Here is a 47,954-nt window from a genome sequence, read left to right on the forward strand (position 1 = left end):
GGGCCCGGGCTGACAATTTCGACTGTAATGGACGTTCTTAAACGACTAGTCGTTGGGGACGTTCTTGTTTGACTAGTCATTTAAGAACGTCCCCAATGACTAACTTCAAAACTATGCCGGATTACGGGGCTGAACTGCGGATTGTCGACCATACCGAAATTGGTAAAAAGAAAACCGCAGGTAGAAGGCTTGCTATGATTTGAAAATAGAGGGTGTGGTTGACTCATTCAGGTTCAGCCCCGTAATCCGGTGTAGTTTTGAAATGGCACTGAATGAGTGGCGGCGAATGGGCCGCAATGAAGCAGGCTAGCCCCTCGTTTCCGAAACCTTTCCGCAACAAACTGTCCTCCACGGCGCAAGCTTTCGTCCGTAGCGTTCCCTGCGCTACACTTAGTCGCACTGTGGCGCCGCCGCGCCGCGCCCGACCCAAGGGGGACACTCATGAAGAACACTCAGCTGCTGCTGATCAACGATATGTGCGGATACGGCAAGGTCGCGCTTTCCGCCATGCTGCCGGTGCTGTCGCACATGGGTTACCGTATCCATAACCTGCCGACGGCGCTTGTGTCCGATACGCTCAACTACCCCAAGTTCTACATCCACGACACCACGGAGTACGTGCGTCAGAGTCTCGCCATCTGGGAAGAGCTCGGCTTTGAGTTCGACGCCATCTCCACTGGCTTTATCGTGACCGAAGAAGAGACGCGCATCATCTCAGACTTTTGCCACCGCCGCGCGCAAAAGGGCACCAAGGTATTCGTCGACCCCATCATGGGCGACAACGGCAAACTTTACGCCGGTGTGCCCGAGTCCACGATCGGTCTCATGAGGCATCTGCTCGAGTGCGCCGACTATGCGGTGCCCAACTATACCGAGGCGTGCCTGCTCACCGACACGCCCATTGCCGAGCAAATCACGCCTGACGAGGCCCACGCCCTTGTGGACGCCATGCGCGCGCTGGGCGCCAAGTCGGTGGTCATTACGAGCGCTGTGGTCGACGGCACGAACGCCGTCATCGGTTACGACCACGTGGCGGGGGAGTACTTCACGATTCCCTTCGACCTGATCCCGGTCTATTTCCCGGGCACCGGTGACACGTTCTCGGCGGTGCTCGTCGGTCGCGTTATGGCTGGCTGGAGCCTGCAGCACGCAACGGCCGATGCCATGCGTGTGGTGGCCGAGCTTATCGAGCGCAACGCTGACCAGGAGGACAAGTCTGCCGGCCTGCCCATCGAGGCCTGCCTGGATGTGATCGACCATGAGTAGCGCCAGCGAAAGCGGCCCCGAGCCCGCGAGCGAGGGCAAGTCGCTCGGCGCGCCACGCGGCAAGCGCCCACGTATCCGCATTAGCTGCGTGGACCAGCTGGGCACGTGCCGCTGCCACCATGGCCACAAGCCCGGCGACGTCTTCGACTTCGACCGCGATCGCGGCAAGATGTGCTCCATGGCCTGCCATGTGGGCTTTCCCTATATCGACATCCTGCGCTACGGCGGAACCGTGCCCGGCAACGAGCCCGGTACGGCAAAGTTCTGCTGCCCCGAGGTCGATACGTTGAACGTCTGGCTCGCCGAGATCGTCGACGAGTAATCGAGCGTGGATTTTCTCCCACCAAGATAATGAGCGTGGATAATCTCCCGTTTAGAGCGCCGTTTTGCGTTCAAAGTGGGAGATTATCCACGCTCAATTTGTATGCGGGAGATTATCCACGCTCATTTTATGCCGATGGCGTGGCTCACGCATCCGCGCCGCCCGGGCGCCTACAGTTGCTCGAGCATGGCCGTGCAGCCGGCGAGCACATCGCGGTAGGTGGCATCGAAGTTGCCGGTGTACCAGGGATCGGCGACGTCGCCGGGGCGATCGGTCCAATCCAGCAGCCGCGAAATCTTGCCGTCGGCATCGTCGCCGAAGATGCGACGCAGGCCGCGCGCGTTCTCGGCATCCATATAGACGATGTGGTCCCAGTCACCATACTCCGCGCGACGAACCTGGCGCGCGCGGTGCGCAACGACGGGAATCCCGACCTCGCGCAGCTTGGCGACGGTGCCATGATGCGGAGGGTTGCCAATCTCCTCGGTCGAGGTCGCGGCAGAATCAATGACGAACTCCGCCTCGCGCCCAGCACGGCGCACCAGCTCGGCAAACACCGACTCAGCCATCGTCGAGCGACAGATGTTCCCATGACAGACAAATAGGATTTTGCGCATTGGCTAAAACCTCTCGAATATCAGAGTTTTCGCAGATAATCGCACTGCTTTTTGATCCCTCGTCAAGGACAGAATATCAAATTGATTCATAAATGAGCGGATTATTCTTCTTTCCAGCGTCGTAAGAATTGTCGTAAAGAACGAGGGTTTACGACTTGTTGTCACAATGTTGACCGTCCTTTGCATCCAATTTTCAGCATATCCTCTCTGACGTCGTCGAAATCAAGATGGGTGTATGTGTTAAAAGTCACGTTGATGTCGGAGTGGCCCATGATGCATTTTAGCTTCGCAGGGTTCATTCCCCTGCGTGCCATCTTCGAGCAGAAGGTATGTCGGCAGACATGTGGTGTGATTTTGGGAAGCTCATCCTTGTAGATGCGATTATGTTTCTCTATCGCGTGGTGGAAGTACTTCTCCCAGTGCAGGGCAACACGCGGCATCTCGTTTTTATCAAGAAACAGAAAACCGCTAACACCGTCAACGACCGGCTCACTCGAAGGCTTTAGACGTTGCGCAAGGATACTCCTGAAACACTCTGTCACGGCTTGAGTCATGGGAACATAGCGGATCCCGCTCTCCGTCTTGGGACGTTCGATGTAGTATCGCATGTTGCTGGTCCGCTGAAGTTGCTTGTTTACCCGAATGCTTCCGTTTTTGAAATCAAGGTCTTCGACGGTAAGACCGCAGAATTCAGAAATGCGCAGGCCCGTATTTAGAAGGATGTAGATGGCGTCACGATAGCGGTGAAAGTGTTCATCGCCCTCCACGAAAGCAAGAAATCTGCGTTCTTGGTTAGTGGCCAAGGCCTTGCGTGTAACCATGTCGTTTGTCAGTATCGTTGCGAGCTCGAAATAGAAGGGATTTCGGCGAATCAGGCTGTTCTCCTCTGCCAGTTGAAACGCCGGTCTCAGAACACCACGGATGCTATGGATTGTGCTATAGCGCTTGCCGTGGATTTTTGCAGGTTGATGAGCCATTCCTTGGCATCAAGGGGGGTGACACCGCATATTCGTCGCGAGCCGAATTCATCTGTAGCAAGAAAATTGAGGATTGTCTTGTAGGCGGCTCGAGTGGATTGTTTCACGGCAGTCTTTGTTTCAGTGTAACGAGATGCGAGTTCGTAGACTATCATATTGTTCGGCGCGACCTTATCAAGCAGATCGCGCTGGATCTCATGCTCCAACGCGCGCAAGCACGGACTGGCTTTCTTCCCCTTCGGAGTTAGATCATGAGTTGTCAAGGTCCACGAGTAGACGCTCCGCGTTTTACCTCTTGCATCCACATACTTGAAGCAGTAACGGCCGTTTTTTCTCTGGCTTTCCCCGCGTCTGAGGATTCGCCCTTTGCTGTCTTTTCTCACAGTCACTAGCAGGCTCCTTCCTGTTCAGAAAAGAGCCCCGATGCGATATTTCAAGATTATCGCACGGGGCCCGATTGGTTAAGCTGTCAAGTGCGAAACGGTGTCGAGAAGCTCTTTATAAAGAGCGTTGGCGCAGGACGAGGGGGCGAGTCCTCGCGCATAACTCGAATATGGGTTTGTACGAGAGGAACCTTCGACCGGCCAGTATCCGTCGAGATCGTGCCTAAACTCAGAGAGACAGATCTCCCTCGTCTGCATCTCCGCAACGACGGAGAGGCGCCTCTCAAGTTGACCAAATCCGTCGACATCGTTTTGCGGACGATAAGTCGAGGATCGGCGCATCTGTTCTCCATAGAATTCCAAGGGGCTGTAGGGCGTCGTGACGATTACGAGATCGGCGGCTATCGCTTTGTCGGAATATCGGGACGGTGCCATCACCTCATGCTCCATCGCATAGGGATCCGTGATGCGAAGCAGGTCGGCGTAGGGGATGGATGAGGGACGAAGTTCGTCAAGAATCACCGTGTGCTTGCCCTCATACCCCTGAAAGATGTCTCTCGTAGATCCAGAGACGAAGAACGGTTCGCCCTTCCGCTTCGCATAGAGCTTTGCGAGGGTGGACTTCCCCGTTCCAGCAGGCCCGAAGATCCAAACTGATTCCACCCTTCTTTCGCCCTTGAGCATCAACCCCCGCCATTCCCGGGCCTGAACCTGAAGGCGGCGTGCATAAACGTCTTCGATCTGACGCTATGTCCGGGCATATTCGGATCCGGAGAGCTGAGAGATCAAGGACTCCTTGTCGATACGACCTTCGAGAAGGTCATCGAGAAGGACTTTGATGCTGCTATGGGACCTCGTTCGAGCAACGCGCGACTCAATAGAAGCAAGTAGCGCTGGGTAATCGAAATTGGAGCGCACGATTTTGGGGTCGTACTGATGCTTGGATCGTGCGCCATCCGTTCTGTGGCACAGGTAGGAAAAACCGTTTTCCACACCTGCCTTCCAAGCCTCGATGCGCTCAGGTTTATCTCCAAGGAGCTTCGCGATGCTATTGAGCGAGCGCGGATTCTGGAACTCCATCATCACGTGAAGATGCGCGGCTGCCGGACGTCCCGCGTCCGTCGTGTCGCTGTCGTGCACGATGCCCGCATAGCGCTTCGGGGCGAGTGTTTCGATTCTTCGGTACATTTCGTCCACAAGACGGGGCAGGTGATCGAGCTGCTGCTCGTACATCATCGCGCGGGTCTTCATGGGCAGAGAATTGGTCATGGTTCCGAGTCCTTTCTCGTAAATGAGCTATTTCGGGACGATTTTGGAACGCGCCCGAGGGTGCGCCTTGGGATAACAAGCTCCCCAAGGCGCATAAATGAGCAGAATTTCAAGTAATGGAACAATCGACGGGGTCCGCTTTTGCTGCGCGAAGCGGACCCCGCGGTGGTTATTCTCTGAAGTACAGGTCAAGGAGCCGCCCAAGCTCGCGGTACACGGGGAAGTCCATGATCGGAAAATGCACAAAGCCGATGCGGTCGTGCGCCCCGTCCGTACTGCTGAACCAAGCGTCGCCCGGGGAGAAGGTGCGAGGTGCACCGAGGTCGAGCAGGCGTTCCGCGCCCCATATGAGCCGCGCCTCGGGAAGCGTCGGCTTGAAGAGGACGCGGGTGCTGCACGCCGAGCGCAGCATCGACGGCAAGCCCCCCTCCTCAACAGACGCCTCGGCGATCGAGATGATGGCGTAGCAGCCCGCGCTCGCCCCCATCGTTACGATGCGCTTCACCAGCCCATCAAACGTCGCGAGGCAGTAATCGGGGTCCTCCTTGCTCGCGCGCTTGGGAAACAGCGTGCGGAGTGCCACGTACTCATCCATGAAGAGAAGCGAAACGTGAAGCCCCGCATCCCACCAGTGCACGGCGTCTCCCGTCTCTGTCGACCTGTCGTTGAGGAAGCTCTGTCGCTCTTTGATGCTGTCGGCGAACCGTGATAACGCAGACAGGATTGCGCGAGCGTCCCCGTCAGCATTCAGTGAAACCACGCGAGGAAGTCGGGAGAGCTCGGCCTGCTTGGGGTCTATGATGAGGACTTGCGATCCGTGTCCGTCAGGACCAGCCAACAGGGCTTGGAGCAAGAGGGCGATCACGCCCGTGGTCTTTCCAGCGATGAGCATGGAACCGGAGGTGCGGAGGTCGATGCTCGTGCCGTTTTGAACGCGGAATTCGTAGGCGTTCGCCGGGCACAAATCCTCGACACGCGATGCCTTGATCTCTCGATGCAACGTCACATCTTCAAGGAAGAAGGTCACTTGATTGCATGCGACGTCTGCTTCGGCAAGTACGACGGCGTAGCGGGAGAACCTTCCGCGAAGTCGGGAGCTAATGCTAGGTCCCATCTTCGATATTTCTTCTGCCGTTGAGGATGAGGTTGAGATGGCGAGCTCGAACTGTCCAGGAGCCGTCTCTTTGCAAGAGATGTCGGGAAGAAGCTCGCCTTCTCGCAGGTGTAGAGGATTCCCGTAACGTGGATCAAAGAGCCCCTTCCTAATGCGTGCATGCAACCGTGTTGATTCAGATAGCATGACGTAATGTGTGATCCCTCCCGCAAACAACATGGTCCCAGCGAGGCTAAGAGTGGCCGCTGCGGAGGTAAGGTTGCCGCCAAACGCCATCACCGTACTGGGCTCTATGGCGATGGGCGCAAGAATGGTGTTCACGAATAGCCCGATGCAATAAACGCACGCGGCGACCGCAAATAAAGCGACCCCCAGAACACAAAGCTTTGCGCTGGGGGTCGAATACACGATCGCCGGTGCGCCACTGGAGTAACGCACCACAATCACCTAGCCCTTCGCGGGGATGACGGTAATGCCGTCCGCCGTGATGGACAACTGGTTGCGATAATCACCGTAAACCTTTGCGACCACGCCGGTGGGAATGACGTGCTGATTGACGGGAATCTCGATATCGTTCGAAACCTTGATGGAAAGCTTCTCGAAACGATTGCTGACCACCTCGCCTTCGTTTTGGTGATACTGCGTGTTATCGGTTGTGATCACCACGTCGATCTTGGTGCCGCGATGCTCTTTGGTGTTTTAATCAACCCATTTACCACCTCCGACACAAAGGAAACGCTTGCCTTTCGCAAAAGCTTCCCAATCGAACTTCATAAACTGATTCAATTTCCTCATACTCGAACTCCTCTCAATCCAATTATTTGCTGACTCCGCGTTGCGGCTCGCCGTGGACATCGAGATAGAGGCGCAGGACGTTGCGCAAGATCTCCTCGACATTTCTTGTTGCGGCATGAAGATCATCGTCCCCAAACATTGCCCCATGGAGCTTCGTGTGGGCACAAAGAATCTGGCGATACATGACGCGAGAGAACATCTCTTCGGCCTTCAGGGCATGTCGAACAGCTCGTTCAGAACAAGTCGGCATGCTCGCCGAAGACTCCTTTATAGACGACATTGCCGTACTGGTTGTTGAGATGGAGCCGCATTCAAACGGTCCGCGCATGATCTTCGGTCGGGTCATACACACCTCTTTCCTAAAATTGGATATTACCGACGATTCGTCAATCGTCATCGAGCACTCGGTGAGCACATCATGCCATAAGCTTCTGAGCTGGGATTATTTCGCAAGGACCTGTCGTTCTCGACGTCCTCTGATGAGAAGAAGTGGGGCGTAATGATGACAAAGTATTCAATCACGGAACAAACACAATTTAATAATCACCCAGATGGGGCAAATATGGACATCCAGATATTGAATCGTCGGTATCGTTGGTGTCGCTGAGCCTTCAGGCTGAGGGGGATGGGCCATTTGCGCTGAGTTGCTTGCAAAACGGGGGAGGGGATATCAGAAGAAGGCGGCTTGCAGAAGACATGCCTGAGCGCTAGAGGAGGGGCTGACCAATAGTGTGCTCCTCTTCTGGGGCCAAATCCAAGCGGAGGGGGCATGAGGCCGAGAGGAACTGCTCGTCATGGCTCACCAAAACAAGCGCGCCGGGAAAGGCGGAAAGCGCTCGCTCGAGTGCCTCCACCGAGTGCAGGTCCAGGTGATTCGTGGGTTCGTCCATGACGATGATTTCGGGGGCATCTAGTATACCGCGGGCGAGCATGAGCTTCCGCAGCTCCCCCGGGCTGATGTTCTCGCCGGACAATATTCGTTCGGGATCCGAATTGAGTTGCGCAACGATCGAAAGCAGGGCTCCACGTTCGGCTTGGGGCAGGTCCTTGATTTCCGAGAGGAATTCAATTGAGGATGAATCGTCGACTTCCTGAGGGATATACAGCGTGCGAATGTCCAATCCCGTGGCCTTGCGGCCTTCCAATATCTCCAGGATATGCTTGACCAGTGTTGTTTTCCCCGCTCCGTTGGGGCCGCTTATGCCCAGATGATCGGTATTTCCCAGATAAATCTCGGGAACCCGCAAAGATTGCCTCGGGCCGCACGGTATGCGATCTGAGCTGACGTGAATCAGTGTTTTGCGCGGGCTGGGTTGCGCTTCCATCCACAAGGTGCTTTCGTAGCGCTTTTCGACATGGTGGGCGTCGACGGCGGCTTGCGCGCGCTGGATTCGGGAGTCCATGCGCGAAGCGAGCTTGCCCGCAACGCCGTCTCTGCCAGTGAGAATGGCGAGTTTGATTCGTGCTTTCGCGTCGTGATCCTTCGGATCGACATGACGGGCGCTTCTCTTGGATGCGGACCGTGAGGCGTTTTCAACGCGCCTGATATACTCAGCCTTCATGCGCTTTTCTTCGGATCGCGCAATCGATTTGGCCCGCGCCGCGCTTTCGCGCTCCAGATTCGCCTGCGAGCGAGCTTGGGAGTAGTTGCCGGGGCGCATGGTGACGTGCCCCGACTCAAAGCACAGGCAGTCCTTTGCCAAGGAGTCGAGCAACGCACGGTCGTGCGAGACGAGGAGGCCAATACCCTTGTACTCGGCGAGTGCTTTGCAAATCTGCCTTCTGCATTCTGCGTCCACATGGTTAGTCGGTTCATCCATTGCCAGAAGATCGGGATTCTGCCAAAGCGCGACGGCTATTTGAATTTTCTTCTGCTCGCCACCGGAGAGCTCGGAGAAACGCCAGAGCATATCATCGGTGATGCGGAGCATCCTTCTGAGGTGCGTGGTCGCCGGGGCGAAGTCGCACGCAAAATCGAAGAGCATGGGCGGTTCGACTCCGGCTTCTTGCGCGCAATATGCGGAGACGAGACGCGGTGAAACGACGCCGCGATCTGGAATCAGAAGTCCGCACGCAATGCGGACGAAAGTTGATTTCCCGCGCCCGTTGTCTCCGACGATGCCGTGCCAGCCGGGGGCAAATGTCGCCGACACGTTGTCGAGTGCGGGCATTGCGCTGCCAGGATATGCATAAGTAATATGGGAAAGAACGAGGGTGGTGGAGCTGTTCAAATTGGTTCTTGACATTGTGCCTCCTCGGCATGGGAGGCCGCGTTTTGCCGCATATGCTCTGATTGGCTCGTTCCGACCAACGTGAACGCCCGTCGACTCGAGTCAAGCTGAAAGAAAATGAGTCGACGGCAATGCTCGCAAAGGTAGTGTTTAGGATATACGAGGATCAGTGAAAAGACGATACGACAAATGTGCAGCCAGATTTATTCTTGGATAGATGGCAATTTGCAAATTGGCGTCGATATGTATCGTCTACAGCTTCACGAATCCTTTTCCTTTCCGGGGCGCTGGCTTGGCATATGGGCCTGCGCTGAATTCTTCCGTAGAGTCTAACAAAGCAATAATGCGGACGCAAGGAGGCGTTGCGTCTGAAAGCACGCCATTGCGTTGGACGCTTGAAGGGGTTTGCAAGTCGATTGAAAGAATACTAGTGCATCCGCTTCTTGTAACTAGCATGCGATGGTGGGCGTCGTTGTTAGCGCCGGGCGATTTTAGCCGCTAATAGTCAACCGATTTTGACCAATCCCGGTCACCGAATAATGGCCACCGTGCCTCCCCGCCGCCACTACGCTGGTGGCGCCAACACGCCGCCCTCGACAGGCTGCTCGACAAGGCGTCGGTGTTCGTGATGCGGGGCCCGAGCTACCGCGGCAGGGGGCTCGACACGTACTCGGTGGAGGCCGTCCCCCAGGCGGTGAAGGTGAGGGGGATCCAGCCCGAGGGGATGTAGGAATGCGATAGGAAAGTCATAGATGCGGGCGTGTTGGCCAAAATGGGTCGGCCGGGATTGGTCAATCTCGGCCGACTATATTTGGCTAAATTTTTCCGACACTAACATCGTGAATGTTGAGCGAGGTCATCGACTTGATTTTTCTGGTGTTTGAGATATTAGCTTTCGCGATTTACCCTCCAAATTGCAGAGGTTTGAGACGACCGGAAAGGAATGCTTATGCTCGATTCTCCGTTCTTCAGCTACTGGGGAAAGGCGAAAGGAGTTGCTTTTCTCCATCACGGCAATATCGCATCGGGGCTCAAAGTCGTAAAAACGTCGTAAGGTACGCGATATGGTTCGCCGGGATCCTAACTAGCTAGGCATTTTTCTGAATCTGCAGATATTCCCATGACAGATAAACAGTACGCGTTGCATAGAACGATACCTTTCATATAGAAGGCTGCTAAAGAGTCGAAGCCGGGCGCATACAGAGTTTTATTTCTTAGCCAGTTTGAAGTAGCGCTCAAATATCAATTCGAAAACGTAATAGAACATTAATCGACTGTCGAGGTCCATGCTGCCCAAGCGGATTTCTTTTTGCACGGTGTAGATAGGGTAGTCGGCTAGTTTCGAGAGAGAATTTCGAGAAAAGCCGGTGAGTGTGACGACCTTGCATCCGCGCGTTTTGGCTATCGATGTGGCGTCAATAGACACCTGCGTCTCGCCGCTTACGGAAACGCTGAAGACCAGGTCGTTTTTGCCAAGCAGTTCTGCGTAATGCCTCATGACATGGCGTTCGCTGAGCGTATCGGTGTTCTTGCCCATTATTTTGAGCTTTTCAGCCATCTCGAGGCACGGGTATTTCGAAAAGCCCGAGCAGAAGAACACGATATGCGAGGCGTCCTGGATAAGACTCACAACCGAATCGATGACTCGGTCGTTAAGCAGATCTTTGGTCTGTACGAGCTGGGTATCAAGAGGAAGTGCCTCGATAGTGAATCGATTGCGATCGAGCGAGGCGGAATACGATTGTTTGAGCTCCGTAAACCCCGAGAAGCCAAGCTTATGAGCAAGCCTGACGATTGTATTGGGAGCGACGAAGAACCGTTCAGCAACGCTCTTAAGCGTGACATCGTCAATATCATCACGCAGCTCGATGATGTAGCGCATGATCTCGCTTTCGAGATCGTTGAGCTTGCTCTCGCCAGCCCGCACATGATCATAAAAAGATGCTTGATCTTTCATAAGATGTTCCAGCCCCTCGCACCTCGTCGTACATATGGTACCGCTTTGTGTAGCCAGGTGAGAAATCGGTAATCGGTCAAGATCGCCAATTGCCCATGAACTGGGCAAACGTGCGTGTCTGCCTACACATATCTGTGTCGTGAGCGAAATCATGTGTCCCCGTTTCGCATTGGCTCACACGGGGACTCGCAAATGACCTTATGTCGCAAAATGACAATCGAAACGAAGCAAGCCGAGGACAACCGCGGAGCCCAAGGTCTTCGAGAACACCGATCAGCCAACCCTGGAGGGACGGAACATGAAGGATAAGCTCAATATTGTGATCGTTGGCGGCGGCTCCACGTGGTGCCCTGGCATTCTCAAAGCCCTGACCAAGCACATGGACATTCTGCCGCTGAACCGCGTGATGCTCTATGACATCGATGCCGAGCGTCAGCGTCCGATTGGCGAGTTTGGCAAGATCCTCTTCGCCGAGGAGGAGCCCGGTGTGGAGTTTGGTTACACCACCGATAAGGACGAGGCTTACACCGACGTCGACTTTGTGCTCTGCCAGATTCGTACCGGCGGCTACGAGATGCGCAGCAAGGACGAGAAGATTCCGCTGCATATGGGAATCATCGGCCAGGAAACGGTGGGCCCTGGCGGCATGGCTTACGGTATGCGCTCCATGCATGACATGGTTGAGATCGTCAACGACGTTCGCGCTCATAGCCCGGAGGCGTGGATTATCAACTACACCAACCCGGCTGCTATTGTGGCATATGGTCTCGAGCGCGTCCTGCCCGATGAGCATCGCGTTCTCAACATCTGCGATCAGCCCGTCAACCTCATGCGCTCTTACGGTCGCCTGCTCGGTCGCGATATGAACAAGACGGAGCCCGTGTACTTTGGCCTCAATCACTTCGGTTGGTTCAAGCACATCTACGATGAAGAGGGTCATGACCTCGTCCCGCAGATTAAGGAGTACACGGAGAAGAACGGCTTCCTTCCTGCCGATGCCGAGCAGCGTGACCAGTCCTGGCTTGATACCTACGCCATGGTCAAGGACATGCTCGAGGACTTCCCCGACTATCTGCCCAACACGTATCTGCAGTACTATCTGTATCCCGAGTACAAGGTCGCTCACCTCGACCCCGACTACACTCGCTCCGATGAGGTTATCAACGGCCGTGAGAAGCGCGTGTTCGCCGAGTGCGAGCGTGTTGCCAAAGTCGGCACCGCAAAGAACTCCTCGGTTGTGCAGAACGATGCTCATGGCGATATGATCGTGGAAATCACCTCGGCCATTTATCGCAACACCAACAAGACCTTCATTGTCATTGTGCCCAACAACGGCATTATCGAGGGCATGCCCGATGACGCCATGGTCGAGGTCGCGGCAAGCGTGGGCGCCAATGGCCCGCAGCCCTATGCTGTTGGCAAGATTGGCACCTTCTATCGCGGCCTTATGGAGAACCAGTACGCCTATGAGCGCCTGACTGTTGAGGCTTGGATGGAGGGTTCCTACGAGAAGGCTTTGCAGGCACTCACGCTTAATCGTCTGGTCGGTGATGCTAAGAAGGCTCGTAAGGTGCTCGACAAGCTCATCGAGGCGAACAAGGATTATTGGCCGGAGCTTAAGTAACTAGTTCCATATCGCTTGATAACTGTTATGGGGCGTGTGGATTGTAGAGCCGCGCGCCCCGTTTCTTTAAGAGGGGTATCCCATGAACAAAGATGAGCTGCTGGCAAAGTTCCAGCGCCTGGGCAAAGTCCTCATGACGCCCGTGCTGATTCTGCCAATTGCCGGCATCCTCCAGGGCTTTGGCAATGCCTTTACCAGCCCCACCCTTACGGCAGCTGTTCCCTGGCTTGCTGCTCCGGGCTTTGCGATTTTCTTTTCGATTCTCAAGGCCGCAGCCGGCATCGTTATGAACAACATCCCGGTTATCTTCTCGATTTGTCTCGCCTATGGCTTCGCCAAGTCCGAGAAGGCTACCGCGGCGCTTTGTGGCTTTTTGGGCTACATGTGCATGAATTCCGTGATGGGCACGTTCCTTACGGCGACTGGCGTTATCGATCCCGCGAATCTTACGACGGGCCAGAGCACGATTCTCGGTATCACCACGCTCGACACTGGCGTTATCGGCGGTCTTCTGGTGGGCGCAATCGTCGCATGGTTGCATAACCGTTACTACAAGATTGAGCTGCCCGCCGTGTTCTCCATCTTCAACGGTACGCGCTTTATTCCGGCGGTAACGCTGCTCTCATGCAGCATCCTCGCATTGGTCATGTCCTTTGTTTTCCCGTTTATTCAGAACGCTCTCGGTGCGCTGTCCGAGTTCATCAAGACTACGGGTGCCTTTGGTGCATTTGTCTACGGTGCCGGCGAACGCATGCTCCTGCCTTTTGGCCTGCATCACTTTGTCTATTTGCCGTTCTTCTTCACGTCGCTCGGTGGCGTCGAGACCATCGACGGCCAGACCGTTCAGGGCGCTATCAATATCTACAATGCGATCCTGGGCTCTCCCAGCACGCCGTTTAACATCGAGGTCAGCCGTTTTGTCATGAACGGCAAGGTTATCTTCGCCATGTTCGGCCTGCCCGGCGCTGCACTCGCCTTCTACAAGACGGCGCTTCCCAAGAACAAGAAGAAGACCGCAGCGCTCATGATCGCCATCGTGGTGCCTTGCATCCTCTCCGGCATTACCGAGCCGCTCGAGTATTCCTTCCTGTTTATCGCGCCCATCCTCTACGTGTTCCACGCTCTCATGGCTGGTCTTGCCTATGCACTGACCTATGTCCTGCAGTTCAACGTGGCTGGTTCCGCGTCCTTCGGTGGCCCGCTCCTGTCGTTGATCTTTAACGGCATTATGGGTGCAGCCAAGGGCTCCAACTGGCAGGTTATCCTGTTCCTTGGCCCCATCTACTTCGTGGTGTACTACTTCGTCTTCAAGTTCATCATTCTTAAGAAGGACCTTAAGACCCCTGGCCGCGAGGAAGAGTCCGACGACGAGGCCGAAAAGGCTCCCAAGACCGTGATCAGCGACCTCATTCCCGCCATCGTTGAGGCAGTGGGCGGCGACAACAATATTAAGTCTGTCGAGGCTTGTTTCACCCGTCTGCGCATCCAGCTCAATGACTGTGACAAGGTGGTTGATGACGCCGAGTTTACCGAAAAGCTTGAAGCGCGTGGCATCGTGCATGTCAACGGCGGCGTGCAGATTGTCTACGGCAACATGGCATCTAACTACGCAACTCAGATGCGCGAGCTGCTGGGTATGGAGTAAACGCCCCAAACACACGATCAAGATTAATACAGGTCGGCGTCCGATTCTTCAATCGGGCGCCGACCTGTGCTGTTTTGGGGCGAATGGGCAAGTACATGACGTGCTCGCTGCTCTCTTTTGGCACTGCCTATCGTGTATTCGGACGCCTTGCGACGGTGAGGTGCGTTCTTTTCAGTTCTAGCATGTTTGCGGCTAGCGCTGCGCCCGAAGTCGATTTGCACAGCTGATATATAGAGCGTTAACCGCGCTTTGTAGGCTCATGCCCTCAACCAAGGCGGTCGAATACTCGCTGAGTGACTCCGTGCTCACGGGTAGCAAGAGCTCACGCGCCCCGTTGTTATCGAATGCCATGTTGCTCGATATCCAAATAACGCGGCAACCTCGCCGCTTGGCCTCAACGTAAAGATTGAAGATATAGCTCGTCTTTCCTGAGAACGATACAAAGATGGTTAGATCGTCGGGTTGGAGCAGACAGAGTGACGTCTCCTGTCCCTTGACGGAGCCAAATGAGAAGCACAGTCGGTTTACGCGGCTCAGCTTTTCGCAGAGTGAGCGGGCGGCGAGATTGGAGAATGAGCTTCCGTATACGTAGACATTTTGCGCATCGAGAAGCCAGTCAACGGCCTGCTCGAGTCGATCCTCAGTGAGCAGGCGTTTTGTTTCAAGCAAAGAGGTCTCTACGATATCGAAATACCAGGGTATATCGATTTGCTTATGAGCCCTTGCCTCGGTTGTCTCACGCTGGAGCCAAGCGTTGAAGTCGTCAACTTGCTCTTTGAACGATCGAAAGCTCGAGCCGTTTACGCGCCTGCAGAAGCGTGAGATGGTCGCGGGCGATGTATTGCATGCGCGGGCAAGTTCTTCTATTGAGAGCTCTGGGACCTCGTCGTGATGGGAAAGGGCGTAGAGTGCGATGTGGGCGTCAAGGCTGCCGCCCTTCTCGACGTCTTCGATACAAGACCTGAGGTTCGAATAGACCTCGTACATCGACATTCAAATCACTCCAAACAATAATGCCCCGGAGCGGATATGCCATCTCCGGAGCATTGTGGTGAAGCTATGGGACGGATTTATTCCATGCCCAAGTATTCTCTCATTTCGACTTTGTAGACAGAAGCCTTATTGCCGTAAACGATCTGAACGCCGCCGCCAACGTGCACGATGGCACTGGCGCCGAGGTCTTTGGTGAAGACGCTATCGTCCTTGACTAGGGCGGTGTCTTTGAGGCTGAGCCTCAGGCGGGTGAAGCAGGCGTTGACGCCCGAGATGTTATCGGCGCCGCCCACGGCATCTACGATCTGCGGGATGAGGTCGCTTACCTGGACAGGTGCCTTGGAGTCGATGGCCGACGTGTCATCCGCTGCCTGCGTGTCATCATCCTCGCGGCCCGGGGTTTTGAGGTCAAATTTCTTGATAAAGGTGCGGAACAGCACGTAATAGATCCCGAAGTAAGCGATGCCGAGCGGAATAAGCCAGAACCAGTTGGAGCCTTTGTCGGCGTTCATGATGCCGTTGAAGATCCACGAGAGGAGCGGTCCGCCGAAGGCGGAAGGCCCGGGCACATTGAACTGTACCAGGTAGGTGAGTACATACGCGATGCCGCACAGCAGGGCGTGGACCACATAGAGTACGGGCGCTACAAAGAGGAAGGAGTACTCGAGCGGTTCGGTTATGCCCATGATGGCGGCCGGAATGACGGCGGCGATCATGAGGGAGCCGACCTTCTTTTTATTCTCGGGACGGGCACAGTGGTAGATGGCGAGCGCCGCCGCGGGCAGGCCACACATGGCGAACAGCACCTTGCCGTTCATGACGTATTTTGAGATGTCGATGTCGTACATCATGCCGGGCGTGTTGAGCATGGCGTTGTAGATGTTGACAGCACCCTCGACGGTCTGGCCGTCAACCTGGATGCTACCGCCCAGAGAAGTGAAGAAAAACGGCAGGTAGATGAAATGATGCAGGCCGAAGGGCAGAAGCATACGCTCGGAGAAGCCATAGATGAACGCGCCAAACACTCCGGTGGAATCGATGAGTGTCGAGGCGGCCTTTAGGCCGGTTTGCACAAACGGAAACACGAAGGCGAGCGCAACGCCCACCAGGCTCGCGAAAACGACGGTGAGGGCGGGGACGCAGCGTGTGCCGTTGAAGATGCCGAGCACCGGCGGCAGCTGCACCTTATAGAATCGGTTGTGGATCCACGCGACTACCAAGCCGATGATGATGCCGCCGAATACGCCGGTGTCGAGTGTGGTTACGCCCAGGATGGCGTTCTGACCGGTCTGCAGGTTGGCGGGATCGATGATGCCCAGCAGGATAAGCAGCTGACCCATGATCGTGTTCATGGTCATGTAGCCGATGAAGCCTGAGAGTGCGGCGGTCGCCTTCTCGGCCTTGGCGTAACCGTAGGCGATGCAGATCGCAAAGAGAACCGAGATGTTACCATTGATAACGTTGCCGGCTGCTTTGATGAGCGTGCTAAAGATCACCATCGGCTCGGTGCCCAAAAACGGGCAGAGCGAGATGAGGTTAGCATTGGAAAGGGCGGAGCCCAGACCGACCAAAATGCCGGAAACGGGCAGGAGGAGGACCGGCGCCATGAGCACCTTGCCGAGTCTCTGGAACTCGCTGTAGAGCTTGCTTTCTTTCATGATGTTCCTTCGATGCGCGGGGAGTTAGGACAGGGTCGGCCAATAATCGCCGTTCGCTTCGATCAGGTCGTCGAGGATTTGGCGCGCGACGGTAGTCGAAGGGACGGTCTTGTTGATCGCGATGGCTTCGAGCGCCTTCTGGTAGGAATGCTCGTAATATGCGTCGACGGCGAGCTTCTCGCTGGCATTCTGCTCTTCGATAAGCCCCTTGTAAAAGGTGGGGATAGCAGGCTGGCTGATGGGTTCAGGGCCCCAAGAGCGCAGGTAGGCGGGGACCTCGACCATGGCGTCATCGGGCAGATTGGGGATGGCACCGTTATTCTCGACGATTACGAGATAACGTTCGCACTTGTTGTAGGCGATAGAGGCGGCTGCGTCGACGATAAAGTCGCCAAAGACCGTGAAGCTCTGTACGGGGCTCTTGTAATTGGCGGGATCTGCCAGGTACTTGTCGTGCTCGGCAAACATCTCCTTCTCGCGTCCGTTGATGACGTTGTCGGCGCGCGTCCAGTTGGGGTCCATGTCATCTGCCATGTCTTTGGAGTACAGGTAGTACTGCAGGTAGCTGTTGGGCAGATACTCGGGATAGTCCTTCACAATCTTGACGTATTGACCCCAGGTGTGCATCCAGTCCTTGTCCTTGTGATGCTTGTCGCTCACGGCCATGCCGTGCTCGAGAATCATCTGACGGAGCTCCGGCAGACGATCGCGTCCCTGCTTGTCGTAGATTTTGGTAAACCAGCCAAAGTGATTGAGTCCAAAATACATGGGGTCGATATCGCGCCAGCTGGGAAGTCCGAGCATCTTAGAGTACGAGAGCAAGATAGCCGTGGGCATATCGCAGATGTTAAGGATATGGTCGTTGTTAAACTCGCGACGTGTGGCCTCGGCGACAACTGCGGCGGGGTTGGAATAGTTGAGGATCCAGGCGTCTGGACTGTATTTCTTGGCGTAGCGTACGAGGTCGAAGACGCCGGGGATGGACCTGATGCCATAGGAGATCGAACCGCCGGCGCCGCAGGTTTCCTGTCCTACACAACCGTACTTGAGAGGGATGCGCTCGTCCTGGCGACGCATCTGAAGGCCACCCTGGCGGATTTGTGCGAAGACGAAGTCGACATCGGTGAATGCCTTTTCGGGATCGGTCGTCACGACAACTTCGATGTCAGGAGCTTCCTGCTCGATGAACTGCTTCATGATGTCGTAGACGAGATGCATGCGCTTCTCGTCGATGTCGTACAGGGCGAGTTTGCGCAGCGGCAATTCGTTTTTCTTCTGCAATAGGCTCTGGATGATGCCGGGAGTGTGGGTGCTGCCGGCCCCGGCGATTACAACTGCTTTCTTGTCCATGTGGTAAACCCCTTTCGTGTGGATTGACCACTTCAGACTACGAAAGCTTTACCTGCGATTCTACCGATTTTCAGATTGCGAAAAACGATAGCGGTAATCTTAACAGGATGCGTTTTGCGTGGTTAAATAGCGCCGGGAAAGATGCTGACTTGGGTGACGTGTTGCATGGCTGCGGGAGCGAACGCCGGGCGGTCAAAAGATGGTGGGTGGTGCTGCGGCTTTTGGCTGCAATTGCGCTACCCGCGACGACGCTCCCAGCGAGCCAACTTAATCGTCACCAGCGTAAGCGCCCAGGCCACAAGCGAGAACGCGGCGCCCACGGCACCCACGTACGCAATGCCAGCGCTGCTCACAACGGCGCCGCCTACCGCGGTGCCAAACGAGATGCCGACGTTAAACGCCATGGGCTCAACCGAACTTGCAAGTACCATCGACTTGGGATGGCGGCTGCGTGCCACGTCCATAAAGTGTGTGATGCACGACACCGAGAACAGGTACATGAGCATTGCCAGACTAAAGACAAAGACAAGTGCGAGCGGCATGGCAGCGCCCGCGGCAAACAGCCCAAACAATGCCGCCGCCTGCAGCGCGAACGTAACCAGCAGTGCCTTCATGCCAAAACGCGCGTCGATCCATCCGCCCAGGATGTTCGAGATCAGGCAGAACACGCCGTAGGCCATAAGCGTGGTACTGGCTTCGACCGTGCCCATGCCCAGCACCTGCTCAAGATAAGGCGTCACATAGCCGTAGAAAACGTAGACCGACCCCACGCCAAACAAAAAGATGAGCATGCCGGTGATGATGCTCGGCTCGCGTAGCAGCCCCGCCTGCTCGCGGAAGGTGGCGGGCTCATCGGTCTGACCGGAGCGCGGCATAAACGCCACAAGCGCTCCGCAGATCAAAACGGCAAAGGTCAGCGTGCTGTACATGGCCACGTGCCAATCGAGCGTGTCGGCCACAAACTTGCCGATCGAAGTGACAAAGACCATTGCCACGGAAAACGCACCATATACCACCGAGATGGCAAGTGAAGTTTGCTGCGGAGACAGCAGCTCGGGGATGTACGTTACGCCCACGGCGAGCAGCGCGCCCGAGACGGAGCCCAGGACAATGCGCGAGATAAACAGCACCTGGAAGTTGGGCGCCAACGCCATGACCAGGTTGCCGAGCACAAAGACGATGCTGTAGCACACGAGCAGCTGGTAGCGCCGGAAGCGTCCCGTGCTGAGCGCGAGCACCGGTGTGGCGATAGCGTAGACGAGCGCGAACACGCTAATAAGTTGGCCTGCGGTGGCAAGCGATACGCCGAGTTCCGTTGCCAAGTCGCTTTCGATGCCGATGACCACGAACTCGGAACAGCCGAGCGAAAAGCCTAACAACACGAGTAACGCCAGACAGAGCTTGGTGCGCGCAGGGGAGAGCGCGGCGGCGGTTGACTTGCTTTTAGGCGTGGTTGCGGCGATCAAGGTTGTCACTCCAATGTCGCATGAATAAGCGGGATTCAATCCCTGCAACTCTAACAGAATGTGACAAAGGGACAGTCCCTTTGTCACATTCGCGGCGTGGCTGCCGCCCAAACCGTCACAACATTCGATGAAAAGCTCGAAAACGAGGAAAAGCGTCGAATGTTGTGATGGTTTTCCTATCTGTGCCGGCGAGCCGCCGTGCCGTCTGGGGGTATAAAACTAGCAAGTGTTTATTTGCGAGGCCTAAGGGGCGCCCCGTATGGATATCGATAACTTTGAATGGTGGTATAGCGAGGGCGAGGCTCCGGACGAGGAGTGGGACGAGCCCGCGCCGCGTGACGTGTCGAGCGACGAGGACGAGACCGGCAACGATGCCGCTGTCGAGCCTGATGCCGCCGAGCCCCTAACCTTTGAACAGGCCTGGGCCCAGGCCGAGGCCGACGAGGCCAAAGCCGATGCTACGGCCACGCTCGGCGAGCCAGCCGACATGTCGATCTCGCCGGCAAAGACCCCGCAGCCGCGCCACACCATCGACCCCGACAGCACGGCATCCTTCAGCATTCTCGACGTGCCCTCGCAGGGTGCCCAGGCGCTCGCGCCCACACGTCGCCCCAATCTGTCTCACGAGGAAGATGCGGGACGTCGCTCGCCGCTCGGCCCCATCCTTATCGCCTTTATGGCCGGCGTTATCGCATGCTCGGTAATTGGTAGCGTTTGGAGCCATGTTGAACAACAGCGAAGAGACGCCGCCAAGGTCGAGATGTCTGTCGAGCAATCGCTCGGCCGCACGCGCTCGGTACATGTGTCGGTCGAGGTCAAGGACGGCGCGACGTGGGACACTGCGCGCGGCGACAGCCAGATGCTCGTCCATATTGTGGGTCGCACGCTCAAGGGGCAAGCGGTCGACGAGTACCAATACGTCAATTCCGAAGGTGACGGTATCGAGCTCAAGCCTGGTGACTACGAGCTCACGGTCGATGAGCCGCCCGTCGCCACCGACGGTACGCGTTTCCGCGCCTCAAAGCGTATGGTTCCCGTGAGCTTTAACTCGCAGGCGCCCGATACGGTCGACACCACGCCGCAGGGCGGGTTCGACCTTTACGTGGATACCCAGTAGGCGTTTGCCGCTCATTCCGCTATGGCTACTCAATAATCGCCTGCCGTCCCGTCCCGCCGCCAAGAGTGGGACAATAGCCCTCGACACTATTGTTTATTTTTGGAGGAAGTAGCATGTCCACCGTCACTACCATCAAGCGCGGCGGCCTCACCGCGGCCATCGATTCCATGGGAGCCCAGCTCACGAGCCTTGCTCTCGACGGCAACGAGTATCTGTGGCAGGGCGACCCCGCCTTTTGGGGCAAGCATGCGCCCATCCTGTTCCCCATTGTGGGCTCGCTGCGCAACAACACGGCAACGTCTGCGGCCGGCACCTGCGAGATGCCGCGCCACGGACTCGCGCGCATTGTCGAGCACAAGCTGGTCGAGGTCTCTGAGGATGGCTCGTCTGTCACCTACGAGATTACCGACACGCCCGAGTCGCTCAAGGCGTTCCCGTTCCACTTTAAGCTCAACATGACCTATGCCCTGACCGGCGACGCCACCCTCACGCAGACCTTTGCCGTCACCAACACCGGCGACATGGACCTGCCGTTCTCGGTGGGCGGCCACCCCGCATTTAACGTGCCCGCCCCCGGTGCCGAGGACGAGGCGTTCGAGGATTACGAGCTGGCGTTTACCGAGGCCTGGACTAACGAGGCCCCCGTCATCACGCCCGATGGCCTTATGACGTTCGAGGGCAGCTACAAGGCCCCCGATAACTCGGACGTGCTGCCCATCACGCACCGCAGCTTCGATAACGACGCCATCATGTTCACCGATACCCCGGGCTCCACGCTCACGCTGCGCGGTTGCAAGTCGGGTCACGGCGTCAAGATCGACTTTGAGGGCTTTAAGTACATCGGCGTGTGGTCTGCCGCCAACGACGCCCCGTTTGTGGCGCTTGAGCCTTGGACCGGTCACACCACCATGGACACCGAGGACGACGTCTTTGAGCACAAGGTCAACACCATCGTCGTGGCCCCCGGCGCCACCGACGAGCGCTCCTTTAGCGTTACCCTGCTCTAGAGGTTCCGCCGTTCTAGCGAACGGCGGGCCGGTCGACGCTGCGCGCCACCCAGAGCGAACAATTTGTCATTCAAAAGGCAAGGCATGACCAGAAGGTCTACGCCTTGCCTTTTTCATGCCAACTTGTTCGCTCTGGGCGGCGGTCGCGACGACCTGTCCGATTCCGTGATCGGCAAGGACAAGATCCGCATTGGCATGGAGGCGGCCTACGCCCCGTACAACTGGCAGGTCTCCGAGGCCAGCGAGTACACCATCCCCATCGACAACGTGCAGGGCGCTTACGCCGATGGCTACGATGTGCAGATCGCCAAGATCGTCTGCAAGGCCCTCGGCGGCGAGCCCGTTGCCGTCAAACAGAGCTTCTCGGGTCTCATCGATTCGCTCAACAACGGCCAGATCGACCTCATCATCGCCGGCATGAGCGCCACGCCCGAGCGCGAGGAGTCCGTCGGCTTTTCCGACCCGTACTTCATTGGCTACTTTGGCCTGTTCGTAAAAGAGGGCTCGCCCTACCAAAATGCGACCAAGCTCAGCGACTTTAGTGGCGCCACGGTGCTCGGCCAAAAGGACACGATGCTCGATACCGTCATCGACGAGATCCCGGGCGTCGTCCACAAGAATCCGGTCGATTCGGTGCCCACGGTGTTTTCGAACCTGCTGCAGGGCACCTGCGACGCCGTGACCTACAACACCGAGAACGAGAAGGGCTATATGGCCCAAAACCCGGGCATTGTCCCCATTCATTTTGCCGAGGGCGAGGGCTTTAAGCAGGAGGTCACGTCAAACGTCGGCTGCCGCAAGGGCTCGGACAAGCTGCTCAAACTTATCAATAAGACGCTCAAGGGCGTCAGCCAAGAGGAACGCGACCAGATGTGGGACGCGTGCCTCGACCGTCAGCCGGCATAGAGAGGCAGCATGAAAACCGTTAATCGTCTGGCCTCTTTAATTAAGGCCGACCACCGTTATGTGTATCTGGGCACGAGCGTTATCGCGGCGCTCGGTCTGGCGTTTAGCCAGCGCAACCCCACGCCGCTGAGCTTCTTGGCGCCCACGGGTGTGTTCCAGGACTGCCTCTGGGCGATTCTGTGGGCTTGGATTGTCGTATCGGCGGCAGCGCTCGTCACCAAGCTCATGCATTGGAATGACTATCGCCAAAAGTCGCCGTTTGCATCCGAGCGTTGCCGTCGCAGCGCGCGCCTGGGCAGCTATGTCGTGGTTGCCATCGCGGCGATCTTCTTTATCGACCGTTGCGTCATGTCGTTTATCGACCTGGTGCAGGTGAGCATTGTCTCGGACTCCAATCCCAGCGACTTTCTGTCGAGCTTGGTCTACATGACCTACAAGAGCGGCGACTTCTTTATCCGCGGTATCGAGATCACCATCGCGCTTGCCACCTTCGGCACCGTCATCGCCTTTTTCCTGGCACTGCTCTTTGTGTTCCTGCGTATTCAGACGTTCGATCGCGTGGATAACGACCCGGTGCGCTTCTTTAAGAGCATCGGCCGCGGCTTTACGACCGTCTACTCCACCATCGTGCGCGGCACGCCCATGATGGTCCAGGGCCTGCTCATCTATTACGCGGGCTTCACCGTTTTGCGCGGCATGGGCTTCGAGACTGCCCAGGCCAACCAGATCTGGAGTACCTTCACCGCCGGCCTCGTCACCATCTCGCTCAACTCCACCGCCTATATGATGGAGGTCCTGCGCGGCGGCATCGAGTCGATCGATCCCGGTCAGGCCGAGGCGGCGCGCTCGCTGGGTCTGTCGCAGTGGCAGGCCATGCGCAAAGTTGTGTTTCCCCAGGGCATTAAAAACGCGATCCCGGCGCTCACCAACGAGCTCATCATCAACATCAAGGACTCGTCGGTGCTCTCGGTCATCGGCGTGTTCGACCTCATGTACGCCACCACTACCGTCGCCGGCGTGTACTACCGCCAGATGGAGGTCTACTGCGTGGCGCTTGTGGTCTACCTGATCCTGACGCTCGTGGCGAGCCGCCTGCTCGAGGCCTTTGGCAAAAAGCTCGGCGCCGAGGCCCCGGCAACGCTGCCCAGCTCCAACTAGGCTCAAGACGAGGAGAATCATCATGGCAGATACCGCCACTACCGGCGTTGCGGCCGCCGCACAGACAAATGAGCCGCTTATCCGCGTCGAGGGCCTGCGCAAGAGCTTCGGCTCACTCGAGGTGCTCAAGGGCATCGACCTGTCCGTTAATCCCGGCGAGGTCGTCACCATCATCGGCGCCTCGGGTTCGGGTAAGTCGACCTTCCTGCGCTGCTTCAACCTGCTCGAGACCCCGGACGCGGGCCATATCTGGTTCCATGGCCAGGACCTCACGGCCGAGCGCTGCAACATCAACAAGCTTCGCGAGGACATCGGCATGGTGTTCCAGGGCTTTAACCTTTTCAACAACATGGATGTGCTCGACAACTGCACGCTCGCGCCCGTTACGCTCAAAAAGATGAGCAAGACCGAGGCCGAGAAAGTCGCGATGGAGCATCTGGCGAGCGTGGGGCTCGAAAAGTTCGCGCACGCCGCCGTGGGCCGCCTGTCCGGTGGTCAAAAACAGCGCGTGGCCATCGCCCGTGCCCTGTGCATGAATCCGCAGATCATGCTGTTCGACGAGCCGACCTCCGCACTCGACCCCGAGATCGTGGGAGAGGTGCTCGAGGTCATGCGCAAGCTCGCTGCCGACGGCATGACCATGGTCGTCGTCACGCACGAGATGGCCTTTGCCCGCACGGTGTCCGACCGCGTGGTCTTTATGGACCAGGGCGTGGTGCTCGAGGATGCGGCACCGGCCGAGCTCTTCGGCAACCCCAAACACCAGCGCACCCGCGAGTTCCTCTCGCGCTATCTTGAGGACAAATAACCGATCGCAAACGCTTATGTGGCAGGGCCGCTCCGGTGGGGCGGCCCTCGTCACCACAATCGAAAGGATGTCATGGCCGAGGTTTGGCGCTTCTTTGCGCATGAGGATGATTTTGCCGATTTGGACGAAGCTGGCGCGAGCGAGCGCTTGGGTCGCGTGCTGTCGTTTCCGACCATCTCGAGCATGGATGCCGAGGCGGTGGACTGGCAACCGTTCGACGACCTGCGCGCCTATATGCAGCAGGCCTGGCCGCGCGTGTTTGCGGCGGGCGAGGTCGAGCTCATCGGCCATTCGCTGTTGGTGACGCTTGCCGGCTCCGACCCCGCTCTCAAGCCCGTTATGTTCATGGGCCACATGGACGTGGTCCCCGTGGTGCCGGGTACCGAGGCCGACTGGACGCACGCCCCCTTTAGCGGGCACGTGGACGATACCTACATCTGGGGTCGCGGCGCTGTCGACATGAAGGACCAGGTCGCAGGCATTCTCGAGGCAGTTGAGTATGCGCTGGCGCACGGCTGGGAGCACGAGCGCACGCTGCTCCTGGCCTTTGGCCAGGACGAGGAAACTACGCAGTGCGGCGCGGGGGCGATCGGTCGCGTGCTCGAGGAGCGCGGCATTGAGCTTGAGTACCTGATCGATGAGGGCGATTACCGCATCGCTCCGGCTGCCGAGTACAGCGCGGGCGAGGGTTGGCTCATGCACGCCGACCTGGCTGAGAAAGGTTATGCCGACATTGTTCTCAAGACAAAGAGCGCGGGTGGGCATTCTTCCAACCCCTACGGCGGCACGTCACTCGAGGTGCTGAGCCGCGCCATCGCCGCAATTTGCGATATCGAATGGCCGACGCGTGTGACCGACTTGCTTGCCGCCCAGCTCGTCGAGTTGGGGCTCTACACGGCCGATGAAATTGCCGCCAACAAGGACGCCATCGTGCGCGAGTGCCTCGCCAGCAAGAAGCTCTATCCGCTCGTGACCACCACTTGTGCACCGACCCAAATTGAGGGCGGTAGCACCGGTGCTAACGTGATGCCGCAGGATATGTGGGCAAACATTAACTTCCGCATGCTCGAGGGCACGTGCGTGGCCGATGTCGTTGCCCGTTGCCGCGACGCCGTTGCCACGGCGGGTCTTGCCGAGCGCGTGGAGGTCGAACTTGGCCCCGGCAGCTCCGAGCCCTCGCCGTCCCCGCGCATCGGTGGTCCCGGCCTCGAGGCGGTTCGCTCCATCGCCGCCCGCTATTTCCGTGATCCAAAGGGGACGGAGGAAAACGGATCATTCGAGCCAGTGGCAATTGTGCCCTCGACCGTGATTGGCGCGACCGACGCTGCCAACTACCAGCGCATTTGCCCGGAGTGCATTCGCTTCTCGGCCTTTGTGGTCGACGATGACGAGTGCGACCGCGGCGTCCACGGCACCAACGAGCGCATCACCCACCGAGCCTACCTCCAGGGCATTCGTTTTCTCATCTCCCTGCTCCAAACGCTCTAGAATTCGACAAAGCGACAGTCCCTTTGTTGGCCGTTGGGGACGTTCTTAAACGACTAGTCGTAAAGGAACGTCCAACGGCTTCGTCCGCTCATTCCGTGCGGGTTATATACAGGTTTTCCTGCGCACGCTATCATGTATGGGTTAGACCGCAACTATGTACCCCATACGCGAAGGGATGCGCATGTATCTGAAGATCGACATGTTCTAGCCGGGTTTACCCCCGCAGCGGCGCCCCGCGCCCCATCAATTCTGCCGATTTTCACCTTCACGCATATAAAGGAGTCCCGCCATGCGCGACAAGCTCGAAAAGATTATCAAGGCCTACGAGGATCTTGAGAAGAAGCTCTCCGATCCGGCCGTCGCCTCCGATATTAAGGAGTTCACGCGTCTCAACAAGGAGTACGCGCACCAGTCCGACCTCATCGCCGCCTCGCGCGAGTACATCGGTGCGCTCGATGACATCGAGGCCGCCAAGGAGATGCTCCGCGACACGACCGACGCGGACGAGAAGGAGATGCTCCAGATGGACATCTCCGAGAACGAGGAGAAGCTTCCCCAGCTCGAGGAAGACATCAAGTACATGCTCATCCCGAGCGACCCCAACGACGACAAGAACACCATCGTCGAAATCCGCTCCGCCGCCGGTGGCGACGAGGCCGCCATCTTCGCCGGCGACCTGTACAAGATGTACCAGCGCTTTTGCGAGTCGCGCGGCTGGAAGACCACCGTGCTCGACTCTAGTCCCAGCGAGGCCGGCGGCTTTAAGTCCATTGAGTTCAAGGTCGAGGGCGACCGCGTCTACTCCGTCATGAAGTTCGAGTCCGGCGTGCACCGCGTCCAGCGCGTTCCCAAGACCGAGTCCCAGGGCCGTATCCAGACCTCCACGGCGACCGTCGCCGTGCTTCCCGAGGCCGAGGAGATCGACGTTCAGATCAACCAGTCCGACCTGCGCATCGACACCTACTGCGCCTCCGGCCCTGGCGGTCAGTGCGTTAACACTACCTACTCCGCCGTGCGCATCACCCACCTGCCCACCAACACCGTGGTGCAGTCGCAGGAGCAGCGTTCCCAGATCCAGAACCGCGAGGTCTGCATGCAGATGCTACGTGCCCGTCTGTACGAGATGGAGCTCGAGAAGCAGCAGGCAGAGCTCGGTGCCGAGCGCCAGAGCCAGATCGGCCACGGCAACCGTTCCGAGAAGATCCGTACCTACAACCAGCCCCAGGACCGCGTGACCGATCACCGCATCGGTTTCAACTCCACCTACAACGGCGTCCTTCTGGGCGATCAACTCGGCACCGTCATCGAGGCGCTCGCCGCCGCCGAGCGAGCCGAGAAGCTGGCACAAGCTGTGTAGGTTCCGCCGTTCTACCGAACGGCGGACCAGCCGACGCTGCGCGCCGCCCAGGGCGACAATTTGTCATTCAAAAGGCAAGGCATGACCAGAAGGTCTATGCCTTGCCTTTTTCATGCCAACTTGTCGCCCTGGACGTCGCTCGCTGTCCGTCCTCTACCTGCAGCGTTGCCTTGCTCCGGATGCGGTATGCTCAACCTGCGGGGTTTCCAAGGTAGTCATTGGGGACGTTCTTAAATGACTAGTCAAAAGGGACATTCTTGCGGCACTTGGCAGTTGGGGACGCTCCTTTTGTGCCGGCAGTTGGGGACTGTCCCTAAAGGCCGGCAGATGGGGACGGTCCTTCGCGGCTGGCTGCGAAGACTGTCCCCGATAGCTAGTCGTTTAAGAACGTCCCCAATGACTGGGTTGGGCACATTGCTTTGAGATGTTATTCAATCGGCTTTGATGGCTATTAAGCCAGCTACCTGCTCAAAGAAATTGCAGCGTTCATCTGTTATTGAAAATATTGCTCAAAAAATCGTCCAAGAAGCTGCAGTGCATTTTTTGATGCGTCGCGCGTCAAGTGATTTGGCAAGTTCTTGGTTAGATATTGGTCAGTTTTGGGGCAACCTTGCCAAAAACTTGACGGATGCAGATTTAGACGTCGACGAATGAACACTTCGGGCAGGTTCCAAGTAAAAATCTGGGCTGATTGTCGATAATCGCCTTCAATCGTCCCTTGCCAAACGCTTGCCTCGCTTACAATCTGCTCCGACATTCGCGCGCCGCCCGGCGCTTAAGAGGGGAGGGCCCCATGGCAAACGAGATCTGGACCATCAAGCGTTGTCTTGAGTGGACCAAGGAGTACCTAGCCGAGCGTGGTGAGGAGCACCCCCGTCTTTCTGCTGAGTGGCTGCTGTGCGCTGCCACGGGTTTGGCGCGCATCGACTTATATATGCGCATGGACGAGACGCTTAACGCGGCCCAGCTCGAGACCATGCACGCGGCCGTTGTCCGCCGCGCTAAGGGCGAGCCGCTGCAATACATCACGGGCAGCACGCAGTTTCGCATGATCGACGTCGCGTGCGCCCCCGGTGTGCTCATTCCGCGCCCCGAGACCGAGATGCTCGTCGAGGAAGTCCTCAATTATCTGGATGCCGAGGTGCTGAGCCCCGAGGCTGCTGCCCGTCAGCGTGTTGAGCTGCCTTGGAACGATGAGGTCGAGCAGGCCCGCAAAGCCGAGGCCGCGCTGGCAGACGAACGCGCGACCGCCGAGCGCCGTGCCGCTAACCTGACGGCTGCCGATGAGGCGGCGCTAGGCGGCGACGTGCTGGGTAGCCGTGCCTATGCCGAGGAACTGGCCGACCGCGAGGCCGAGGAAGCCGCCGCGCAGGCAGCGGAAGCCGAGACTGCGGAAGCTGCTGAGCCCGAGCTCGACGAATACGGCATCGCCATCGAGGGTGCCGACCAGGAGACGGCTTCAGCTCAGGATGCCGCTGCGCCTGCCCCAGCCGAGCCCCGCACTGCTCGCGTTCTCGAGGTCGGCTGCGGCACGGGCTGCATCTCGCTCTCCCTTGCTTGGGAGCGCCGCGGCCACGTTACCTGCACCGCTACCGATATCGAGCCGCGTGCCATTGATCTGGCCACCAAAAACCGCGACGCGCTCGGCCTCACGGCAGATGAGGTTGCCTTCAGCCTCACCAACCTGGTGAGCTCCATTCCCCACGACGAGTGGGGCACCTTCGACGTGCTCGTCTCCAACCCGCCTTACATCCCGACCGACGTTATGCGCTCGCTGCCGCACGAGGTCAAGGACTTCGAGCCCGATTTAGCGCTCGAGGGCGGTGCCGATGGCCTGGACATTTTCCGCCGCCTGCTCAATGCGGCACCCTATATGCTGCGTGCCGGCGGACTCTTTGCCTGCGAGCTCTACGAGGGTGCCCTCGACGCCGCCGCCGAACTCTGCCGCCAGGCGGGCCTTTCGGATGTGCGCGTCGTCCGCGATCTCACCGATCGCCCCCGCATCGTTCGGGCCATCGTCACCGAGCCCAAACAGCGCCAGTAATATTTATTAACTGGTTAGCAAAAATTATAAAGTAGTTTATAATTAGGACGGCTGACAGAGGTCGGCCCATGCAACCTCCTACCTTTCGGGAAATCATTGCCCTACTCAAGCACGATGGATTCGTGAAGGTCGCGCAAGTCGGTAGTCATGCTAAGTATGTTTCTGGTGGCCGTGTTGTCGCCGTGAACGGCTCTGGTGGTGATCGACCAAAGAAGGGCATGTGGGCAAGTATTCGTCGCCAAGCTGGATGGTAGTTGGAGGCAAAATGAGGCATCGATTTACCTATGATTGCGTTCTCATAAAAGAAGACGACGGTTACTGTGCCAGCTTCCCGCAGATTCCCGGCGCCTTTGCCGATGGCGATACGCGCGAAGAAGCGATTGCCCATGCCACCGAGGCGCTGATGGCGTTTTTGGCCGACGACCTCAACAACGGTTTGACTCCGGCAGGGTACGAACGCTCGGCCGAGGTCGTGGCCCTTTCAGTCGAAATCGACCACGAGGACGCTCGGGAAGCGGCGTGCCGAACATTTAAAGACGCAGCGCTGGACCTCAAAGTCTCCGCTCCGCGGATCACCGCGCTGGTCAAAGCCGGAAAGCTCGATGTTGAACTCGTCGACGGCCGTCGGATGATAACGATAGACAGCATCGAGCGCTACGCCGCCCAAGAACGCCACGCCGGCAGGCCAAAGAAGTTCGTCGCAGTCCAATAACCCCCTCACTTTCACCGACTACTAGAGCCGCTCACCAAACCAACATGCGCTCTGGGCAAATAGGTTGAACATTTCGTGCGAGAATGCCCCACAGTAAACAAACTTGCACCAGAGCGTAAGGGGCTGGCATACACATGCAGACGGTCTATCGGGTATTCGAGGGAGCGCGCGAGCCACATCGGCTTGCCGTCGAGCGTACGGCCGAGGTGCTCGGCTGTGGCGGCTTGGCCCTTATCCCGACCGAGACCGTCTATGGCGTCGCCGTGGCGGTTAACGCCTTCTCGGACGCCGTGCCCCAAGATACAAGCGAATCTCTGTCGTGGCCGCGCGACCCGCAGGCCACCGTCAACGGCGCCGCAGTCCCCGCGCTCGGTACCGGCTATCGCCGTATCTTTACGCTCAAGCAGCGCGAGCTCACCCAAACGGTTGCTTGGCTGGTCGATGATGCCGAGGCACTCGACCGCTACGGCGTGGATATCCCGGAAGAGGCCCGCGTGCTTGCCCGAAGATGTTGGCCGGGCGCCCTGACTATCGTGGTCAAGGCGGCCCCCTGCGTGCCGACCTTTATGCGCGCCGCCGATGGCACGGTGGCACTTCGCGCGTCGGCCTCGCCCGTGGTGCAAGCGCTCATCCGCGCCTGCGGCAGCCCGCTTGCCTGCACCAGCGCCAACACGCATGGCGCGCCCGCGCCGGCAAGTTTTGCCGCCGTCGAGGGTCGCATCCTGGAAGGGGTCGATGTGGCCGTCGACGCCGGCGAGACACCGTGCCGCGACGCCTCGACCATCGTGTCGTTCCAGCACGGCGAGCTTCAGATCTTGCGTCAAGGCGCACTTCCCGCATCAGAGATCGAACGGGTCCTGTCCGACCCGATGCAATAGAAAGGTGTAAGCGATGTCGTTGAATCTAGGCAGCCTGGGCATGGAAGATGCCTCGTTTAGCTTTGGCGGTTCCTACATCATGGCGCTCGACTGCGGCACCACCTCGGTGCTCGCGACTATCGTCGATGAATACGGTTGCATCGTCGCCCAGGCGCGCCGCAGCGTCAAAACCAGCTTCCCGCGCCCCGGCTGGGTGGAACAGGATCCCATGGAGGTGCTTGCCAGCCAGATCGGCGTGATGATGGAGGTCCAGTTTAAGAGCGGCATCCATTCCGACCGCATTGCGGCCATCGGCATCTCCAACCAGCGCGAGACCACGGTGGTGTGGGACCGCGTGAGCGGCCAGCCCATCTACAACTCCATCGTGTGGCAGTGCCGTCGCACCGCACCCCTGATCGACGAGCTGGTTGAGCAGGGCGCAGAAGAGCTGGTGCGCTCCCACACGGGACTCACGCTTGATCCGTATTTTTCGGCTTCCAAGGTACAGTGGATCCTCGACAACGTCGACGGCGCGCGTGAGAGCGCGGCGGCGGGCGACCTCATGTTTGGCACCATCGACACCTGGCTCATCTACAACCTCACCGGCGGCCAGGTCTTTGCCACCGACTACACCAATGCCAGCCGCACGGCGCTCTTTAATATCCATACGCTCGACTGGGACGACGACCTGCTGGCGCTCTTTGACGTTCCACGTTCCATGATGCCCGAGGTCCGCTGGAGTTCCGGCGAGTACGGCCGCGTCGCGAGCGACATCATGACCAACATGCCGCCCATCATGGGCGTGGCGGGCGATCAGCAGGCGTCGCTGTTCGGCCACTGCTGCTTCCATCCCGGCCAGACCAAGAACACCTATGGTACGGGCTGCTTTATGCTCATGAACACCGGCGACGAGATTGTCGAATCCAAGAACGGTCTGGTCTCCACCATCGGTATCGCTGCGGACGGCAAGGTTAGCTATGCGCTCGAGGGCTCCATTTTTGCCGCCGGCTCCACCATGAACTGGCTGCGCAATAACATGGGCATCATCTCGAGCGTGAGCGAGTCGGCACAGCTCGCCGCTTCGATTAACGACAACGAGGGCTGCTACTTCGTCCCCGCCTTTGCGGGTTTGGGCGCTCCCTGGTGGGACGCGCGCGCCCGTGGCATCGTATGCGGTCTGACCGGCGCTTCGAGCCGCGCGACCATCGTACGTGCCGCCTGCGAATCCATGGCATATCAGAGCTACGACGTGCTGCGCGCCATGGAGCAGGACGTGGGGCTTTCGATCGAGCGCCTGTCTGTCGATGGCGGCGCCTCGCGCAACGAGTTCATCATGCAGTTCCAGGCCGATCTGCTGGATATCCCCGTGCTGCAGTGCGAGACGGTCGAGACCACGGCGATCGGAGCCGCCTACTTGGCGGGCCTTGCGGTCGGGTATTGGGAGGACCTTGAGGAGCTGGAGCAAAACGCCCAGATCGTTAAGACCTTCCATCCGCACATGTCCGCCGAGCGCCGCGAGCGCAACTTGGACGGCTGGCGTGATGCCGTCAAGCGTTCGCTCAGCACCGCACAGTAGGGCTGCGACGGGCTGCTCGATACAATAAACCGCTAAACTAATGCATGGCGTTCGGCGGCAACATTGCTGCGCGCCTTGTCAGCAAGGCCGTTTTGCGGCCGCAACGAAAGGGGCAATCAACCCATGACCGTCACCTACGACGCGTCCCGTGTGACGCTTGTCGATCACCCGCTCGTCCAGCACAAGCTGTCGATCCTGCGCGACAAAAACACCGGCACCAACCAGTTCCGCCAGCTCGTGCGCGAACTCGCGCTTTTTGACGGCTACGAGGCCATGCGCGACCTGCCTATGGAAGACGTCGAGGTCGAGACCCCCATCACTACCGCCACGTTCAAACAACTCGCCGGCAAGAAACTCGCCATCGTGCCCATCCTGCGTGCGGGCCTTGGCATGGTCGACGGCATCCTCGACCTGGTGCCCTCCGCTCGCGTGGGCCACATCGGCATGGAGCGCGACGAGGTTACCCACGAGCCGCACGAGTATTACTGCAAGATGCCCAAGGATATCGACCAGCGCATCTGCCTGGTCGTCGACCCCATGCTCGCCACGGGCGGTTCGGCCGAGATGGCCATCAGCTACCTGCGCGAGCGCGGTGTCAAGGACATCCGCATGCTGTGCATCGTCGCGGCGCCCGAGGGTCTCAAGTCGCTGACCGACAAGGACCCCGACGTGCATATCTATACCTGCGCCATCGACGATCATCTCAACGAGGCAGCCTACATCGTTCCCGGCCTGGGCGACGCCGGCGACCGCATCTACGGCACGCTCTAGTCGTCGGGCCTTGTCGGCTACGGTCACAAATACGAAGAAATGGTGCGCGCGGGCGAGAAAAAGACGTCCACGCGCATTCCTGTTAACGGACGTTTAGCCCAGAGGGGTTCGAGAAAAACGTATTACCTACCTGCGACATAAAGAAGGTCTTAAGAAAACGAACAGGTGAGTATTAACCGATGCTTTTTCGGTTGTACTTTAGCGATTGGCTCGTACAATAGTCACCAATGTTTGGCGGGAACTGTTCTGGGAAGCGTTAAAGAAGGAAAGTGAGGACGCCAGTGTTTCAGATAGCCGATCTGCTCGCTATCGTTGCAGGCGTCATCGCGGGCGCGGTCGCCTTTCTTCCCTTTGTTTTTACGCTCAAGCCGGTTCTTGACGATAAGCAGAATGCGGACATGCTCAAGGGCATGGTGAGTCTGGCGGTCTCGGCAATCGCCCTGCTCGTCTTTACCTTGGTTGTGTTTGTGTTGTTCGGAGAGGCATTTCGCATGTTCCTCCTGGGCGAGGCGATCGGCTTCGTGGCCTTTATGGCCGCCTGCACGGTTCGCGTCGCCAAGGCGCTGCGAGATCCTCATGAGGTCGAAAGGTAAGTCGTGGAAATTTTTGAAAAGCTGCCTGATGAGATTAATCATCTGGTTAGCGAGTTCAGCTCCACTCCTGTCGTGGGCGATCTGAGCTGCGGCATCACGCAGTACTCGTTTTGGCTGATCGTCTCCACGATCGTGCTCCTGATCGTCCTGGCCGTGTTCAAGAAGAAGCAGACCCTAGTTCCCAAGGGCTTCTTCGTCAACGGTTTCGAGTACATCATCGAGTACGTCGAGAACGATATCGGCAAGGGCGTCGTGGGTGAGAACTGGAAGAAGCACTTCCCGTTCCTGTGCTCGCTTTTCCTGTTCATCCTGATCAATAACATGATCGGCCTGATCCCGGGAATGAAGCCCGGCACCGGCGCAATCGGCTCCACCGCCGCGCTCGCCATCTTCGCCTTCGTGTACTTCATCTACTACGGATGCAAGGCTCACGGCGTGATCGGCTACATCAAGAGCCTCGCCCCGCAGGGCGTGAGCTTCCCGATGAACGTGCTTGTGTGGGTCGTCGAGCTTTTCTCGACCTTCCTGCGCCTCATCACACTCGCCGTCCGTCTGTTCTGCAACATGTTCGCAGGACACGTGGTCATGGGCTCGTTCGCCATCATGGCGAGCATGTTCATGCAGCCGCTGCTTCAGCAGGTTTCCGCGGCCCACGCCGTCGGTGCCCTGCCTTCGCTGGCCTGGCTTGCTATCCTCATCCTGATCTATGCGATCGAGCTTGTGGTCGGCGCCATCCAGGCTTACGTCTTCACAGTCCTTACCGCCGTGTATGTCTCTGAGGCAGAGGAGGTCGCGGAGGAGGAGTAGTCTTCCGTTCGCGTCTTAAAGGTAAGGCAATTCGTTAAACCGCCGGTGCCCGTACCCATGGAGCCCGGCAGTTATAAAAAGGTTATCCTGCGTGAAATAAGACACGCACGACAAAGGAGGAATCGTGGGAGTTATCGGTTACGGTCTCGGTGTTATCGGCGCTGGTCTTGCTATCGGCCTGTCTGCTCTGGGTGCTACGGGTGCTATGGCCCGTCAGCCTGAGGTCCAGGGCCGCGTGTTCACCGTCTTCATCATGGGCTCCGCCTTCGGCGAGGCTCTGGCTCTGATCGGCTTCGTTGTCGCGCTGATCGTTAAATAGCACGGAGCGTCAAGTATGAATCTTTCATCCCAGAAGAGCGCGATCGCACTCTCCGCGTCCGCGGCCGCGCTGCTCATGCCGGTTTCCGCGTTCGCCGAGGACGGCGCTGCCGGTGCGGACATCCTCATCCCTAAGATGGCGGAGTTCATCCCGGCGCTTATCGCCTTCCTGATTATCTGGATCGTGCTGGCCAAGGTCGCCCTGCCGGGCATCATGAAAACCATGGAGGAGCGCGGCAAGAAGATCGAGGAGAGCCTCGACGAGGCCGAGAAGACCAAGCAGGAGGCTATCGCCAAGCGTGCTGAGTCCGACTCGATCGTCACCGACGCCCGTCGTCAGGCTGCCGACATCGTTCTCGAGGCCCGTAAGGACGCCGAGTCCGAGCGCGCCCGTATCATCGAGGCTGCTCACAAGGAGGCAGAGGAGATCATCGCCAAGGCCCATACGACTGTCGAGGACGAGCGCAAGTCCATCTACGCCGGTGCCGCGAGCTCCATCGCCGACCTGTCCGTTGCCGTCGCCACCAAGATCGTGGGCGAGGCACTCGAGGACGAGGCCGAGCAGAAGAAGCTCATCGAGCGCTACATCCAGGAAGCAGGTAGCCTGAATGCCGACTAGCCGCTATCAGGACAAGGTGCTCGAGACCTATGCGCGCTCCCTTCTGGAAGCCGCCAAGGCCGAGAACCATGTGTTCGAGGACCTCGAGATGATCGAGCGCTTGGCTTCTGCCAGCCCCGAGATCATCGCCGTGCTCGACACCATGTCCAAGCGCGACCAGCTCGACCTTCTTCCCAAGGTGGCAGCTGCCTTTAAGTATGTTGCCGAGGAAGACGAGGATGTAGTGGGCGTGACCGTCACCACGGCGATCCCGCTCGACGACGAGCTGCGTCAAACCATCACTAAGAAATGCGAGCAGGACTTCGGCCGCAAGGTATTCCTTATCGAGCAGGTCGACCCGTCTATCGTGGGCGGCCTGGTGCTCGAGGCCCGCGGCGAGCGTCGTGACATTTCCGTCAAGACGCAGCTGCGCATCGCGCAGGAGACCCTCGCAAACTCTGCTAATTCGTACGGAGGTGAAGCCTAATGTCCGAAACCCTCAATGCCCAGGATATCGCCAAGAAACTGCAGGAGCAGCTCACGAGTCTCTCCGCGACGGTCGATACGCATGAGGTTTCAACGGTCGACGAGGTCGGCGACGGCATCGCGCGCGTCTCCGGCCTCAAGAGCGCCATGGCAGGCGAGCTTCTGGAGTTCAAGAGCTCCGATACCGGTGAGACCGTCTTCGGCCTTGCCCAAAACCTTGACCGTGACGAGGTCGGCGCCGTTCTGTTTGGTGCCGTCGACTCCATCAAGGAAGGCGACGAGTGCCGCACCACTGGCCGCATTATGGATATCCCTGTGAGCCGTGCTATGCTTGGCCGCGTCGTCAATCCGCTCGGCCAGCCTATCGACGGCCTGGGTGACATCGTCGCCACGCACCGTCGTCCCATCGAGTTCAAGGCCCCCGGTGTCATCGACCGTACCCCGGTGTGCGAGCCGGTTCAGACCGGCCTGTTGGCTATCGACTCCATGGTGCCTATCGGCCGTGGTCAGCGTGAGCTCATCATCGGCGACCGAAAGACCGGTAAGACCGCCATCGCCATCGACGCTATCCTCAATCAGAGCGGCAAGGGCATGGTCTGCATCTATGTCGCCATCGGCCAGAAGGCATCCACGGTTGCCAACATCCGCGAGACCCTCGCTCAGCACGGTGCGCTCGACTACACCATCATCGTTTCGGCCACCGCTGCCGATTCCGCCCCTATGCAGTACATCGCGCCTATGGCCGGTGCCGCTATCGGCGAATTCTTTATGTACAACGGCGAGGATGGTAAGCCCGCCAACGAGACCAACCCCGGCGGTCACGTGCTCGTCATCTACGACGACCTGTCCAAGCAGGCTGTGGCCTACCGTCAGATGTCGCTGACGCTGCATCGTCCGCCCGGACGCGAGGCCTATCCTGGCGACATCTTCTACCTGCACTCTCGTCTGCTCGAGCGTGCCGTCAAGATGTCCAAGAAGAACGGTTACGGCTCCATGACGGCACTTCCGATCATCGAGACCCAGGACGGCGATGTCTCGGCCTACATTCCGACCAACGTCATTTCCATTACCGATGGTCAGATCTACCTGCAGTCCGAGCTCTTCTTCCAGGGTCAGCGCCCGGCAGTCGACGTGGGCATTTCCGTGTCCCGCGTTGGTGGCGACGCGCAGACCAAGGCCATGAAGCAGGTCGCCGGCAACCTCCGTCTGGACCTCGCTTCGTATCAGGAGCTCGCCGGCTTTACGCAGTTCGGCTCCGACCTTGACGAGGCTACTCAGAAGCAGCTGACCCATGGTGCCCGCATGACCGAGCTCCTGAAGCAGCCGCGTTATAAACCATTTGAGGTTGGCGAGCAGATCGTTGCGCTGTTCGCTGGCAACGAGGGCTTCCTGGACGACCTGGAGATCGCCGACGTGCTGCCTTTCCGTGCCGAGCTCATCGAGTACATGGACAATGGCTTTGGCTTACTGCTCGACAAGGTTCGCGCCAAGAAGATCGATGATGACACCAAGGCTGAGCTCTTGCGCGTCATCGGCGACTTTAAGCAGCAGTTCATGGCCAAGCACCATTCGGATGTTTCTGGATCAGAGGAGAACTAAGCCCTATGGCCAACCTTCGCGACATTAAGAAGCGAATCTCCTCGGTTACCACGACCAAGCAGATCACGCGCACGATGGAGATGGTCTCTACGGCCAAGATCCGTCGTGCCCTCGATCGCTCCAAGCAGGCCGAGCCCTATAAGGAGGCGCTGACCGACGTCATGTTGACGGTCGCCGGCGACGCCTCCTGTTCGGGCACCGATCCCATGCTGCAGAAGCATGAGAGCGTCAAGCATGGCCTGATTGTCGTCATTGCCTCGGACCGCGGCCTTGCCGGCGGTTTCAATACGACAGTGGAGCGTACGGCCGAAAAGCTCGCCGCTTCTTGGGCGAACGACGGCATCGAGTGCGAGATCATCGCGTGCGGGCGCAAGCCGGCCACGTATTTTCGCGACCGCGCAAACGTCATCATGCACTTTGAGGGCAACTCTTCTGAGCCCGATTTCAATCAGGCCCGCATGATCTCCTCTCATATCTGCGATGCGTATCGTGCCGGTGAGCTTGACCGTGTCGAGCTTGTCTACCACCACGCAAAGAACCGCGTGGATCAGGAGCTTCGCGTCGAGCATCTGTTGCCGCTCGACCCCGAGATGATCGCTATGGCCCACGGTCCGCGTAAGAACGAGACCGACGCCCCTAAGCGCATCTCGTCCACGTTCGAGTTCGTGCCCTCTCCCGAGCATGTTCTCGGCAAGCTTGTACCGTCGTATATCCTGACGGTCATCTACCAGGCCCTGATCGATTCGGCGGCTGCCGAGCAGGGTGCACGCCGCAAGGCCATGCACTCCGCGACGGAAAACGCCACCGCGATCATCTCGACCCTTACCCGCACGTATAGTCGCGTGCGCCAGGCTTCGATCACGACCGAGATTAACGAGATCGTCGGCGGAGCCTCAGCATTGGAGGAACAGTAATGGCTAATAACACCGTAAAGCTTGCGGTCGAGGAAGCCACCAAGAAGACGACTGCCGGTGATGGTCGCATCGTGCGTATCATCGGCCCTGTCGTCGACGTCAAGTTTGACGGCGCGGTGCCCCCGATCTACAACGCGCTCACGGTCGAGGCCGAGACCCCGATCGGTCATCTGAGCACGATCCTCGAGGTCGAGAGTCAGCTTCCGGGCGGCGTCGTCCGCACGGTCGCCATGTCCTCGACCGACGGCCTGCAGCGCGGCCTCATCGCCACCGATACCGGTGAGCCCATGAAGATGCCCGTTGGTCCCAAGACGCTCGGCCGCATTTGGAACGTCATGGGCAAGCCCGTCGACGGCAAGCCCATGCCCGAGGTGGAGGAGTTCTACCCCATCCACCATGCAGCGCCCCGCTTTGACGAGCTCACCACCAAGACCGAGATCTTCGAGACCGGCATCAAGGCCGTCGACCTGCTTGAGCCCTACATCCGTGGCGGCAAGACGGGCCTGTTCGGCGGCGCCGGCGTTGGCAAGACCGTTCTGATTCAGGAGCTCATCAACAACCTCGCCCAGGAGCACGGCGGCACCTCGGTGTTCACCGGCGTCGGCGAGCGTACCCGCGAGGGCACCGACCTGTTCCTCGAGATGAGCGAGTCTGGCGTTATCGACAAGACCTGCTTGGTCTATGGTCAGATGAACGAGCCGCCCGGAGCGCGTCTGCGCATCGGTCTGGCCGGCCTTACCACCGCTGAGTATTTCCGTGATCGTGGCCAGGACGTTCTGCTGTTCATCGACAACATCTTCCGCTTCTCCCAGGCAGGTTCCGAGGTTTCCGCACTGCTGGGCCGTATGCCGTCCGCCGTTGGTTACCAGCCCACGCTGGCAACCGAGATGGGCGACCTCCAGGAGCGCATTACCTCGACCAAGACGGGCTCCATTACCTCCGTCCAGGCTGTCTACGTCCCCGCAGACGACCTGACCGACCCGGCGCCTGCCACGACGTTTACGCACCTCGACGCCACCACGGTTCTTTCGCGTAGCATTTCGTCGCTCGGCCTGTTCCCGGCTATCGACCCGCTCGCGTCTTCCTCCGACGCTCTCGATCCCTCGATCGTCGGCGAGGAGCACTACCGTGTCGCCGTCAAGGTCCAGGAGCTCCTGCAGGAGTACTCCGACCTTCAGGACATCATCGCCATTCTGGGTATGGACGAGCTGTCCGAGGAGCAGCGCCTTACGGTCAACCGCGCTCGTAAGATTCAGCAGTTCCTCTCGCAGTCCTTCCACGTCGCCGAGAAGTTCACCGGCAACCCCGGTGTCTACGTCCGCGTCGAGGATACCGTCCGCTCCTTCGCCGAGATTGTCGACGGCAAGGCCGATGACCTGCCCGAGCAGGCTTTCCGCTATGCTTCCACGATTGAGGACGTGCGCGAGCGCGCCCGCAAGATGGGGGAGAAGTAGGTTATGCGTATCCGCATCGTGTGCCCCGTGAGCTGCGCCTATGAGGGCGACGCTGCGTTTGTGTCGATTCCGTCCACGGATGGCGAGTTTGGCGTTCTGCCTGCTCACTCCAGCGAGATCTGCACGATCGACCGCGGTTACGTTCGCGTTTCCGATAAGGCCATGGGCACTGTCGACCACACGTTTGCCGTGGCCGGCGGCTATGCCCAGGTTGCGGACGATGTCGTGACCGTTCTCGCCGAGCGCGCTTGCGATCTGGCGACCGTCGATGCCGACAAGCTTAAAGCTGATATTCAAGGTTTTGAAGAGAAGCTGGGTAATTTGTCGGAGGATGATGCACGCCGCGCCTACCTCTATAATGAAATCGCATGGTGTAAGCTCAAGCTTGCCCAATAGTCAAACGATTTAACGTTCGACCATTTGCGAACACATCATGCCCGGGATGGCCCAGCCACCCCGGGCATGCTTTTTGAAAGGGTAGACCTTGGATATTATCCGCGTTGAGGGTGGCCATGCCATCGGAGGCTCCGTGCCCGTTTCGGGTGCCAAGAACTCCGCGCTCAAACTCATGGCGGCAACGCTTCTGGCGCCGGGCAAGACGACGCTGCAGAACGTGCCCGATATTTCCGATGTCCACGTGATGGGCAAGGTGCTCAAGGGCATGGGCGCTACGATCGATGTTCTCGACGAGCACACGCTCGAGATCGATACCTCTCAGGCCGATTCTTGGGAGGCCCCCTACGAGCTCGTTGCCAAGATGCGTGCTTCCACCGCCGTCATGGGACCCCTGCTGGGTCGCTTCCATCGCGCCAAGATCGCCATGCCGGGCGGCTGCAACCTGGGTGCTCGCAAGATCGATATGCACATTCTGGGTCTTGAGGCCCTGGGCGTAGAGTTTGATACCGCCCACGGCTACATCAACGCCAGCGCGCCTCAGGGCCTGCGCGGCACCACCGTCACGCTCGAGTTTGCCAGTGTCGGTGCGACCGAGAACCTCATCATGGCCTCTGTGCGCGCACAGGGCACCACGGTTATCGACAATGCCGCCCGCGAGCCCGAGATCGTCGATCTCGCCAACATGCTCAACGAAATGGGCGCCAAGATTGTCGGCGCCGGTACGCCTGTCGTGACCATCGAGGGCGTGGAAGAGCTCCATCCCGTTACCCATCGCGTGGTGGGCGACCGCATCGAGGCCGGTACCTTTATCGTCGCCGGTGCGCTGATGGCTGACGATCGCGGTGTTGACGTCACGGGTTTTTGCCCCATCCATCTGGGCATGGTGCTCAAGAAGATGGAGCTCATGGGCATCGATTGCGAGCGTACCGACGACGGCGTTCACGTGAATCGCGCCGAGCGCATCAAGCCGGTCGACATCCAGACGCTTCCGTTCCCCGGCTTCCCGACCGACATGCAGGCACAAATTATGGTGCTCTCCGCCCTCGCCGATGGCAGTTCCGTTATTACCGAGAACATCTTCGAGAATCGCTTTATGTTTGCCTCTGAGCTGGTGCGCATGGGTGCCGACATTCGTATCGAGAGCCATCACGCCATGATTCATGGCGTCAAGGGCTTCTCGGGTGCACAGGTCACCTCGCCCGACCTTCGTGGCGGCGCGGCGCTTGTGGTTGCCGGTCTTATCGCCGACGGCGTTACCGAGGTCTCTGCCATCCATCACATCAAACGTGGCTACGAGCAGTTTGTCGAAAAGCTGCAGGCGCTTGGCGCGCATGTCGAACATGCCACCGTCCCCGATCCCGTCATCTACTAATGCAGGTTGCCTATGTTTAACAAGAAGCCCCTGGCGGATAACACCCGAAGACCCTCGACTGGTGCGCAGGCCAAGATCTACAGCCGCGACAACGTCGCTCGCTATTCCGAGCGCGCCCGCCAGCGCCGTCGTAGCCACACGATTCGTCACGTCGCGCTCATTGTCGTGCTTGGCGTGCTGCTGAGTGCCACTACCGCTGCCGGCCTGTGGTTTGCCACCATTATGGGCAAGCTCGGCGATTCTAATGTCATTACCGACAATCTGCGTCGGGTTCTGGTTGACACCGATGAAGCAAAGGATCCGTTCTACGTGCTGCTTCTTGGCACCGACGGCCGTCCGGGCGAGGATACGTATCGTGCCGACTCGATTATCTTGGCACGCATCGACCCCACGCAAAAGCAGGCGACGCTCATTTCCGTTCCGCGCGATACCAGGGTCGTGTACAAGGGCGAGACCATGAAGATCAACGCCTGCCATACCGTTGGCGGCGCCGAAGCCATGGTCGAGGCGGTCAACGAGCTGTGCGGTGTTCAGATTTCCCACTATGCCGAGGTCAGCTTCGACGGTATGCAGGCGCTGATTGATTCGGTTGGCGGTATCGACATTAACGCAACCGATGATGTTGACGACCCCGAGCACCTGGATATTAAGATTACCGCTGGTCAGCAGCATATGGACGGAGCTACCGCCCTTACCTATGCCCGCTGCCGCTACATCTATGCCGACGGCGATTACACGCGCATGCGCCACCAGCGTCAGGTGCTTGGCGCCCTTGCCAACCAGATTCTCAATAACTTCGATGCCACGAAGATCTTTGGCCTGGTTAATTCGCTGTCCGATATGCTCGTAACCGATATGAGCGTTCAGGATATCGTGTCTACGGTCAACGCCATGCGCGGTATGGATGTCGACGGTATCTACTCGGCCAACCTGCCCTCGTACGCCGACGACAGCACCATGATCGACGGTGTGAGCTACGTCTTTGTCTACGAGGACGAGCTCAAGGAAATGATGGAGCGCGTCGATGCCGGCAAGGATCCCAAGGGTCCCAACACCATGGGTCTTTCCGACGGTTCCAGCTCTACGATCGGCGACCTGAACAACAACACGTCTGACGACTACGCAAACGGTACCGCAACCTCATCGGTCAGCTCTGACGATTCCGATGACTCAAGCGATTCGAGCGATTCGGACTACTACGAAGAGCCCACCGGCGACGGTAACGGCTACGAAGCCAACTACTAAGTTACGGCGTTTTACCAAACGCCGTAACGGCTCGACGCTGCGCGCCGCCCAAGGCGACAATTTGTCATTCAAAAGGCAGGGCATGACCAGAAGGTCAACAAACCCGCCAGAGCATCGGCGTAACACTTGGCACATGGGTAGTCACTTGGCACTTGGGGACGTTCCTTATGTGCCGGCAGTTTGGGACACTCCTTGCTTCAAGAGGCTGGCGCGCGTCAACCTGTTCTCATTGCAAAAAAATAATCGCCCCGTTCTCGGTTGAGGACGGGGCGGTTCGTCTTTTGGGTTTATGCAGCCAGGCTTATGCGAAACGGGCGACGAGCTCCTGCAGGACGTCGGTCATCTTGACGAGTGAACTGACCGGGACAAACTCGTTGACGCCGTGGTAGCAATAGCCGCCGGTGGAAAGGTTGGGGCAGGGCAGACCGCGGAACGACAGCTGCGCGCCGTCGGTGCCGCCGCGAATCGGCAGCACTTGGGGCTCAACGCCGCAGGCAAGGTAGGCTTCCTTGGCAACATCAATAAGCTCGGGATAGTCACGAACGATCTCGGCCATATTTCGATACTGCTGCTTAATCTCGACCGTCACGCGCTCCTCACCCAGGCGCTGGTTGAGCATCGAGGCGGCGGCATCAATAAGGTCGAGTTTCTGCTGGAACTTGGCGGCGTCATGGTCGCGGACGATATAGCGCGCTGTGGCGTGATCGACGGTTGCAGATACACCCTCAAGGTGATAAAAGCCCTCGTAGCCTTCCGTATACTCCGGGCGCTGCATGTAGGGGAGCAACGCGTTGAAGTCGCAGAACAGATTGCCTGCGTTGACCATACGGCCCTTGGCGTCGCCCGGGTGGATGGACTGGCCCTCAAAGCGGACGGTCGCCTCGGCGGCGTTAAAGCACTCCCACTCCAGCTCGCCGATGGGGCCACCGTCGACCGTGTAGGCGTACTTGCAGCCAAAGGTATCGATATCCAACAGCTCGGCTCCGTGGCCGATCTCCTCGTCAGGGCAGAAGCAAATGCCGAGTGCGGGATGGGGCAGAGAAGGGTCCTGAGCGATACGCGCGACAAGCGACATGATCTCGGCGACGCCTGCCTTGTCGTCCGCGCCCAGCAGCGTGGTGCCATCGCTGCAGACCAGGTCCTCACCCGCGAGGTCGTTCAGGGCGGGAAGCTTGGTGGTACTCATGGCAACGGGCTTACCGTCAACCGTGCCGCAGACCAGGTCGCCGCCTTCGTAGTGCACGATGTGCGGCTTCACGCCGGCGCCCGGTGCAACTTCGGTGGTGTCGAGATGGGCGATCAGGCCCAGGGCGGGCTTGTCCTCAGCGCCCACACTTGCGGGGATATGCGCGCAGACATAGGCGTGCTCGGTCACGTGGGCATCTTCCGCACCAAGCTCGCGCAGCTCTTCAGCCAGCACGTTGGCAAGGTCAAACTGAACGGCGCTCGAGGGTACCTGGTCGCAGTTTGCATCCTCGGACTGCGTGTTGATCTGGACGTAGCGCAAAAAGCGCTCGAGGACATCGGGGTTCGTGGTGATGTTTTCCATAAAGACCGCTCCAATCTTGGTCGTCGTGTGCAACAAGAACTCTAGCACGGTATGCCACGGCATACCGCGACGCTTGGATGGGGTAGAATCAGCCATTGAATGCAGAAGGGACGGAAGATCATGGATACGACAAATAGCTCGCGCGAACTACACCTGACGGTGGCGAACGAAGACTACTTGGAGTGCATGGTTCGCATTGAAAGCGAAGAGGGGGAAACCAACGGCGTGCGATCGGTCGACATCGCGCAGCGCCTTGGCGTCTCCAAGGCATCGGTCAATAAAGCGGTTTCGGCGCTCAAAGCATCCGAACTTGTCGAGCAATCGCACTACGGCAAGGTAGTCCTGACCGATCGCGGCCGCGAGGTTGGTACGGCTATCTGGTACCGTCATCGCTTCATCCGCACGTTTTTGGTTCAGGAGCTCGGTGTCGAATTTGAGCGAGCCGATTCCGAGGCCTGCATGATGGAACATGCGCTTTCCGAGGACACGATGAACCGCTGGCTCGCCTATCTCGAAAAGCAGGGAATCAGCGTCGAGGAATAGCGGGATAGATATGGATACGAGTTATTACAACCGCTTTGGTGCCGAGGAACTTACGCGCCGCTTGTCGAGCGAGACCTTGTTGGCGCAGGGTCCCATGGGCAGTGTTCTGTTGAGTGAGTACGATGCCGCCGACATTCCACCGGCGTTTTGGAATCTGGCAGAGCCGCAGACCGTTTCTCGTATTCATCGCTTGTATGTCGCCGCCGGCGCGCAGGTGCTCATTACCAACACCTTTCAGGCATCAAGCTATGCCCTCAACCACGATCAGATTGCGCCGTCCGTGGCGGAGGTCAATCGCGGGGCCGTCGACGATGCCCGCCAGGCGCACCCTCAGCTGCTACTGGGCTCGATGGGCCCGATCGGTATTGAGTGGTTTGCCGAAGACTCTGCCGAGTATCGTGAAATCCGAGGCATTGCGCGCGAACAGGCGCACGCCTTGCTTAATGCCGGTGTTGACGGTCTGCTGATCGAGACGGTGACGTCTATCCGTAATTTGCAGCCCATGCTTGCCGGCGCCCGAGATGCCGCCGACGGCATGCCTGTCCTGGTGAGTTTTGTCGTTGACGATAAAGGCGACCTGTTGGGCGATGGCCTCAACATCGAGGCAGCCGTTTTGTACGCCGAAAAACACGGCGCAAACTCGGTTGGTGTTAATTGCTGTTCGCTTGCGGCCGCGAATGCGGCGGTGCCCAGGATGGTTGCATCGGCGACTACTCCCGTCACGGTGCGTCCCAACGTGGGCGATCCGGTCCAGACTCAGGATGGCCCCGTATGGCACGAGAACCCCGAAGCTTTCGCGCGCGCATGCATCGAATGGAGACATGCCGGTGCCGCAATGGTGGGCAGTTGCTGTGGAACCACGGCAATCACTACGGCAGCGATGGCCGAGGCGCTCGATATATAAAGGGCAAAACCGCTCCATACTGGGCGGTTTTCTGTTGCTTGCATGTCCTCGGCAGCATTTGCCCAAATGGTGAATGCTGGCGCCGGCAGGTTGCTGAGTGCGTGCTGCGGGTATACCTCATGCGTACCATGATCCAAACACTGTGAGGTGTCTGCGTGTGTGCGCGATAATTCATTTTGGAACTGACGGTTGGCGCGCTCGCGTCGATGAGGACTTCACTGCCGATAACGTTGCCCGTATCGCCGATGCCGTCGGCGAGTTGTGGCAAAAGACCAATCCGGGCAAAACGGTATATATAGGGTTCGACACCCGGCCCCTGGCGCGCGAGTTCGCTGAGCTTGCGGCGGGTGTGCTAGCAGCGCACGGGCTAGACGCCGTGCTCGCTTCGCGATCTGTCCCGACCCCTGCCCTTACGTGGGCGGCGGCTTATGACGGTGAGGCGTGCGGTGCGCTCATGGTGACGGGGTCCCATCATCCGCAGGGTTATCTGTGCCTCAAGATTCGCATGGGTGACGGCTCGACCGCCAACCAGGATGTCATCGAAGAGCTCGAAGAGACCATGGCTCCCGAGCCAATGGGGATCGAGGGACAATATCGCACCGCGGATATCATTCCTGACTATATGCAGGCGGTGGCATCGTTTGTCGATGCCGAAGCCATCCGCGCCGCGCACCTGCGCGTGGTGGTTGATCCCATGGGCGGTGCAGCCCAGGGCTATCTAGCCGACCTGCTGCGCGATCTTGGCGTTGAGGTGCACGAGATTCATGCCGGGCAGGCACCTGACCAAGAAGATATCTGCCCCGACCCCGTTGAGCCGTGGGTGGACGCTTGCGAGCGCACGGTTATCGAGGACGGAGCTTGCGCTGGCCTGGTGACCGACGGCGACGCCGACCGTATCGGCGCGGTTGACGAGCGCGGCAGATATATACATCCGCATCAGATCATGGCGCTCGTTTTGGGCGACTTGGTTCAATTTCGTAATTTGGAGGGGCGCGTCGTCGTCAATCTCTCATGCTCGACGCTCGTGCGCCGCATTGCCGAGGCGCTTGGCTGCCGCGTGACCGTCAAACCAGTCGGTTTCAAATATATAGCGGCGGAGATGAAGAAGGGCGGCGTCCTCATAGGCGGCGAAGAAGCCGGTGGTATCGGCATCGCCGCGCATATGCCCGAGCGCGATGGAATCCTCGCCTGTCTGATTTTGTGCGAGCTTATGGCGAAGACGGACGCGCCTTTGGGCGTTCTGGTCGACCAACTCGAGGACAGTTTTGGTAAGACGAGTTACGGTCGACGCGATTTACGCCTTGAGGCCGAAGATGCCGAAACGTTACGAACCCTGCTGCCGGGTGTAAACCCCAAGTCGATTTGTGGCAAGGTGCCGCAAAACGTTAGTCATATGGATGGCTTGCGTTTGGCATTCGAGGATGACACGTGGCTGCTGGTCCGTCCTAGCGGGACCGAACCAGTGGTGCGCGTCTACGCCGAGGGGTTCTCGGTGGAAGAACGCGATGAGTTGCTCGATGCTGGCTGTGCTTTAGCTAGGGGGACGTATCCGCTTTAACCATGAGACTGCCTTATATAAAGAGATGCTCGGCGAGCGGTAGGTAACGACTGGCAAACGTTAGTCGGATTCTAAACTGTGTAGGAAATGTGTGCGCCCAGATTCCCGCCCCCGGGGCCCCTCCGGTCTGGCAATATATCTCCTTGCCGC

Annotated in this window: 47 protein-coding genes; 32 read left to right on the top strand and 15 right to left on the bottom strand. The window is 58.6% G+C overall.

Features of this window, described 5'->3' with window-relative positions:
- Nucleotides 1-441: 441 nt before the first annotated feature.
- Both DXD94_RS08970 and DXD94_RS08975 read left to right on the top strand, forming a co-directional pair.
- Nucleotides 442-1,266 carry a PfkB family carbohydrate kinase gene (locus DXD94_RS08970; protein ID WP_117743457.1) on the top strand — a complete coding sequence of 275 codons (825 nt, stop codon included), beginning with the start codon at nucleotides 442-444 and terminating at the stop codon, nucleotides 1,264-1,266.
- Nucleotides 1,259-1,588, top strand: a complete 330-nt coding sequence (locus DXD94_RS08975) for a TIGR04076 family protein (protein WP_117763846.1) — start codon at nucleotides 1,259-1,261, stop codon at nucleotides 1,586-1,588. The genes DXD94_RS08970 and DXD94_RS08975 overlap by 8 nt, the downstream gene beginning before the upstream one ends.
- Nucleotides 1,589-1,758: 170 nt before the next feature.
- Here DXD94_RS08975 and DXD94_RS08980 read toward each other — a convergent pair whose 3' ends face one another.
- From DXD94_RS08980 to DXD94_RS09025, 10 genes are all read right to left on the bottom strand, one after another.
- The gene (locus DXD94_RS08980) at nucleotides 1,759-2,205 is read right to left on the bottom strand and encodes a low molecular weight protein-tyrosine-phosphatase (protein ID WP_117743459.1); all 447 of its coding nucleotides are present in this window, start codon (nucleotides 2,203-2,205) and stop codon (nucleotides 1,759-1,761) included.
- Between the two features lie 161 nt (nucleotides 2,206-2,366).
- On the bottom strand, nucleotides 2,367-3,182 hold the full coding sequence (locus tag DXD94_RS08985) for a site-specific integrase (protein ID WP_199568425.1): 816 nt from the start codon (nucleotides 3,180-3,182) through the stop codon (nucleotides 2,367-2,369).
- Complete coding sequence (locus DXD94_RS09940; RefSeq protein ID WP_199568426.1) at nucleotides 3,113-3,571, bottom strand: integrase DNA-binding domain-containing protein; 459 nt, start codon at nucleotides 3,569-3,571, stop codon at nucleotides 3,113-3,115. Before DXD94_RS09940 ends, DXD94_RS08985 begins: the two co-directional genes overlap by 70 nt.
- A 72-nt stretch (nucleotides 3,572-3,643) precedes the next feature.
- Nucleotides 3,644-4,249, bottom strand: coding sequence for a hypothetical protein (locus DXD94_RS08990; protein WP_117763847.1), 606 nt, complete (start codon nucleotides 4,247-4,249; stop codon nucleotides 3,644-3,646).
- 63 nt (nucleotides 4,250-4,312) lie between these two features.
- Nucleotides 4,313-4,834, bottom strand: coding sequence for a Rep family protein (locus tag DXD94_RS08995; RefSeq protein ID WP_117743461.1), 522 nt, complete (start codon nucleotides 4,832-4,834; stop codon nucleotides 4,313-4,315).
- 169 nt (nucleotides 4,835-5,003) lie between these two features.
- Nucleotides 5,004-5,948, bottom strand: coding sequence for a hypothetical protein (locus tag DXD94_RS09000; RefSeq protein WP_147347144.1), 945 nt, complete (start codon nucleotides 5,946-5,948; stop codon nucleotides 5,004-5,006).
- A gap of 447 nt (nucleotides 5,949-6,395) precedes the next feature.
- Nucleotides 6,396-6,611 (bottom strand): hypothetical protein, encoded by a 216-nt coding sequence (locus tag DXD94_RS09005; RefSeq protein ID WP_117743463.1) that lies wholly within the window; start codon nucleotides 6,609-6,611, stop codon nucleotides 6,396-6,398.
- Between the two features lie 154 nt (nucleotides 6,612-6,765).
- Nucleotides 6,766-7,089, bottom strand: coding sequence for a hypothetical protein (locus DXD94_RS09010; RefSeq protein WP_117734898.1), 324 nt, complete (start codon nucleotides 7,087-7,089; stop codon nucleotides 6,766-6,768).
- 361 nt (nucleotides 7,090-7,450) lie between these two features.
- The gene (locus DXD94_RS09015) at nucleotides 7,451-8,989 is read right to left on the bottom strand and encodes an ATP-binding cassette domain-containing protein (protein WP_117763849.1); all 1,539 of its coding nucleotides are present in this window, start codon (nucleotides 8,987-8,989) and stop codon (nucleotides 7,451-7,453) included.
- Between the two features lie 1,192 nt (nucleotides 8,990-10,181).
- Nucleotides 10,182-10,931, bottom strand: coding sequence for a MurR/RpiR family transcriptional regulator (locus DXD94_RS09025; RefSeq protein WP_117743465.1), 750 nt, complete (start codon nucleotides 10,929-10,931; stop codon nucleotides 10,182-10,184).
- A gap of 298 nt (nucleotides 10,932-11,229) precedes the next feature.
- Between DXD94_RS09025 and DXD94_RS09030 the strand changes: the two genes are divergently transcribed.
- Entirely contained in the window at nucleotides 11,230-12,555 is a 1,326-nt protein-coding gene (locus DXD94_RS09030) for a 6-phospho-alpha-glucosidase (protein ID WP_117743848.1), read from the top strand.
- 82 nt (nucleotides 12,556-12,637) lie between these two features.
- The gene (locus DXD94_RS09035; RefSeq protein WP_117734901.1) at nucleotides 12,638-14,200 is read left to right on the top strand and encodes a PTS transporter subunit EIIC; all 1,563 of its coding nucleotides are present in this window, start codon (nucleotides 12,638-12,640) and stop codon (nucleotides 14,198-14,200) included.
- A 192-nt stretch (nucleotides 14,201-14,392) separates the two neighbouring features.
- Here DXD94_RS09035 and DXD94_RS09040 read toward each other — a convergent pair whose 3' ends face one another.
- The 4 genes from DXD94_RS09040 to DXD94_RS09055 all read right to left on the bottom strand — a co-directional run bounded on the left by DXD94_RS09040 (nucleotide 14,393) and on the right by DXD94_RS09055 (nucleotide 19,676).
- Nucleotides 14,393-15,193: a MurR/RpiR family transcriptional regulator gene (locus DXD94_RS09040; RefSeq protein WP_117743849.1), complete on the bottom strand. Its 801-nt coding sequence runs from the start codon at nucleotides 15,191-15,193 to the stop codon at nucleotides 14,393-14,395.
- Nucleotides 15,194-15,270: 77 nt separating this feature from the next.
- The gene (locus tag DXD94_RS09045; protein WP_117763851.1) at nucleotides 15,271-16,851 is read right to left on the bottom strand and encodes a PTS transporter subunit EIIC; all 1,581 of its coding nucleotides are present in this window, start codon (nucleotides 16,849-16,851) and stop codon (nucleotides 15,271-15,273) included.
- Nucleotides 16,852-16,875: 24 nt separating this feature from the next.
- Complete coding sequence (locus tag DXD94_RS09050) at nucleotides 16,876-18,201, bottom strand: 6-phospho-alpha-glucosidase (protein WP_117763852.1); 1,326 nt, start codon at nucleotides 18,199-18,201, stop codon at nucleotides 16,876-16,878.
- A 236-nt stretch (nucleotides 18,202-18,437) separates the two neighbouring features.
- Entirely contained in the window at nucleotides 18,438-19,676 is a 1,239-nt protein-coding gene (locus DXD94_RS09055) for an MFS transporter (RefSeq protein ID WP_233502154.1), read from the bottom strand.
- 250 nt (nucleotides 19,677-19,926) lie between these two features.
- Here DXD94_RS09055 and DXD94_RS09060 point away from each other — a divergent pair, with 250 nt between their 5' ends.
- The 25 genes from DXD94_RS09060 (at nucleotide 19,927) to DXD94_RS09175 (ending at nucleotide 43,250) form a co-directional block, all read left to right on the top strand.
- Nucleotides 19,927-20,784 (top strand): hypothetical protein, encoded by an 858-nt coding sequence (locus DXD94_RS09060; RefSeq protein WP_117763853.1) that lies wholly within the window; start codon nucleotides 19,927-19,929, stop codon nucleotides 20,782-20,784.
- A gap of 113 nt (nucleotides 20,785-20,897) precedes the next feature.
- Nucleotides 20,898-21,791: an aldose 1-epimerase family protein gene (locus tag DXD94_RS09065; protein ID WP_117763854.1), complete on the top strand. Its 894-nt coding sequence runs from the start codon at nucleotides 20,898-20,900 to the stop codon at nucleotides 21,789-21,791.
- Between the two features lie 84 nt (nucleotides 21,792-21,875).
- Complete coding sequence (locus DXD94_RS09070; RefSeq protein WP_233540358.1) at nucleotides 21,876-22,697, top strand: transporter substrate-binding domain-containing protein; 822 nt, start codon at nucleotides 21,876-21,878, stop codon at nucleotides 22,695-22,697.
- A gap of 9 nt (nucleotides 22,698-22,706) precedes the next feature.
- The gene (locus DXD94_RS09075; RefSeq protein ID WP_117763855.1) at nucleotides 22,707-23,855 is read left to right on the top strand and encodes an amino acid ABC transporter permease; all 1,149 of its coding nucleotides are present in this window, start codon (nucleotides 22,707-22,709) and stop codon (nucleotides 23,853-23,855) included.
- A 22-nt stretch (nucleotides 23,856-23,877) separates the two neighbouring features.
- Nucleotides 23,878-24,663, top strand: a complete 786-nt coding sequence (locus DXD94_RS09080; protein WP_117743854.1) for an amino acid ABC transporter ATP-binding protein — start codon at nucleotides 23,878-23,880, stop codon at nucleotides 24,661-24,663.
- Between the two features lie 72 nt (nucleotides 24,664-24,735).
- Nucleotides 24,736-26,151 (top strand): M20/M25/M40 family metallo-hydrolase, encoded by a 1,416-nt coding sequence (locus tag DXD94_RS09085; protein WP_117763856.1) that lies wholly within the window; start codon nucleotides 24,736-24,738, stop codon nucleotides 26,149-26,151.
- A 289-nt stretch (nucleotides 26,152-26,440) separates the two neighbouring features.
- On the top strand, nucleotides 26,441-27,508 hold the full coding sequence (prfA, locus tag DXD94_RS09090; protein ID WP_117763857.1) for a peptide chain release factor 1: 1,068 nt from the start codon (nucleotides 26,441-26,443) through the stop codon (nucleotides 27,506-27,508).
- 444 nt (nucleotides 27,509-27,952) lie between these two features.
- On the top strand, nucleotides 27,953-28,162 hold the full coding sequence (locus DXD94_RS09600; RefSeq protein WP_147335822.1) for a hypothetical protein: 210 nt from the start codon (nucleotides 27,953-27,955) through the stop codon (nucleotides 28,160-28,162).
- Nucleotides 28,163-28,301: 139 nt separating this feature from the next.
- Entirely contained in the window at nucleotides 28,302-29,552 is a 1,251-nt protein-coding gene (locus tag DXD94_RS09095) for a HemK/PrmC family methyltransferase (protein ID WP_117763858.1), read from the top strand.
- A gap of 68 nt (nucleotides 29,553-29,620) precedes the next feature.
- Nucleotides 29,621-29,806 carry a type II toxin-antitoxin system HicA family toxin gene (locus tag DXD94_RS09990; protein WP_117763859.1) on the top strand — a complete coding sequence of 62 codons (186 nt, stop codon included), beginning with the start codon at nucleotides 29,621-29,623 and terminating at the stop codon, nucleotides 29,804-29,806.
- Nucleotides 29,773-30,264: a type II toxin-antitoxin system HicB family antitoxin gene (locus DXD94_RS09105; protein WP_117743856.1), complete on the top strand. Its 492-nt coding sequence runs from the start codon at nucleotides 29,773-29,775 to the stop codon at nucleotides 30,262-30,264. Before DXD94_RS09990 ends, DXD94_RS09105 begins: the two co-directional genes overlap by 34 nt.
- Nucleotides 30,265-30,398: 134 nt before the next feature.
- Nucleotides 30,399-31,142, top strand: a complete 744-nt coding sequence (locus DXD94_RS09110; RefSeq protein WP_117763861.1) for an L-threonylcarbamoyladenylate synthase — start codon at nucleotides 30,399-30,401, stop codon at nucleotides 31,140-31,142.
- A gap of 13 nt (nucleotides 31,143-31,155) precedes the next feature.
- A complete protein-coding gene (gene glpK / locus DXD94_RS09115; protein WP_117763862.1) occupies nucleotides 31,156-32,697 on the top strand; it encodes a glycerol kinase GlpK in 1,542 nt (513 codons plus the stop codon).
- A 123-nt stretch (nucleotides 32,698-32,820) separates the two neighbouring features.
- Complete coding sequence (gene upp / locus DXD94_RS09120) at nucleotides 32,821-33,468, top strand: uracil phosphoribosyltransferase (protein WP_117763863.1); 648 nt, start codon at nucleotides 32,821-32,823, stop codon at nucleotides 33,466-33,468.
- 281 nt (nucleotides 33,469-33,749) lie between these two features.
- Complete coding sequence (locus DXD94_RS09125) at nucleotides 33,750-34,061, top strand: hypothetical protein (RefSeq protein WP_117734915.1); 312 nt, start codon at nucleotides 33,750-33,752, stop codon at nucleotides 34,059-34,061.
- A 3-nt stretch (nucleotides 34,062-34,064) separates the two neighbouring features.
- Entirely contained in the window at nucleotides 34,065-34,868 is an 804-nt protein-coding gene (gene atpB / locus DXD94_RS09130; RefSeq protein ID WP_022094263.1) for a F0F1 ATP synthase subunit A, read from the top strand.
- A gap of 124 nt (nucleotides 34,869-34,992) precedes the next feature.
- Entirely contained in the window at nucleotides 34,993-35,187 is a 195-nt protein-coding gene (locus tag DXD94_RS09135) for an ATP synthase subunit C (protein WP_022094262.1), read from the top strand.
- A gap of 15 nt (nucleotides 35,188-35,202) precedes the next feature.
- Entirely contained in the window at nucleotides 35,203-35,805 is a 603-nt protein-coding gene (gene atpF / locus DXD94_RS09140; protein WP_117635548.1) for a F0F1 ATP synthase subunit B, read from the top strand.
- Nucleotides 35,795-36,271: a FoF1 ATP synthase subunit delta gene (locus DXD94_RS09145; protein ID WP_006235713.1), complete on the top strand. Its 477-nt coding sequence runs from the start codon at nucleotides 35,795-35,797 to the stop codon at nucleotides 36,269-36,271. The genes atpF and DXD94_RS09145 overlap by 11 nt, the downstream gene beginning before the upstream one ends.
- On the top strand, nucleotides 36,271-37,869 hold the full coding sequence (atpA, locus tag DXD94_RS09150) for a F0F1 ATP synthase subunit alpha (RefSeq protein ID WP_117734916.1): 1,599 nt from the start codon (nucleotides 36,271-36,273) through the stop codon (nucleotides 37,867-37,869). The genes DXD94_RS09145 and atpA overlap by 1 nt, the downstream gene beginning before the upstream one ends.
- 5 nt (nucleotides 37,870-37,874) lie before the next feature.
- Nucleotides 37,875-38,783 (top strand): ATP synthase F1 subunit gamma, encoded by a 909-nt coding sequence (gene atpG, locus DXD94_RS09155; protein ID WP_117743860.1) that lies wholly within the window; start codon nucleotides 37,875-37,877, stop codon nucleotides 38,781-38,783.
- Nucleotides 38,783-40,237 (top strand): F0F1 ATP synthase subunit beta, encoded by a 1,455-nt coding sequence (gene atpD, locus DXD94_RS09160; protein ID WP_006235717.1) that lies wholly within the window; start codon nucleotides 38,783-38,785, stop codon nucleotides 40,235-40,237. The genes atpG and atpD overlap by 1 nt, the downstream gene beginning before the upstream one ends.
- Before the next feature lie 3 nt (nucleotides 40,238-40,240).
- A complete protein-coding gene (atpC, locus tag DXD94_RS09165) occupies nucleotides 40,241-40,633 on the top strand; it encodes an ATP synthase F1 subunit epsilon (RefSeq protein WP_006235718.1) in 393 nt (130 codons plus the stop codon).
- Between the two features lie 88 nt (nucleotides 40,634-40,721).
- Nucleotides 40,722-42,005, top strand: a complete 1,284-nt coding sequence (murA, locus tag DXD94_RS09170; protein WP_117734918.1) for a UDP-N-acetylglucosamine 1-carboxyvinyltransferase — start codon at nucleotides 40,722-40,724, stop codon at nucleotides 42,003-42,005.
- Nucleotides 42,006-42,017: 12 nt separating this feature from the next.
- Nucleotides 42,018-43,250 (top strand): LCP family protein, encoded by a 1,233-nt coding sequence (locus DXD94_RS09175; RefSeq protein WP_117734919.1) that lies wholly within the window; start codon nucleotides 42,018-42,020, stop codon nucleotides 43,248-43,250.
- A gap of 301 nt (nucleotides 43,251-43,551) precedes the next feature.
- On the opposite strand, the gene pepT is transcribed toward DXD94_RS09175, so the two are convergent.
- Entirely contained in the window at nucleotides 43,552-44,799 is a 1,248-nt protein-coding gene (gene pepT, locus DXD94_RS09180; protein ID WP_117763864.1) for a peptidase T, read from the bottom strand.
- 120 nt (nucleotides 44,800-44,919) lie between these two features.
- Between pepT and DXD94_RS09185 the strand changes: the two genes are divergently transcribed.
- From DXD94_RS09185 to DXD94_RS09195, 3 genes are all read left to right on the top strand, one after another.
- Nucleotides 44,920-45,342 carry a metal-dependent transcriptional regulator gene (locus DXD94_RS09185; protein ID WP_117763865.1) on the top strand — a complete coding sequence of 141 codons (423 nt, stop codon included), beginning with the start codon at nucleotides 44,920-44,922 and terminating at the stop codon, nucleotides 45,340-45,342.
- A 10-nt stretch (nucleotides 45,343-45,352) separates the two neighbouring features.
- Nucleotides 45,353-46,246 (top strand): homocysteine S-methyltransferase family protein, encoded by an 894-nt coding sequence (locus DXD94_RS09190; RefSeq protein ID WP_117763866.1) that lies wholly within the window; start codon nucleotides 45,353-45,355, stop codon nucleotides 46,244-46,246.
- A 157-nt stretch (nucleotides 46,247-46,403) separates the two neighbouring features.
- Nucleotides 46,404-47,804 (top strand): phosphoglucomutase/phosphomannomutase family protein, encoded by a 1,401-nt coding sequence (locus DXD94_RS09195; protein ID WP_117763867.1) that lies wholly within the window; start codon nucleotides 46,404-46,406, stop codon nucleotides 47,802-47,804.
- Nucleotides 47,805-47,954 lie beyond the last annotated feature (150 nt).

The sequence above is a fragment of the Collinsella sp. TM10-22 genome, from assembly GCF_003466125.1.
Lineage (GTDB): Bacteria > Actinomycetota > Coriobacteriia > Coriobacteriales > Coriobacteriaceae > Collinsella.

Excerpts from the sequence above, each read along its gene's own strand:
- atpA (WP_117734916.1), top strand. The coding sequence starts at position 36,271 with ATGTCCGAAACCCTCAATGCCCAGGATATCGCCAAGAAACTGCAGGAG.
- DXD94_RS09085 (WP_117763856.1), top strand. The coding sequence starts at position 24,736 with ATGGCCGAGGTTTGGCGCTTCTTTGCGCATGAGGATGATTTTGCCGAT.
- DXD94_RS09030 (WP_117743848.1), top strand. The coding sequence starts at position 11,230 with ATGAAGGATAAGCTCAATATTGTGATCGTTGGCGGCGGCTCCACGTGG.
- DXD94_RS09060 (WP_117763853.1), top strand. The coding sequence starts at position 19,927 with ATGGATATCGATAACTTTGAATGGTGGTATAGCGAGGGCGAGGCTCCG.
- glpK (WP_117763862.1), top strand. The coding sequence starts at position 31,156 with ATGTCGTTGAATCTAGGCAGCCTGGGCATGGAAGATGCCTCGTTTAGC.
- atpG (WP_117743860.1), top strand. The coding sequence starts at position 37,875 with ATGGCCAACCTTCGCGACATTAAGAAGCGAATCTCCTCGGTTACCACG.
- prfA (WP_117763857.1), top strand. The coding sequence starts at position 26,441 with ATGCGCGACAAGCTCGAAAAGATTATCAAGGCCTACGAGGATCTTGAG.
- DXD94_RS09025 (WP_117743465.1), bottom strand. The coding sequence starts at position 10,931 with ATGAAAGATCAAGCATCTTTTTATGATCATGTGCGGGCTGGCGAGAGC.
- DXD94_RS09110 (WP_117763861.1), top strand. The coding sequence starts at position 30,399 with ATGCAGACGGTCTATCGGGTATTCGAGGGAGCGCGCGAGCCACATCGG.
- atpD (WP_006235717.1), top strand. The coding sequence starts at position 38,783 with ATGGCTAATAACACCGTAAAGCTTGCGGTCGAGGAAGCCACCAAGAAG.
- DXD94_RS08980 (WP_117743459.1), bottom strand. The coding sequence starts at position 2,205 with ATGCGCAAAATCCTATTTGTCTGTCATGGGAACATCTGTCGCTCGACG.
- DXD94_RS09990 (WP_117763859.1), top strand. The coding sequence starts at position 29,621 with ATGCAACCTCCTACCTTTCGGGAAATCATTGCCCTACTCAAGCACGAT.
- DXD94_RS09080 (WP_117743854.1), top strand. The coding sequence starts at position 23,878 with ATGGCAGATACCGCCACTACCGGCGTTGCGGCCGCCGCACAGACAAAT.
- DXD94_RS09015 (WP_117763849.1), bottom strand. The coding sequence starts at position 8,989 with ATGTCAAGAACCAATTTGAACAGCTCCACCACCCTCGTTCTTTCCCAT.
- DXD94_RS09600 (WP_147335822.1), top strand. The coding sequence starts at position 27,953 with ATGGCTATTAAGCCAGCTACCTGCTCAAAGAAATTGCAGCGTTCATCT.
- DXD94_RS09075 (WP_117763855.1), top strand. The coding sequence starts at position 22,707 with ATGAAAACCGTTAATCGTCTGGCCTCTTTAATTAAGGCCGACCACCGT.
- DXD94_RS09045 (WP_117763851.1), bottom strand. The coding sequence starts at position 16,851 with ATGAAAGAAAGCAAGCTCTACAGCGAGTTCCAGAGACTCGGCAAGGTG.
- DXD94_RS09095 (WP_117763858.1), top strand. The coding sequence starts at position 28,302 with ATGGCAAACGAGATCTGGACCATCAAGCGTTGTCTTGAGTGGACCAAG.
- DXD94_RS09040 (WP_117743849.1), bottom strand. The coding sequence starts at position 15,193 with ATGTCGATGTACGAGGTCTATTCGAACCTCAGGTCTTGTATCGAAGAC.
- upp (WP_117763863.1), top strand. The coding sequence starts at position 32,821 with ATGACCGTCACCTACGACGCGTCCCGTGTGACGCTTGTCGATCACCCG.
- pepT (WP_117763864.1), bottom strand. The coding sequence starts at position 44,799 with ATGGAAAACATCACCACGAACCCCGATGTCCTCGAGCGCTTTTTGCGC.
- DXD94_RS09035 (WP_117734901.1), top strand. The coding sequence starts at position 12,638 with ATGAACAAAGATGAGCTGCTGGCAAAGTTCCAGCGCCTGGGCAAAGTC.
- DXD94_RS09190 (WP_117763866.1), top strand. The coding sequence starts at position 45,353 with ATGGATACGAGTTATTACAACCGCTTTGGTGCCGAGGAACTTACGCGC.
- DXD94_RS09175 (WP_117734919.1), top strand. The coding sequence starts at position 42,018 with ATGTTTAACAAGAAGCCCCTGGCGGATAACACCCGAAGACCCTCGACT.
- atpC (WP_006235718.1), top strand. The coding sequence starts at position 40,241 with ATGCGTATCCGCATCGTGTGCCCCGTGAGCTGCGCCTATGAGGGCGAC.
- DXD94_RS08990 (WP_117763847.1), bottom strand. The coding sequence starts at position 4,249 with ATGCTCAAGGGCGAAAGAAGGGTGGAATCAGTTTGGATCTTCGGGCCT.
- DXD94_RS09000 (WP_147347144.1), bottom strand. The coding sequence starts at position 5,948 with ATGGGACCTAGCATTAGCTCCCGACTTCGCGGAAGGTTCTCCCGCTAC.
- DXD94_RS09145 (WP_006235713.1), top strand. The coding sequence starts at position 35,795 with ATGCCGACTAGCCGCTATCAGGACAAGGTGCTCGAGACCTATGCGCGC.
- DXD94_RS08985 (WP_199568425.1), bottom strand. The coding sequence starts at position 3,182 with ATGGCTCATCAACCTGCAAAAATCCACGGCAAGCGCTATAGCACAATC.
- atpF (WP_117635548.1), top strand. The coding sequence starts at position 35,203 with ATGAATCTTTCATCCCAGAAGAGCGCGATCGCACTCTCCGCGTCCGCG.
- DXD94_RS08970 (WP_117743457.1), top strand. The coding sequence starts at position 442 with ATGAAGAACACTCAGCTGCTGCTGATCAACGATATGTGCGGATACGGC.
- DXD94_RS09070 (WP_233540358.1), top strand. The coding sequence starts at position 21,876 with ATGACCAGAAGGTCTACGCCTTGCCTTTTTCATGCCAACTTGTTCGCT.
- DXD94_RS09050 (WP_117763852.1), bottom strand. The coding sequence starts at position 18,201 with ATGGACAAGAAAGCAGTTGTAATCGCCGGGGCCGGCAGCACCCACACT.
- DXD94_RS09010 (WP_117734898.1), bottom strand. The coding sequence starts at position 7,089 with ATGACCCGACCGAAGATCATGCGCGGACCGTTTGAATGCGGCTCCATC.
- DXD94_RS08995 (WP_117743461.1), bottom strand. The coding sequence starts at position 4,834 with ATGACCAATTCTCTGCCCATGAAGACCCGCGCGATGATGTACGAGCAG.
- DXD94_RS09065 (WP_117763854.1), top strand. The coding sequence starts at position 20,898 with ATGTCCACCGTCACTACCATCAAGCGCGGCGGCCTCACCGCGGCCATC.
- DXD94_RS09185 (WP_117763865.1), top strand. The coding sequence starts at position 44,920 with ATGGATACGACAAATAGCTCGCGCGAACTACACCTGACGGTGGCGAAC.
- DXD94_RS08975 (WP_117763846.1), top strand. The coding sequence starts at position 1,259 with ATGAGTAGCGCCAGCGAAAGCGGCCCCGAGCCCGCGAGCGAGGGCAAG.